At 71.9% G+C, this 54,280-nt stretch carries 57 protein-coding genes and 3 pseudogenes (1 of these 60 cut by a window edge); 26 read left to right on the plus strand and 34 right to left on the minus strand.

Annotated features, from left to right (window positions below; all coding sequences use genetic code 11):
- From ABD932_RS38165 to ABD932_RS38175, 3 genes and pseudogenes are all read left to right on the plus strand, one after another.
- Positions 1-106: pseudogene (locus tag ABD932_RS38165) on the plus strand (MarR family transcriptional regulator); the annotation flags it as partial.
- Positions 107-236: 130 nt separating this feature from the next.
- Positions 237-1,430: a CaiB/BaiF CoA transferase family protein gene (locus ABD932_RS38170; protein ID WP_345020305.1), complete on the plus strand. Its 1,194-nt coding sequence runs from the start codon at positions 237-239 to the stop codon at positions 1,428-1,430.
- Positions 1,431-1,603: 173 nt separating this feature from the next.
- Complete coding sequence (locus ABD932_RS38175; protein ID WP_345020307.1) at positions 1,604-2,506, plus strand: hypothetical protein; 903 nt, start codon at positions 1,604-1,606, stop codon at positions 2,504-2,506.
- A 49-nt stretch (positions 2,507-2,555) separates the two neighbouring features.
- Here ABD932_RS38175 and ABD932_RS38180 read toward each other — a convergent pair whose 3' ends face one another.
- The 4 genes from ABD932_RS38180 to ABD932_RS38195 form a co-directional block, all read right to left on the minus strand.
- Positions 2,556-3,422, minus strand: coding sequence for a fructosamine kinase family protein (locus tag ABD932_RS38180; RefSeq protein ID WP_345020309.1), 867 nt, complete (start codon positions 3,420-3,422; stop codon positions 2,556-2,558).
- A 69-nt stretch (positions 3,423-3,491) separates the two neighbouring features.
- The gene (locus ABD932_RS38185) at positions 3,492-3,947 is read right to left on the minus strand and encodes a (2Fe-2S)-binding protein (protein WP_345020311.1); all 456 of its coding nucleotides are present in this window, start codon (positions 3,945-3,947) and stop codon (positions 3,492-3,494) included.
- A 21-nt stretch (positions 3,948-3,968) separates the two neighbouring features.
- Positions 3,969-6,065: a xanthine dehydrogenase family protein molybdopterin-binding subunit gene (locus ABD932_RS38190; protein ID WP_345020944.1), complete on the minus strand. Its 2,097-nt coding sequence runs from the start codon at positions 6,063-6,065 to the stop codon at positions 3,969-3,971.
- A 120-nt stretch (positions 6,066-6,185) separates the two neighbouring features.
- Entirely contained in the window at positions 6,186-7,352 is a 1,167-nt protein-coding gene (locus ABD932_RS38195; protein ID WP_345020313.1) for an FAD-dependent oxidoreductase, read from the minus strand.
- Between the two features lie 200 nt (positions 7,353-7,552).
- On the opposite strand from ABD932_RS38195, the gene ABD932_RS38200 reads away from it, so the two are divergent.
- On the plus strand, positions 7,553-8,137 hold the full coding sequence (locus tag ABD932_RS38200) for an AMIN-like domain-containing (lipo)protein (RefSeq protein ID WP_345020315.1): 585 nt from the start codon (positions 7,553-7,555) through the stop codon (positions 8,135-8,137).
- A gap of 28 nt (positions 8,138-8,165) precedes the next feature.
- Here ABD932_RS38200 and ABD932_RS38205 read toward each other — a convergent pair whose 3' ends face one another.
- On the minus strand, positions 8,166-9,935 hold the full coding sequence (locus ABD932_RS38205; RefSeq protein ID WP_345020317.1) for a sigma-54-dependent Fis family transcriptional regulator: 1,770 nt from the start codon (positions 9,933-9,935) through the stop codon (positions 8,166-8,168).
- 188 nt (positions 9,936-10,123) lie between these two features.
- On the opposite strand from ABD932_RS38205, the gene ABD932_RS38210 reads away from it, so the two are divergent.
- The 5 genes from ABD932_RS38210 (at position 10,124) to ABD932_RS38230 (ending at position 15,283) form a co-directional block, all read left to right on the plus strand.
- Positions 10,124-11,872: an FAD-dependent oxidoreductase gene (locus ABD932_RS38210; RefSeq protein WP_345020319.1), complete on the plus strand. Its 1,749-nt coding sequence runs from the start codon at positions 10,124-10,126 to the stop codon at positions 11,870-11,872.
- Between the two features lie 25 nt (positions 11,873-11,897).
- Complete coding sequence (locus tag ABD932_RS38215; RefSeq protein WP_345020321.1) at positions 11,898-12,755, plus strand: intradiol ring-cleavage dioxygenase; 858 nt, start codon at positions 11,898-11,900, stop codon at positions 12,753-12,755.
- Positions 12,752-13,834 carry a maleylacetate reductase gene (locus tag ABD932_RS38220; RefSeq protein WP_345020323.1) on the plus strand — a complete coding sequence of 361 codons (1,083 nt, stop codon included), beginning with the start codon at positions 12,752-12,754 and terminating at the stop codon, positions 13,832-13,834. Before ABD932_RS38215 ends, ABD932_RS38220 begins: the two co-directional genes overlap by 4 nt.
- Before the next feature lie 60 nt (positions 13,835-13,894).
- Positions 13,895-14,797, plus strand: a complete 903-nt coding sequence (locus tag ABD932_RS38225; protein WP_345020325.1) for a YceI family protein — start codon at positions 13,895-13,897, stop codon at positions 14,795-14,797.
- 102 nt (positions 14,798-14,899) lie between these two features.
- On the plus strand, positions 14,900-15,283 hold the full coding sequence (locus ABD932_RS38230) for a luciferase domain-containing protein (RefSeq protein WP_345020327.1): 384 nt from the start codon (positions 14,900-14,902) through the stop codon (positions 15,281-15,283).
- A gap of 30 nt (positions 15,284-15,313) precedes the next feature.
- Here ABD932_RS38230 and ppk2 read toward each other — a convergent pair whose 3' ends face one another.
- The 5 genes from ppk2 to ABD932_RS44135 all read right to left on the minus strand — a co-directional run bounded on the left by ppk2 (position 15,314) and on the right by ABD932_RS44135 (position 18,665).
- The gene (gene ppk2, locus ABD932_RS38235) at positions 15,314-16,207 is read right to left on the minus strand and encodes a polyphosphate kinase 2 (protein WP_345020329.1); all 894 of its coding nucleotides are present in this window, start codon (positions 16,205-16,207) and stop codon (positions 15,314-15,316) included.
- A gap of 51 nt (positions 16,208-16,258) precedes the next feature.
- Positions 16,259-17,281, minus strand: coding sequence for a pectate lyase (locus ABD932_RS38240; protein ID WP_345020331.1), 1,023 nt, complete (start codon positions 17,279-17,281; stop codon positions 16,259-16,261).
- A gap of 129 nt (positions 17,282-17,410) precedes the next feature.
- On the minus strand, positions 17,411-17,875 hold the full coding sequence (locus ABD932_RS38245; protein ID WP_345020333.1) for an SRPBCC domain-containing protein: 465 nt from the start codon (positions 17,873-17,875) through the stop codon (positions 17,411-17,413).
- A 102-nt stretch (positions 17,876-17,977) separates the two neighbouring features.
- Positions 17,978-18,406, minus strand: coding sequence for a MarR family winged helix-turn-helix transcriptional regulator (locus ABD932_RS38250; RefSeq protein ID WP_345020334.1), 429 nt, complete (start codon positions 18,404-18,406; stop codon positions 17,978-17,980).
- Positions 18,407-18,449: 43 nt separating this feature from the next.
- Complete coding sequence (locus ABD932_RS44135) at positions 18,450-18,665, minus strand: hypothetical protein (protein ID WP_425587584.1); 216 nt, start codon at positions 18,663-18,665, stop codon at positions 18,450-18,452.
- Between ABD932_RS44135 and ABD932_RS44140 the strand changes: the two are divergent.
- Positions 18,597-18,737, plus strand: a pseudogene (locus ABD932_RS44140) (thioesterase); the annotation flags it as partial. The gene ABD932_RS44135 and the pseudogene ABD932_RS44140 sit on opposite strands and share 69 nt — an antisense overlap.
- A 74-nt stretch (positions 18,738-18,811) precedes the next feature.
- Complete coding sequence (locus ABD932_RS38260; protein WP_345020335.1) at positions 18,812-19,627, plus strand: amidohydrolase family protein; 816 nt, start codon at positions 18,812-18,814, stop codon at positions 19,625-19,627.
- Positions 19,628-19,648: 21 nt separating this feature from the next.
- Here the strand turns inward: ABD932_RS38260 and ABD932_RS38265 are convergent, their stop codons facing one another.
- The 3 genes from ABD932_RS38265 to ABD932_RS38275 all read right to left on the minus strand — a co-directional run bounded on the left by ABD932_RS38265 (position 19,649) and on the right by ABD932_RS38275 (position 23,042).
- Positions 19,649-20,977: an enolase C-terminal domain-like protein gene (locus tag ABD932_RS38265; RefSeq protein WP_345020336.1), complete on the minus strand. Its 1,329-nt coding sequence runs from the start codon at positions 20,975-20,977 to the stop codon at positions 19,649-19,651.
- Positions 20,978-21,064: 87 nt separating this feature from the next.
- Positions 21,065-22,462 (minus strand): gluconate:H+ symporter, encoded by a 1,398-nt coding sequence (locus ABD932_RS38270; protein WP_345020338.1) that lies wholly within the window; start codon positions 22,460-22,462, stop codon positions 21,065-21,067.
- A gap of 97 nt (positions 22,463-22,559) precedes the next feature.
- On the minus strand, positions 22,560-23,042 hold the full coding sequence (locus ABD932_RS38275) for a TIGR03668 family PPOX class F420-dependent oxidoreductase (RefSeq protein ID WP_345020340.1): 483 nt from the start codon (positions 23,040-23,042) through the stop codon (positions 22,560-22,562).
- 101 nt (positions 23,043-23,143) lie between these two features.
- Between ABD932_RS38275 and ABD932_RS38280 the strand changes: the two genes are divergently transcribed.
- The gene (locus ABD932_RS38280) at positions 23,144-23,599 is read left to right on the plus strand and encodes an archease (protein WP_345020341.1); all 456 of its coding nucleotides are present in this window, start codon (positions 23,144-23,146) and stop codon (positions 23,597-23,599) included.
- Between the two features lie 52 nt (positions 23,600-23,651).
- On the opposite strand, the gene ABD932_RS38285 is transcribed toward ABD932_RS38280, so the two are convergent.
- A complete protein-coding gene (locus ABD932_RS38285; RefSeq protein WP_345020343.1) occupies positions 23,652-25,064 on the minus strand; it encodes an RtcB family protein in 1,413 nt (470 codons plus the stop codon).
- 541 nt (positions 25,065-25,605) lie between these two features.
- Between ABD932_RS38285 and ABD932_RS38290 the strand changes: the two genes are divergently transcribed.
- Positions 25,606-26,730 carry a CapA family protein gene (locus ABD932_RS38290; RefSeq protein ID WP_345020345.1) on the plus strand — a complete coding sequence of 375 codons (1,125 nt, stop codon included), beginning with the start codon at positions 25,606-25,608 and terminating at the stop codon, positions 26,728-26,730.
- Positions 26,731-26,760: 30 nt separating this feature from the next.
- On the opposite strand, the gene ABD932_RS38295 is transcribed toward ABD932_RS38290, so the two are convergent.
- Positions 26,761-27,402 carry a phosphoribosyltransferase gene (locus ABD932_RS38295; protein WP_345020347.1) on the minus strand — a complete coding sequence of 214 codons (642 nt, stop codon included), beginning with the start codon at positions 27,400-27,402 and terminating at the stop codon, positions 26,761-26,763.
- A gap of 334 nt (positions 27,403-27,736) precedes the next feature.
- On the opposite strand from ABD932_RS38295, the gene ABD932_RS38300 reads away from it, so the two are divergent.
- The gene (locus ABD932_RS38300; protein WP_345020946.1) at positions 27,737-30,640 is read left to right on the plus strand and encodes a glycosyl hydrolase 115 family protein; all 2,904 of its coding nucleotides are present in this window, start codon (positions 27,737-27,739) and stop codon (positions 30,638-30,640) included.
- Between the two features lie 6 nt (positions 30,641-30,646).
- Here the strand turns inward: ABD932_RS38300 and ABD932_RS38305 are convergent, their stop codons facing one another.
- From ABD932_RS38305 to ABD932_RS38315, 3 genes are all read right to left on the minus strand, one after another.
- On the minus strand, positions 30,647-31,090 hold the full coding sequence (locus ABD932_RS38305) for a hypothetical protein (protein WP_345020349.1): 444 nt from the start codon (positions 31,088-31,090) through the stop codon (positions 30,647-30,649).
- Positions 31,091-31,109: 19 nt separating this feature from the next.
- A complete protein-coding gene (locus ABD932_RS38310) occupies positions 31,110-31,349 on the minus strand; it encodes a hypothetical protein (protein ID WP_345020351.1) in 240 nt (79 codons plus the stop codon).
- A gap of 90 nt (positions 31,350-31,439) precedes the next feature.
- The gene (locus ABD932_RS38315) at positions 31,440-31,892 is read right to left on the minus strand and encodes a YbhB/YbcL family Raf kinase inhibitor-like protein (RefSeq protein WP_345020353.1); all 453 of its coding nucleotides are present in this window, start codon (positions 31,890-31,892) and stop codon (positions 31,440-31,442) included.
- A 171-nt stretch (positions 31,893-32,063) separates the two neighbouring features.
- On the opposite strand from ABD932_RS38315, the gene ABD932_RS38320 reads away from it, so the two are divergent.
- Together ABD932_RS38320 and ABD932_RS38325 are read left to right on the plus strand one after the other, a co-directional pair.
- The gene (locus ABD932_RS38320; protein WP_345020354.1) at positions 32,064-32,717 is read left to right on the plus strand and encodes a phosphoribosyltransferase; all 654 of its coding nucleotides are present in this window, start codon (positions 32,064-32,066) and stop codon (positions 32,715-32,717) included.
- Positions 32,718-32,754: 37 nt separating this feature from the next.
- Positions 32,755-33,327: a GNAT family N-acetyltransferase gene (locus ABD932_RS38325; protein WP_345020356.1), complete on the plus strand. Its 573-nt coding sequence runs from the start codon at positions 32,755-32,757 to the stop codon at positions 33,325-33,327.
- Positions 33,328-33,348: 21 nt separating this feature from the next.
- Here the strand turns inward: ABD932_RS38325 and ABD932_RS38330 are convergent, their stop codons facing one another.
- Positions 33,349-34,128, minus strand: coding sequence for an SDR family NAD(P)-dependent oxidoreductase (locus tag ABD932_RS38330; RefSeq protein WP_345020357.1), 780 nt, complete (start codon positions 34,126-34,128; stop codon positions 33,349-33,351).
- A gap of 170 nt (positions 34,129-34,298) precedes the next feature.
- Between ABD932_RS38330 and ABD932_RS38335 the strand changes: the two genes are divergently transcribed.
- Entirely contained in the window at positions 34,299-34,472 is a 174-nt protein-coding gene (locus ABD932_RS38335; protein WP_345020358.1) for a hypothetical protein, read from the plus strand.
- A 96-nt stretch (positions 34,473-34,568) separates the two neighbouring features.
- Complete coding sequence (locus ABD932_RS38340; RefSeq protein WP_345020359.1) at positions 34,569-35,132, plus strand: hemerythrin domain-containing protein; 564 nt, start codon at positions 34,569-34,571, stop codon at positions 35,130-35,132.
- 45 nt (positions 35,133-35,177) lie between these two features.
- Here ABD932_RS38340 and ABD932_RS38345 read toward each other — a convergent pair whose 3' ends face one another.
- From ABD932_RS38345 to ABD932_RS38380, 8 genes are all read right to left on the minus strand, one after another.
- Complete coding sequence (locus tag ABD932_RS38345; RefSeq protein ID WP_345020360.1) at positions 35,178-35,705, minus strand: hypothetical protein; 528 nt, start codon at positions 35,703-35,705, stop codon at positions 35,178-35,180.
- Between the two features lie 175 nt (positions 35,706-35,880).
- The gene (locus tag ABD932_RS38350) at positions 35,881-36,648 is read right to left on the minus strand and encodes a metallophosphoesterase family protein (protein ID WP_345020361.1); all 768 of its coding nucleotides are present in this window, start codon (positions 36,646-36,648) and stop codon (positions 35,881-35,883) included.
- A complete protein-coding gene (locus ABD932_RS38355) occupies positions 36,645-36,932 on the minus strand; it encodes a BON domain-containing protein (protein WP_126388740.1) in 288 nt (95 codons plus the stop codon). Before ABD932_RS38355 ends, ABD932_RS38350 begins: the two co-directional genes overlap by 4 nt.
- The gene (locus ABD932_RS38360) at positions 36,929-37,618 is read right to left on the minus strand and encodes a hypothetical protein (RefSeq protein ID WP_345020365.1); all 690 of its coding nucleotides are present in this window, start codon (positions 37,616-37,618) and stop codon (positions 36,929-36,931) included. Before ABD932_RS38360 ends, ABD932_RS38355 begins: the two co-directional genes overlap by 4 nt.
- 265 nt (positions 37,619-37,883) lie before the next feature.
- The gene (locus ABD932_RS38365; protein ID WP_345020367.1) at positions 37,884-38,990 is read right to left on the minus strand and encodes an NAD(P)/FAD-dependent oxidoreductase; all 1,107 of its coding nucleotides are present in this window, start codon (positions 38,988-38,990) and stop codon (positions 37,884-37,886) included.
- A 259-nt stretch (positions 38,991-39,249) separates the two neighbouring features.
- Complete coding sequence (gene katG / locus ABD932_RS38370) at positions 39,250-41,463, minus strand: catalase/peroxidase HPI (protein ID WP_345020369.1); 2,214 nt, start codon at positions 41,461-41,463, stop codon at positions 39,250-39,252.
- A gap of 24 nt (positions 41,464-41,487) precedes the next feature.
- Positions 41,488-41,937: a Fur family transcriptional regulator gene (locus tag ABD932_RS38375; RefSeq protein ID WP_345020370.1), complete on the minus strand. Its 450-nt coding sequence runs from the start codon at positions 41,935-41,937 to the stop codon at positions 41,488-41,490.
- Between the two features lie 33 nt (positions 41,938-41,970).
- Entirely contained in the window at positions 41,971-42,279 is a 309-nt protein-coding gene (locus ABD932_RS38380; RefSeq protein WP_345020372.1) for a hypothetical protein, read from the minus strand.
- Here ABD932_RS38380 and ABD932_RS44145 point away from each other — a divergent pair.
- The 3 genes and pseudogenes from ABD932_RS44145 to ABD932_RS38390 form a co-directional block, all read left to right on the plus strand.
- A pseudogene (locus ABD932_RS44145) lies at positions 42,221-42,340 on the plus strand (Glu/Leu/Phe/Val dehydrogenase dimerization domain-containing protein); the annotation flags it as partial. The gene ABD932_RS38380 and the pseudogene ABD932_RS44145 overlap by 59 nt on opposite strands.
- A gap of 77 nt (positions 42,341-42,417) precedes the next feature.
- Entirely contained in the window at positions 42,418-42,591 is a 174-nt protein-coding gene (locus ABD932_RS38385; RefSeq protein WP_345020374.1) for a Rossmann-fold NAD(P)-binding domain-containing protein, read from the plus strand.
- Between the two features lie 297 nt (positions 42,592-42,888).
- The gene (locus ABD932_RS38390; protein ID WP_345020376.1) at positions 42,889-44,256 is read left to right on the plus strand and encodes an alpha-lytic protease prodomain-containing protein; all 1,368 of its coding nucleotides are present in this window, start codon (positions 42,889-42,891) and stop codon (positions 44,254-44,256) included.
- A gap of 76 nt (positions 44,257-44,332) precedes the next feature.
- Here the strand turns inward: ABD932_RS38390 and ABD932_RS38395 are convergent, their stop codons facing one another.
- The 5 genes from ABD932_RS38395 to ABD932_RS38415 are packed head-to-tail and all read right to left on the minus strand — an operon-like array spanning position 44,333 to position 48,260.
- Positions 44,333-45,421 (minus strand): serine hydrolase domain-containing protein, encoded by a 1,089-nt coding sequence (locus ABD932_RS38395; protein WP_345020378.1) that lies wholly within the window; start codon positions 45,419-45,421, stop codon positions 44,333-44,335.
- Positions 45,418-46,338: a DUF6895 family protein gene (locus ABD932_RS38400; protein ID WP_345020380.1), complete on the minus strand. Its 921-nt coding sequence runs from the start codon at positions 46,336-46,338 to the stop codon at positions 45,418-45,420. Before ABD932_RS38400 ends, ABD932_RS38395 begins: the two co-directional genes overlap by 4 nt.
- Complete coding sequence (locus ABD932_RS38405; protein ID WP_345020383.1) at positions 46,335-47,321, minus strand: DUF6895 family protein; 987 nt, start codon at positions 47,319-47,321, stop codon at positions 46,335-46,337. Before ABD932_RS38405 ends, ABD932_RS38400 begins: the two co-directional genes overlap by 4 nt.
- Positions 47,318-48,052 carry a hypothetical protein gene (locus tag ABD932_RS38410; protein ID WP_345020384.1) on the minus strand — a complete coding sequence of 245 codons (735 nt, stop codon included), beginning with the start codon at positions 48,050-48,052 and terminating at the stop codon, positions 47,318-47,320. The genes ABD932_RS38405 and ABD932_RS38410 overlap by 4 nt, the downstream gene beginning before the upstream one ends.
- A 22-nt stretch (positions 48,053-48,074) precedes the next feature.
- Positions 48,075-48,260, minus strand: a complete 186-nt coding sequence (locus tag ABD932_RS38415) for a hypothetical protein (RefSeq protein ID WP_126388763.1) — start codon at positions 48,258-48,260, stop codon at positions 48,075-48,077.
- A gap of 745 nt (positions 48,261-49,005) precedes the next feature.
- Between ABD932_RS38415 and ABD932_RS38420 the strand changes: the two genes are divergently transcribed.
- Positions 49,006-50,082, plus strand: a complete 1,077-nt coding sequence (locus ABD932_RS38420; protein ID WP_345020387.1) for an alkene reductase — start codon at positions 49,006-49,008, stop codon at positions 50,080-50,082.
- 120 nt (positions 50,083-50,202) lie between these two features.
- On the opposite strand, the gene ABD932_RS38425 is transcribed toward ABD932_RS38420, so the two are convergent.
- Complete coding sequence (locus ABD932_RS38425; protein ID WP_345020388.1) at positions 50,203-51,078, minus strand: LLM class flavin-dependent oxidoreductase; 876 nt, start codon at positions 51,076-51,078, stop codon at positions 50,203-50,205.
- A gap of 116 nt (positions 51,079-51,194) precedes the next feature.
- On the opposite strand from ABD932_RS38425, the gene ABD932_RS38430 reads away from it, so the two are divergent.
- Positions 51,195-51,698: a MarR family winged helix-turn-helix transcriptional regulator gene (locus ABD932_RS38430; RefSeq protein WP_345020390.1), complete on the plus strand. Its 504-nt coding sequence runs from the start codon at positions 51,195-51,197 to the stop codon at positions 51,696-51,698.
- A gap of 214 nt (positions 51,699-51,912) precedes the next feature.
- Here the strand turns inward: ABD932_RS38430 and ABD932_RS38435 are convergent, their stop codons facing one another.
- Complete coding sequence (locus ABD932_RS38435; RefSeq protein ID WP_345020392.1) at positions 51,913-52,143, minus strand: winged helix-turn-helix transcriptional regulator; 231 nt, start codon at positions 52,141-52,143, stop codon at positions 51,913-51,915.
- A 158-nt stretch (positions 52,144-52,301) separates the two neighbouring features.
- Here ABD932_RS38435 and ABD932_RS38440 point away from each other — a divergent pair, with 158 nt between their 5' ends.
- The 3 genes from ABD932_RS38440 to ABD932_RS38450 form a co-directional block, all read left to right on the plus strand.
- Positions 52,302-52,775, plus strand: a complete 474-nt coding sequence (locus ABD932_RS38440; protein WP_345020394.1) for a carboxymuconolactone decarboxylase family protein — start codon at positions 52,302-52,304, stop codon at positions 52,773-52,775.
- Positions 52,776-52,889: 114 nt separating this feature from the next.
- Entirely contained in the window at positions 52,890-53,678 is a 789-nt protein-coding gene (locus ABD932_RS38445) for a patatin-like phospholipase domain-containing protein (protein WP_345020395.1), read from the plus strand.
- Positions 53,675-54,280, plus strand: partial view of a macrolide family glycosyltransferase gene (locus ABD932_RS38450; RefSeq protein ID WP_345020396.1) — the beginning only. Its footprint extends 618 nt past the window's final position; 606 of the gene's 1,224 nt are visible here — the first part of the coding sequence; the start codon lies at positions 53,675-53,677; its stop codon lies off the right edge, out of view. Before ABD932_RS38445 ends, ABD932_RS38450 begins: the two co-directional genes overlap by 4 nt.

The raw sequence follows: 54,280 nt of genomic DNA on the forward strand, positions 1-54,280 counted from the left end.
CCCGACCAACGAGGCCGCGTTGCGCGAAGCCCTCGACGAGGCCGCGAAGAACCCCGAACTGGCTCCGCTGGTAAGGGCCGTGGAGACCCTCCGCGTCCCCGCCTGAGGCGGCACTGCACCCTGGGTCACTCCCCACCGCACCCCCACCGACAGCGCGCCGAGCTGCACGAAGTCCCGTACCGACAAATATGGGCCCCATTGACGCGATCTCCGTCGTGCCCGTACACATGGCCCCTATGAGCGCGCCCCACCTTCCCCTGTCCGGCATCACCGTGGTCAGCCTCGAGCAGGCCGTGGCCGCCCCGTACGCCACCCGGCAGCTCGCCGACCTCGGCGCGCGCGTGATCAAGGTCGAGCGGCCCGGGGACGGGGACTTCGCCCGCCGGTACGACACGACGGTGCACGGGCAGTCCAGCTATTTCGTGTGGCTCAACCGGTCCAAGGAGTCCCTCACGCTGGACCTGAAGGCACCCCGGGGCCGGGAGATCCTGCACCGACTCCTCGACGGCGCCGACGTGTTCGTACAGAATCTGGCGCCCGGCGCCGCCGACCGCCTCGGCCTGGGGGTCGAGGTGCTGCGGGAGCGGTGGCCGCGGCTGGTCCCGTGCACGATCTCCGGGTACGGCACATCGGGTCCGTGGGCCGACCGGAAGTCGTACGACCTGCTGGTGCAGTGCCAGACCGGCCTGGTGTCACTCACCGGAACGGCCGACGAGACCGCGCGTGTCGGCATCTCCGTCGCCGACATCGCCGCCGGGATGTACGCGTACAGCGGCATCCTCACCGCCCTGTTCACGCGCGCCACCACCGGTACGGCCCACCCGGTGGAGGTGTCCCTGTTCGAGGCGCTGGCGGAGTGGATGGGCCAGCCCGCCTACTACACGCGGTACGGCGGCAGCCAGCCCGCGCGTCTGGGCACCCAGCACCCCACCCTCGCTCCGTACGGCGCCTATGCGGCGGCGGACGGCCGGGAGGTGCTGTTCTCCATCCAGAACGAGCGCGAGTGGGCCGTGCTGTGCGCCGAGTTCCTGGGGCGGCCCGAGCTGACGGACGACCCGCGCTTCGCCACGAGCTCCGCCCGCGTGGCCCACCGCGACGAGCTCAACGCCGTCGTCGCCCAGCGCTGTGCCCGCTCCGGCGCCGAGGAGGTCCTCAAGGACCTGGAATCCATCGGCATCGCCTGCGCGGGGGTCAACGACGTCGCCGCGTTCCTGGACCATCCGGTCCTGGCCGCCCGCGGCCGCTGGGCCGACGTGGCGGTGCCCGGTGGCGCGACGGTGCAGGCCCTGCTGCCGCCGGCCGACCTCGCGGGACTGCCCGCGCGCATGGACCCGGTGCCGGGGGTGGGCGAGCACACCGAGGCGATCCTCGCCGAACTCGGGCGTACCGCCGAGGAGATCGAGGCCCTGCGCGCCGACGCCGTCGTCTGAGGGGCCGGGCAGGGCCCGGCGTCACCAGGGAATCGGCCCGTTGACGGTGCTCGGCACACAGTCACTGGTCTGACCGAACGCGGCGGGCCGGTCGTGCGTCACAGTGTCGGGGCGGCCGCGGCACCGCCCCTCCCGTACCCGCGTACCCGTCGCCGAACCGCTCGGGGGGATCCATGCGAACGACCACTTCACGCACCGTCCAACTACTGATCGCGCTCGGCCTGCTCGCCGCCGGGTGCGGCGAAGGCGGCACGGCGGGCTCCGGCGAGTCCGAACCGGCGCCGGACACCAATCCCCGCGCCCTCAAGGTGGCCAAGGCCTGGGACGGTTCACCGGCCGCCGAGATCTGGCGCAAGGGCTACTACCCGATGGCGGACGCGGTCCAGCTGCCCGAGGACGCCTTCCACAACGACGCCGACAAGGAGGCGTACATCACCGACAACTTCGTGCTGCGCGGCGACCTCCCCAAAGCGCCGACGAAGGCGGCGAAGGTGACATGGCAGCACGGCGGGTCGCTCACCCTGCCGCTCATGAAGGCTCGGGAGGCGTACGACAGGCTGGCCCGCAGCAGCGGCCCGCCGCCGCACCTCACCGTGACCGGGGCGAAGCTGGGCGAGACGACGCTGGCCACGAGTCGCGGTCCGGCCACCGTCCCGGCGTGGCTGTTCACGATCGAGGGCTACGACACCCCGCTCAAGCGCGTGGCCCTCGACCCGTCGAAGCTTCCCGAGCCGCCGATCGGGCCGGTCGGGAACAGCCCTACCGACGGTCTGTGGGAGCTCAACGAGCTGGTCGAGGTGGCCGAGGACGGCCGCTCCGTCACCGTGCACGCCTACCACGGGTCCTGCGACGACGGACCCGGAGTGGACGCACTGGAGACGGACGGCAGCGTGGTCCTGTCCGCCTACGTCGTCGACACCAACGACGAGGGCCTGCCCTGCACGTCCGACCTGCACACCGGGAAGGTGACGGTCCGGCTTGACCGCCCGCTCGGCGACCGCATCCTGCTGGACGCGTTCACGGGCCGTCCCGTGCCGCACGGGAACCTCACCGGGCCCTCCCCCAGCTGGCGTTGACCGCGTCGTAGGGGGGAGGGCGTGCGTGCCGGTCACGGGCAGCCGGGCGTCAACGGTTCGTGGCCGACTCGGCCGCCGCGAGGGCTTGTTCGGCGTAGCCGCGGCCGAAGAGCACGGCGTGCACGAGGAGCGGAAACAGCTGGTGGAGGCCGATACGGTCGGTCCATCCGTCGGCGAGCGGTGCGGCCTCCTGGTAGGCGGCCAGGATCCGGTCCAGGTGGGGGCAGCCGAAGAGGTGGAGCATGGCCAGGTCGGTCTCGCGGTGGCCGCCGTGCGCGGCCGGGTCGATCAGCCAGGCGTGTCCGTCGGCACCCCACAGGACGTTGCCGTTCCACAGGTCGCCGTGCAGCCGGGCGGGCGGCTCGGCGGGGCCCGCCAGTTCGGGGAGGCGCTCGCAGACCCGCTCGATGACGGGCACCTCCTCGCGGCGGAGCGTGCCGACGTCGACCGCGCGGCGCAGGTACGGCAGCACCCGGTGCTCTGCGTACCAGCGGGGCCAGTCGGGGCCGGTGACGTTGCGCATCGGGGCGAGGCCGATGTACGCGTCCTCGGGGCCGCCGGGCGGTGGGGCGCCGAACGCGGGTGCGCCGGCGGCGTGCAGGGCGGCCAATTCACGGCCGAGGCGCTCCGCCGCCGCGGCGCCGGGCCGGCCGGTGGCCACCCGGTCGGTGACCAGCCACTGCTCGTCGTGGCCGTGCACGGCGGGGATGCGGACCGTGCCGGCGTCGGCCAGCCAGCGCAGTCCCGCCGCTTCGGCCTGTGCGGCGCGGTCGCCCTCGCCGCGCTTGACCATCACCACCCGGCCACCGTCCAGGGTGACTTCGGCCAGGGCTCCGGAGAGCCGGCGTTCACCGGTGGCCGGGAGTCCGGTGAACCGTGCCGCCGCGGCGCCCGGGCCCTCGAAGGAGTTGTGCACGGCCATCAGCGTACGGCGGCCCTCGGCGGCACTGAAGTCACCCCGTCCTGCTCCGGGGTGTCACCCGGGTCAACTGTCGGAGGCGGCCTTCTTGATCGCCTCGCGGATCCGGGAGTACGTGCCGCAGCGGCAGACGTTCTCGATGCGGTCGATGTCGGCGTCCGTCGGCCGGGGCGTCTTCTTCAGCAGGGCGGCCGTGGCCATGATCTGGCCGGGCTGGCAGAAACCGCACTGGGCTACGTCGCAGTCGAGCCAGGCCTGTTGCACGGGATGGAGGCGGTCACCGTCGGCCAGGCCCTCGATGGTGGTGACCTCACGGCCGGCGCAGTCGGCGACCGGGACGACGCAGGGCTGTATCTCGTCGCCGTCGAGATGGCTGGTGCAGGCGCGACAGGCGCCCACGCCGCAGCCGTACTTGGGGCCGGTGACGTTCAGCAGGTCGCGCAGCACCCACAGCAGCGGCATGTCGGCGGGGGCCTCGACGGTGACGCGCTTCCCGTTGAGGGTGAAGGAGTAGGAGGGCATCGGTACCTTCTCGGACGTGACTCAGAAGTCGAGGGGGAAGCGGCGCGGCTTCGTGCCGGTGGCCCGGGCGTAGGCGTTGGCGACGGCGCCGGCCGCGGCCGGGACGCCGAGTTCGCCGGCTCCGCCGGGATCGCGCCGGGAGGGCATGATGTGCGCCTCGAAGTGCTGCGGGGCGTGCCGCTGGCGGGCGTAGTGGAAGTCGGCGAAGCTGCTCTCGCGGACGGCGCCCTTGTCGATGTGCAGCCCGGCTCGCAGGATGGTGGAGATCCCGTCGACGGCGGTGCCCATGAGCTGGGCCTGAAGTCCGCGCGGGTTGACGGCCGTGCCGACGTCCGCCGCCATCACCACCTTGGTCACCCGTGGGTTCTTCGGATCGGCGGCGTCGATCTCGACCAGGCAGGCCACACAGGAGCCGTACTCCTCGTGGACGGCGACCCCCTGGGCGTGGCCCCGCGGCATGGTCCGGCCCCAGTCCCCGGCCTTGGCCACCTTGTCCAGTACGGCCTTGACGGCCTTGCTCCGCAGTGTCGTACGGCGGAAGGCGACCGGGTCCTTGCCGAGGCTGCGGGCGACCTCGTCGACGACGATCTCCTCGGCGGTGCGCACCGTGCCGGAGTCGACCGAGCGCCAGGCGCCCAGCGGTATCGCCAGGTCGACCGAGCCCGAATCCCCGGAGAGGCGCCCGAAGTTGTACAGGCCGCTGTCACTGGGGAGTGGGGCGCCGGCGGGGGCGCGCACGGCGGAGCGGACGCCGCCCTGAGTGGACAGGCCCTGCTCGGAGGACTCGTTGACCGAGGCCGTCGCGTGGGCGAAGGCCACCACCCTGCCCTGGGCGTGGCTGGCCCTGATCCGGTGGTGGGTGGCCGGGCGCATCCTGCCGTGCCGGATGTCGTCGGCCCGGCTCCACATCAGCTTCACCGGCCGCCGGGCCTGCTTGGAGATGAGGGCCGCCTCGATCGCGGCGTCGTAGTTCAGCCGGCGCCCGAACGAGCCCCCGCCGCGCAGGACATGGACCCGGACCTTCGATGCAGGCAGGCCGATCCTCGCGGCGATGTCCTCCCGCGCGGACTGCGGCGTCTGGGAGGAGAACCAGATCTCGGCGCGCGCGGCCCGTACGTCCGCCACGGCGGTGAGCACCTCCATCGGCGCGTGGCTGACGAAGGCGAACTCGAACTCGGCCTCCGTCTGCGCCGATCCGCGCGGCGGGGTCTCCAGCTTCGGCACGGCGGCGCGCAGCCGGGAGCGGATCTCGGTGTCGGAGAGGTTCGCGAGGGGGCCGGGCGCCCACTTGATCCGGAGCGCGTCGCGGGCCTGGAAGGCATGGTGGAAGGTCTCGGCGACCACGGCCACCCCACCGTCGATCCGGACGACCGCGTGCACGCCGGGCATGGCGCGGGCTGCCTGGGAGTCGACCGAGACGATCTTCCCGCCGATCGTCGGCGGCCGCGCCACGACCGTCGGCTTGGCTCCGGCCGCCGTGAGGTCGCCGGTGTACTTGGCCTTGCCGGTGACGATGTCGCGGGCGTCGATGCGGGTCGCCGGCCGACCGATCACCCGGTGCTTGGACGCGGGCTTGGGGTCGGTCGACACGGCCGGGCGCGTGATCCGGGCGGCGGCCCTGGTCAGCGATCCGAAGGTGGCCGTGCGGCCGTCCGGTCCGAAGACCATCGTGTCCCGGGTGCGCAGGGTCCGCGCGGGGACGTGCCACTGGCGGGCTGCGGCGGTCACCAGCTTGGCGCGGGCTGTGGCGGCCAGGTGCCGGGCCGGTCCGTACAGCGAACTGACCGAGTTGGAGCCGCCGGTGAACTGGTTGCCCTTGCTGCGGGCGTCCGCGAGCGGGATGTCGACGTCGGCGAGCCGGGCGTCCAGCTCCTCGGCGATCATCATCGCGACGGCGGTGGTGACACCCTGGCCGACCTCGACGCGCGGCAGCCGTACGACGACCCTGTTGGCCGGGGTGACCTCCAGGACCAGCATCTCCTCGTCGGTGCCGGTGACCAGGACGTCGGAGGCTCCACGGGCACCTGCTGCGGCTTCCTCGGCGCCCTCCGCGGTCGAGCCGTCGCAGCCGAGCGGTGCCGCGACGGTCAGGGTGGTCGCCGCCAGCGAGTACACCACGAACTGTCGACGGGACAACTGACTGGCCAACAGACGCTCCTCTCCGAGAACCCGGGATGGTTCGACCTGTATGAGGGGCGGGTGCACGCCGGGGTTGCGCCGGTTGGCCGGTGCATCGATCTACGGGCCGAGCCGTGAGAGGTCGCTGCCCCACTCCAGGTGTCGTACGAGCTCGTCGTCGCCCGGCCGGTTCCCTCTCGCGCCCCGGCCGCCGGGACCTGACGGGGTGTGGGTGCCGCGGGAGATGTTGCCGCTGACCGTGATGTTGTCTTCCACGCGGGGGCGGCGAAGGGTCTCGTAGAGCGCGAGCGCGGCATCGGTGTCCGGCGCGTCCCGCAGGGACTTGGCGAGGATCACGGCGTCCTCCAGTGCCATGGACGCGCCCTGCCCGGTGGCGGGGGACGCCGCGTGGGCCGCGTCGCCGATGAGCAGGGTGCGGCCGGAGCGCCAGGGCGTCCCGGTGGGGAGTTCGGTGGCGTTGGTGACCATCAGCCGGTCGGGGGTGGCCGCGACGAGGTCCGCGGCGGGGGTGGTGTCCTTGCGCAGGAGTGGCAGGAGCAGGTCGCGCCACCGGGCCGGAGTGCCGTCCGCGAGGGCGTCGGCGGCCAGGGGTGCGTCGGTGACGCGCGCGAACCAGTACGTCTCCCCCGCCGGCGACACCGCGTACCCGAAGGCGACGGAGCTGCCGCGCACCATGGTGATGGTCTCGCCCTCGGCTGCCTCGGGAACGGCGTCGGTGTAGCCGTAGAAGACGTACTGTCCGGCGTACTCCGGGCGCGTGTCGGGGGCGATGAGCCGGCGGACCGTGGAGTTCAGGCCGTCGGCCCCGATGAGGAGGTCGCCGGTGGCCGTGCTGCCGTCGGCGAAGTGGGCGGTCACGCCGTCCGTGCCGTCCTCGACCGACACCAGGCGGGCACCGTGCCGGATGCCGATGCCCCGGCGCGTGACCTCGGCCTGCAGGGCGGCGTTGAGGTCGCCGCGCCGCAGGCAGCGGTACCGCAGGTGTGCGGTGCCGGCCTCGCCGAGCGGCACCTGGGCCACCTCCGCGCCCGTGTCGTCGAGGACCCGCATCGAGGTGAGGGGGAAGCCGATCGCGGTGACCGCGGCCGAGGCGTCGACCTCCGCGAGAGCCCGCATGCCGTTGCTCGCGAGGGTGAGGAACGCGCCGATGTCCTCCGCGGAGTCCGGATGCGCCTCGTACACCTCGACCTCTAAGCCGGCCTTGTGCAGCGCGAGCCCCGCTCCCGCACCGGCGATCCCGCCCCCTACGACAATCAACCGCGTCACATTGCCCCCCCCCAGCTGCGCCTACGACCCCTGCCGGTCGCCGCCGTCCTTCGGGGGAACGTCCCAGGTCCGGCCCGGGTTCCCGAGCACGTCGCACAACCGCCTGACCGGGCCGGAAGACCGAACCGGAATGAGTGCAACCATTCCGCCAACCCGAATGTCTCCCCTAATATCAGACACATCACCTCCCGGGGGACGTAATGGGACGAAAAAGAGCCGCATGGGCGACAACGGTCGCGCTCATCGCCGCAACGGTGGGCGTGGCGGCGGTCCCGGCCGATGCCACCACCACCAGCACCTCACAGGCCACGGCCTGCCCCACCGGCTGGGGCAGCCTCGCCAAGACCCGCTCCGCCGCCACGTCGGAGTCGGTGACGAACATCAGGACCGGCCGGCACGCCTGCTTCGACCGTATGGTCGTGGACGTCCCCGGCGCGGGCACCAGCGGCCTCGGCTATTCCGTCAGGTACGTCAGCCGCCTCTACCAGGACGGTTCGGGCAACCACATCCCCGTCGGCGGCGGAGCCGTCCTCGAGGTCCGGGTGGCCGCCCCTGCCTACGACCCCGACACCGGTGAGCCCACGTATCCCGTGCGGGCCGGTCAGCGCCTGTCGGGCGTGGACCTCACGGGCTACCGCACCTTCAGGGACGCCCGGTTCGCCGGCAGCTTCGAAGGGGACACGCAGATCGGGCTCGGCGTCCGGGCACGGCTGCCGTTCCGGGTGTGGGTGGCGACCGACCGGGTCGTGGTCGACGTCGCGCACAACTGGACCGGGGCACGCTGAGGCCCTGACGGATACGGATTCGGCAGGATCAGGGGTTCGGGGCGGGCAGGGCGTCCCGCCCCTGATACTCCCGCAGCTTCCGGTAAAGGGTGGCCCGGGCGATCCCCAACGCCACTGCGGCGCGCGCCTTGTTGCCGCCGTGGCGGCGCAACGCCTCCAGGATCGCGGCCCGTTCGGCGAGCTCCATCGGGCTGAGGCTGCGTCCCGCGGGTCCCTCCCGGACGGGATCCGGCAGTTCGCTCCGTCGCACCGGTCCGAAGACTCGGCGCTGACCGGCGAGCGCCCGTACGAGGTGGGCGAGTTCGGTGACGTTTCCGGGCCAGGGATGCTGTTCCAGCGCCCGCAGCGCGTCCAGCGTCCAGGTCAGCGGCGGGCTGCCGGGGGCCGGCCCGGGCGCCAGAGCGGGGAGCAACTCCCTGATGTCCTCGGGGCGTTCACGCAGGGCGGGCAAGGTCACCGAGCGGGCCGCGAGCGTGTCGAGGAGGCGCTGCAGGCAGGGGCCGGGTGAGGTTCCGGGTGTGTACGTGACGACCAGGTGGGCGTCCGGGCGCTCGTCCAGGAGGGAGTTGAGGGCGGCGACGTCCGGCTGGGCCAGCCGTTCGGCGTGGCGCAGCAGCAGCGGGCGGTCACCGGCCCTCCCCCAGGCTTCGGCCGGGGGGATCCCCGTCTCGCTGGGCTCGGCGTCCTTGAGGCCCAGTTCGGGTGACTCGGCGGCGTCCACGACCAACGGAGCGGCGTCGTCGAGGAGTTCGAGGGCGAGCGTGGTCTTGCCTGTTCCGCGCTCGCCCACGACCAGCAGGGGCCCTGCGGTACGGGCCAGGGCCGTCGCCCGCGCGACCGCGTGCCGCCACGGCACCGAGCTCCCCACGAGCGAGCCCGCCGGGCGCGGCGGCCGCGACGGCACCGACTCCAAGGGGCGTGCTTCGAGTACGGCGACCAGGCCGAGGGCGCGGCCTTCATGCCGTACCGGAGTGATCTCGACGCCGCACCCGGCGTCCTCGGGCAGCGAGATCTCGTACGACTCCCCGCTCCCCCACGCCCGCGCGCCCCGCTCCAGCGCCTCCAGCACCTGCGGCGAGGCCAGACGCGCCGCCGCCTCGCTGACCAGGCGGTTACGGCCGTCCAGCGCGACGACCGCCCGCTCCCGCCCGCGCACGGCGCGCTCATAGGCGTCGAGCAGCACGCGTTCCGCGGTACGCGCGCGTGCCCGCAGTTCCGCCTCCACCGCCGTGGCCGCCGCCTCGGCGAGGGCGGCGCCGGGGTGCGGGCGGCAGCCGGCGCACAGGCCCGAGGCGACCGTCACCGTGCCGAGTACCTGGCCGGTCTCCGGGGAGAGCAGCGGCACACTGACCGCGGAGACGTCCTGCCACACGTCGAGGAAGTGCTCGGGACCGTGCACCTCGGCCCGGCGCCGGGTGCGCAGGGCGAGCGCGGCGCTGTTGTGGCCGACCTCCCGCTCGGACAGGTCGCGGCACGCGTCGTCGCCGGGCGCGCTACCGGCCGACCACAGCACCCTGAGCCGCTCGTCGGTGAGCAGGAGCGCGGAACTTCCGGCGTCGAGGGCCGGAGCGAGGCGGGCGAGCACCGGGCGTGCCGCCTCCAGCAGGGGCGAGTCGGCCGGGTGGGGCAACTCCCGTGCGGGGCCTTCGAGATCGGGCCGTACGCCGAAGAAGCGGGCGCGCCGCCAGGCCGCGACGACGTCGTCCGGCACGCCGTCCGGGAGCGGGCGCCCCGTCAGGAACCGCTGGCGGGCCTGGCGGAGCGGGGCGAGGGCAGGGGGATGTTCCGCGGTGGTCATGGCGTCCCTCACCGTATCGGGGGCGTCGCGGACGCGGCGACGGTGGGTTGTCTCGTATTGAGACACCCACGTCCGGCCGTACCGCTCCATGATCTTGAAAGGCTGGAGTCCGTCCTCGATCTCCTCTCACGTCCTCCCGTCTCAACCCCCGTCTCATCCTCCTGTCTCAACTCCTGGAGCGTTCTGTCGTGCACACCGTCGTCGAGACCGATGTACTGATCGTGGGCAGCGGCCCGGCGGGCGCGTCGGCCGCGCTCGCGCTGAGCACCTACGGCGTGCGCAACATGGTCGTCACCCGGTACGCGAGTCTCGCCGACACCCCCCGCGCGCACATCACCAACCAGCGGACCATGGAGGTGCTGCGCGACCTGGGCGTCGAGGAGGACGTGGTCGCCCAGGCGACGCCCCAGCATCTGATGGGCAACACGACGTTCTGCACCAGCCTGGCCGGCGAGGAGCTGGGCCGGGTCCGCTCGTGGGGCAACGACCCGCTCGTGCAGGCCGCGCACGAACTGGCCAGCCCGACCCGGATGTGCGACATGCCGCAGCACCTGATGGAGCCGGTGCTGGTGAACGCGGCGATCGCGCGCGGCACCGACTTCCGGTTCAGCACGGTCTACAAGTCCTTCGTCCAGGACGAGGGCGGCGTCACGGTCACGGTCGAGGACCGGCTGCGCGGCGACGAGTACCGGATCCGCGCCAAGTACCTGATCGGTGCCGACGGCGGCCGGTCGAAGGTCGCCGAGGACGCGGGGCTGCCGATGGGCGGGCAGATGGGCGTCGCGGGCAGCATCAACATCGTCTTCGACGCGGACCTGAGCAAGTACACCGCGCACCGGCCGTCCACCCTCTACTGGGTGCTCGCGCCCGGCGCCACGGTCGGCGGCATCGGCGCGGGCCTGGTGCGCAACGTCCGCCCCTGGAACGAGTGGCTGATCGTCTGGGGCTACGACGTCACCGCGGGCGCCCCCGACCTCACCGAGGAGTACGCCCTGTCCGTCGTACGGCAGCTCGTCGGCGACGACGAGATCCCGGTGACCATCAAGTCGTCTTCGGCGTGGACGGTCAACGAGATGTACGCCGAGACGTACGCGAACGGCCGCGTCTTCTGTGCCGGTGACGCCGTGCACCGTCACCCGCCGTCCAACGGGCTCGGCTCCAACACGTCCATCCAGGACTCCTACAACCTGGCCTGGAAGCTGAAGCTCGTCCTCGACGGGGTCGCCTCGCCGAAGCTGCTCGACACCTACGACGCCGAGCGGGCTCCGGTCGGGAAGCAGATCGTGACCCGCGCGAACAAGTCCATCGGCGAGACCGCCCCGATCTTCGAGGCACTGGACGGGCTCTCGCCGCAGACGCCCGAGCAGCTGTGGGCCAACATCGCCGCCCGCAAGGACGCCACGGAGGCGGCCGAGAAGCAGCGGGCGGCGCTGCGCGAGGCGATCGCCTTCAAGGTGTACGAGTTCAACGCGCACGGCGTCGACCTCAACCAGCGCTATCCCGCCGAAAGCTCCGCCGCGGTCGTCCCGGACGGCACGCCCGACCCCGGCTTCACCCGCGACCCCGAGCTGCACCACCAGCCCACCTCCCGCCCCGGCGCCAAGCTCCCGCACGCCTGGATCACCTCGGGCACCCGGACCCTGTCCACCCTGGACACCGTCGGCAAGGGCCGCTTCACGCTGCTCACCGGCATCGGCGGCGACGCCTGGGTGCGGGCCGCCGCGGCCCAGCCCCTCGACATCGCCACGGTGGTGATCGGACCGGGCCAGGAGTACGAGGACCCGTACGGCGACTGGGCGAACCTCAGGGAGATCTCCGACGCGGGCGCCCTCCTCGTCCGCCCCGACGGGTATGTGGCGTTCCGGCACGCCGACACGGCCGAGGACGCCGAAGGGGTGCTCACGGACGCGCTGCGGCGGATTCTCGGGCACGGTTGAGATGGGTGCCGAGAAGGGAGCCGACATGGCGGGTGAACCGACGGTCACGGACGAGGCCGTCGCCAGTCTGCACGCAACCGCCGATCCACGTCTGCGGGAGCTGCTGACCGGCCTGGTCCGGCATCTGCACGCCTTCGCGCGGGAGTCACAGCTGACGCAGGAGGAGTGGGAGCGGGCGATCGGGTTCCTGACGGCCACCGGACAGGCGTGCACGGACACCCGGCAGGAGTTCATCCTGCTGTCGGACGTGCTCGGGCTGTCGATGCTCCTCGAGACGATCAACGAGCGGCAGGGGCCCGGCGCCACCGAGTCGACCGTGCTGGGCCCGTTCCACATGACCGAGTCCCCGGTGCGCGCGCTCGGCGCGAACATCGACCTGGTCGGGGACGGCGAGCCGTGCGTGGTCAGCGGCCGGGTGCTGTCCCGGGACGGCGGTCCGCTGCCCGGCGCCGTGGTCGACGTGTGGCAGGCCGACGCGCACGGCTTCTACGACGTGCAGCGCCCGGACGTGCAGCCGCCGGGCAACGGGCGGGGCCTGTTCACGGCGGACGCCGAGGGCCGCTTCTGGTTCCGTACGTGCGTGCCGAGCCCGTACCCGATCCCCACCGACGGCCCGGTCGGCGACCTGCTGCGGGCCACGGGACGGCACCCCTACCGCCCGGCCCACATCCACTTCATCGCCTCGGCCGCCGGCCACACGCCGGTGACCACGCACATCTTCGTCGCGGGCAGCGAGTACCTGGACTCCGACGCCGTGTTCGCCGTCAAGCCGAGCCTGGTCCAGGACTTCGAGTCGACCGACGACCCGTCGCTGGCCCGGGAGTTCGGCGTCGACAACCCCTTCCGGCACGCCCGGTTCGACCTCGTGCTGGAGCGGTCGTGACCGGCTTCCTCGACTTCTCGTACGAGAGCCGGCCCGGGCGGGTCGTCCTGCGGCCCGGTGCGGCCGTGTCGGCGACGCCCGGCGAGGCCGAACACCTCGGTCTGCGGCGGCTGTTGGTCGTGTGCGGTGCACGCGGGGCGGACACCGCCCGGGCGGTCGCTCAGGCGCTGGGCCCGGCCTGCGCGGGACTGCACGACGGGGCCCGGATGCATGTGCCCGTCGAGGTCGCCGACCGGGCCGTCGAGGTGGCTCGGGCAGCGGGCGCCGACGGGTGCGTGGCGGTCGGCGGCGGCTCGTCGATCGGGCTGGGCAAGGCGATCGCCCTGCGCACCGGGCTGCCGCTGATCGCGGTGCCCTCCACCTACTCCGGCTCGGAGATGACCGACGTCTGGGGCCTGACCGAGCACGGCGCCAAGCGCACCGGCCGGGACCCGAAGGTGCTGCCCCGCAGCGTCGTCTACGACCCCGAGCTCACCCTCTCCCTGCCCGTGCCGCTCTCGGTGACCAGCGGCGTCAACGCGATCGCGCACGCCGTCGAGGCGCTGTACGCCCCGGACACCTCGCCGCTGGTGGCGCTGATGGCCGAGGAGGGCGTACGGGCGATGGCGCGGGCGCTGCCGGAGGTGGCCGCGGAGCCGGCGTCCCTGGCGGCGCGCGGCCGTGCGCTGTACGGCGCCTGGCTGTGCGGGTCCTGCCTGGGCGCCACCACCATGGGCCTGCACCACAAGCTGTGCCATGTCCTGGGCGGCACCTTCGGCCTGCCGCACGCCGAGACGCACACGGTGGTCCTGCCGTACGCCCTGGCCCACAACGCGCCCTTCGCGCCGGACGCGGCCGCCACCGTGGCCCGCGCGCTGGACGCCGATGACGCCCCGACGGCCCTGTGGGAACTGGCCGGACGCCTCGGCGCCCCGCGCTCCCTCGCCGAGCTCGGCCTCAGCGAGTCCGACTTGGCGACAGCCGCCGCGCAGACCGCCGGCCAGGCGTACGCCAATCCCCGTCCGGTCACGGCCGACGGCGTGCTCACGCTGCTGCGGGCGGCGTACGAGGGCGTACCGCCGACGGCTGCCCTCCAGTAAGCGCCCCCTTTTTCCTTCCCCCCACTCACATCCCCCCACCCCCGAAGAAAGGTGATGGTCATGCCCCTCGGACTGCTCAGGAGTCGACGCTCCCGGGGGGTGCCCGCTGCCGGATTCCCCGTGCCGTCCGGTGCCGGTGGCGTGGCCCGCGAGGTCGTGGATCCGGTGGGACTGCCGATGCGGGGCGCCGAGGTGACGGTGACGGCGATGGACTCGCACGAGGTCGTGGTGCGGGGCACCACGGATCCGTACGGGCTGTTCTGCGCGGCGCTTCCGCCGGGCCGCTACGGTCTGCGGATCACGGCCGAGGGCCTGACCCCGCACCAGGAGACCGTGGACGTCATCGGCGGTACGACGCTCCCCACGGCGCGCGTCCAGCTGATGTCGGGACGCCAGCTCGACCTGCCGGCGCCGGGCACCTGGCTGTTCGACCCGCCGCACACGGCGATCCGGTTCATCGCCAAGCACGTCGGCATGGCCCATGTCCACGGCCGTTTCGAGCGCTTCACCGGCGGCATACGGGTCGAGCAGGACATGGCCGCCTCCCGGGTGTCCGTGCGCATCGAGGCCGCGAGCATCACCACGGGCAACAACACCCGGGACAACCACCTGCGCTCCGCCGACTTCCTGCACGTCGAGCGCTACCCGTACCTCGACTTCGCCAGCACGCGCTTCGCCTACCGCGGCGGCACCAAGTGGACGCTGCACGGCTCGCTGACCATGCACGGGATCAGCCGCTCCGTCGAGCTGGACACCACCTACCTGGGGTCGGTCAACGGCGGCTACGGCGAGGAGCTGCGCTGCGCCGCCCTGGCCAAGGCGGAGCTCCACCGGGAGGACTACACCCTGAACTGGCGCAGCATGCTCGCGCGCGGCATCGCGGTGGTCGGTCCCACGGTCCAGCTGGAGCTGGACGTACAGGCGATGTACCGCACGCACGACACCCCGACGCCGCCCGAGTAGGCCCTCACCGTGGGCAGTGGGCCGGTGTCGGGTTACCTCACGCCACGGTTACAGTTCGCTCAACCTCTGGTTGCGACGCGGTGATCGGGTGACTATGGGGACATGACACTGGCCCAGCGCGCCATGAAGCAACTGGAAGTCTGGCCCGATCTGAGTTCGGGCCCGGCCAGTTGCGGCGCAGGGCGGGCACTGCGCACCGTCCAGAGCGAGATCGTGCACTTCCACTCCGACCGGGACGTGGACCTGCACCTGACCGTGTCGGCCATCCAGCGGTTCCACGACGACCTGCGGGAGTCGACCGCGATCCGGCTGCTCCCGGGCTCGAACTGGGTGACCGTACATCTCGACTGCGACACGGATGTCGACCTGCTGATGAGCCTGGTCAGCGCCGCGCTCAAGGCCCACCAGCACCGCCTCTCCCCCGCCGGACCCCCGGCAGGGGACGAGTGCAACTTCCGTCGCGTCACGGTGCTTCCCCGGAGCTAGCGCCGCGGCCGGAGCCGGGGCGGGCGCCGGTCAGCGGCCGTGCTCGGAGTCGTCCTCACCGGCCTCCAGCAGACCCGCGGCCGCGCCGACGATCCGGGGATCGGCGGTGCCGACGACCTCCTCGTCCTTGTCGCCGTAGTCGAAGCGGGCCAGCACGCTGCGCATGGCCTCGACGCGGGCCCGCTTCTTGTCGTTGCTCTTCACCACCGTCCAGGGCGCGTGCTCGGTGTCCGTCTCACGGAACATGGCGACCTTGGCGGCGGTGTAGTCCTCCCAGCGGTCCAGCGACGCCAGGTCCATCGGGCTGAGCTTCCACTGCCGTACGGGGTCGACCTGGCGGATGGTGAACCGGGTGCGCTGCTCACCCTGCGACACCGAGAACCAGAACTTGATCAGGTCGACGCCGTCGTCCACGAGCATGCGCTCGAAGGCGGGTGCCTGCCGCATGAAGCGCCGGTACTCGTCGTCGCTGCAGAAGCCCATCACCCGTTCCACACCGGCCCGGTTGTACCAGGACCGGTCGAACAACACGATCTCGCCGGCGGTCGGCAGATGCTCCACGTAGCGCTGGAAGTACCACTGCCCGCGCTCGCGCTCGGTCGGCTTCTCCAGCGCCACCACGCGGGCGCCGCGCGGGTTGAGGTGCTCGGTGAAGCGCTTGATCGTGCCGCCCTTGCCGGCCGCGTCCCGCCCTTCGAAGACGATGACGAGACGGCGCCCGGTCTCCTTGATCCAGCTCTGCAGCTTCAGCAGCTCGATCTGCTGGAGCCTCTTGTGCCACTCGTACTCCGGGCGCTCCATGCGTTGCTGGTACGGGTAGTTCTCGCGCCAGGTGTCCACGGGGCTGCCGTCCGGCCTGATCAGCACGGGGTCGTCCTGATCGGTGTAGTCGACGCGCAGCCCTGACAACAGTTCGGTGTCCATACACCGATGCAAGCGAGCGCTTTCGTACGCCCGGCGAACCCCAGGCAAAGATCAGCTATAGGTGACGTCCGACGTGCTGTACCGGCAGTGCGTCCCGTCAGGTCCGCTGCCGGTCTCGTTCGGCTCGTCGCCGCTGTCGTTGCCCTGGAAGCGGTCGCAGACGGTGATGTCCCTGCCGCCGTCACCGTTGATCGTCACACCCGACAGGGTGGCTGTGTCGCCGTAGTTGGCGTTGATCCCGGCGATCGCGTTGCCGGGGCCGGTCACCTTCACGTCGCTGATGACGACATGGCGCTCGTACTGGGTGTCGCAGTTGCCGCACGAGCGGTAGAGCTTGCCGAAGTCCGCGACCTGGAAGTTCCCGATGGTCACGGTTCCGGCGCCGTTGTGCTGGAAGACCTTGTCGTCCGCGTGCCGGGCACCACCGCCGAGAACGCGGTACGTCGCCGACGCGGACCCTCCCTTGAAGGTCGCCGCGTCCTCTCCGACGTCCTCCCACCACACGTTCTGCAGGGTGCAACTGCCCAGGCAGTGCACCCCGTCGGCGGCCGGGGCGCCCAGGATCACGTTCTTCAGGGTCGCCCCGTCGGCGAGTTCGAAGAGCGGGTCCTGGTCCTCGTCCTGGCCGTCGGCGCCGAGGGCTCCGGCACCGTGGAACCGCTTGAGGCGTCCGTCGTAGCTGCCGGAGACCTCGACGGTGGCGGTCACCGGCCGGTCGGTGGTGGGCGTGGGCCAGGCGGCGAAGCCGGTGGAGGGGCGGGCGGCGGAGGTCGGCTTCGCGGAGGGGGTGGCGCTCTTGCGGGGCGACGCCCTCGAGGCGGACGGGGACGCCTCCGACTTGGACCGCGACGGGGAGGGGGAGGCGGGCGTCGAGGACGCGACCGGGCGGGGGCCGCTCGCGTCCTGGAGCGTCGAACTTCCGCCCTTCGCCGTGTCCGCACCGGAGTCGGTCCTGGTCAGCAGCAGTACGGCGGCCACGACCACGGTGATCGTCACCGCGCAGATCAGCAAGGGGCGGCGGTCGGGTCTCTTACGGTGCTGACTACGTCGGCGCGAAGTCGCTCTGATGCTCATGCGGTGGCTCTCGTTCGGTCTCGGGGAGGCGGCGGAGAGCCCCCTCGACCGACAGTCGCCGCCGAACGCTCAGAGGTTGCCGATCAGTTCTCCCGGCGAGATCACCATGATCGAGTCACCGTGACCGAGTCACCAGGACGCGGACTCGACGAGCCGGGCGAGGTTGGCCAGCGCCATCCGCGTACCGGCCTCGTTGTCCTGCTCGGACACGACGTCGGGAATCCCCTCGTGCTCGACGAGGACGGCCGTGCCGCCGTCGGCGTCGGTGAGGGTGGTGGTCATCGTCATCGTGCCGCGCAGGCCGGGGTCGTCGGTCTCGAACTCGACCTCCTCGACCACCTGCTCGTCCGGCACGAGCCGCACGAAGTGACCGTGATACGTGTCGGTCCGCGGGTCCGACTTGCCGGTGCCGGTCGGCAGGTCATAGGTGAGGGAGACCCGGAACGCCCCGCCTTCCCTGCCGTCGAACTCGTGCACCCGCGCGGTCATGCCGTCCGGCACCCGCCACTGCGCGACGGCGTCCGCGTCCAGCAGAGCCCGGTAGACGGCCGCCCGCGAGGCGTTCACATGCCGGGAGACCCGCGTCGAGTACATGGCCTCACGATAGGGGCGGAGGTACGGAACGGCAGCCGGACGGGACGAAACGCCGGGCACACGTTCACGCCACGGGGACTCCCACGCCCCGCGGACTCCCCGTCACGGCGACTCCCAGTAGGCCAGTGCGCGCATCGCCGCCGCGGTCCGCGTGAACTCGTCCTCGCCGAGCAGCGCCCGCGCCTCGGCGTTGAACCGTTCGACCTCCGGCTGCGCGGCGTCGAGTGCGGCGGCCCCGTCGTCGGTCAGCTCCAGCACCACCGCCCGGTGCTCCCGCGGATGCGCCCGCTTGACGACCAGACCGGCCGCGGTGAGCCGCCCGACCAGCCCGGTGACGGCGGACTCGCGCAGCCCCAGGGTGTGGGCCAGCCCCTGCTGGGTGATGCCCGGCTCGTCTCGGACCGCGAACAGCGCGCCGAGCTGGGCCGTGGTGATCCCGGCGGTGGCCAGCAGGCGCCGGTCGGAGGCGGTGCGCAGTTGGTGCGCCGCCCGCTGGAGCAGGAAGAACAGACGCTGATCGGGCTCGGGCATGGACCGATGTTGACAGAAGCGACGGGTCGCCGCCATCCTCACTTCACTGGTGAAGTGAGAGGGGTGCGACGTGCGCGAGACCCTCGACCCGGCCCTCGCCCGCAAGGTGCCGGCCGCCCAGCCCTTCAGCGTCCCGCTGGGTGCCGGACTGACGGCCTTCGGTGACGGCGGGGCGACACTCGAACTGAACGTGCGCGAGGATCTGCTGCAGCAGCACGGCTTCGCCCACGGCGGCCTGCTCGGCTACGCGGCGGACCACGCGCGGTCCTTCGCCGCGGGCAGCGCGGTCGGCCCGGACGCGATGACCGCCGGTTTCACCATCGGCTTCCTGCGCCCCGCCCAGGGCGAGACCCCGCGCGCCCACGTCCGGGTGATCCGGGCCGACCGCACAGAGAGGCCGACACCGTGCCCGTCATCGACGCCTGGATGCAGCATCCGACGCCGCGCCACGCCAACCACGAGATGTTCGAGTCACTGCGCCGGTGGACCACCGGCATGCGGACGCTCGACGAGCCGCTGCCCGTCGAGGTCACAGTGGCGGCGCTGGAGGCCGCGGACGTGGAGGTCGGCCTGGCGGCCGCCTGGTACGGGCCGCAGGGCGCGCTGATCGACAACGCCGAGGTGGCCTCCTTCGTCGAGCAGTCCGGCGGGCGGCTGCGCGCAGTGGCGGGCGCCGACCTCGCCCGGCCCATGGCCGCCGTACGGGAACTGCGGCGCGCCGTCGAGGAGTCGGGCTTCGTGGCGCTGCGCCTCATCCCGTGGCTGTGGGGGCTGCCGCCGACCGACCGGCTGTACTACCCGCTGTACGCGGCCTGCGTGGACCTCGGTGTGCCGTTCTGCACCCAGGTCGGGCACACGGGCCCGCTGCGTCCGTCGGAGACGGGACGGCCCATCCCGTACATCGACCAGGTCGCGCTGGACTTCCCCGAGCTCACGATCGTGTGCGGGCACATCGGCTACCCGTGGACGACGGAGATGATCGCGGTCGCCGACAAACACCCCAACGTCTTCATCGACACCAGTGCCTACACCGCCCGCCGCTACCCGCCGGAACTGGTGGAGTACCTGCGCGGCCGGGGCCGCCGCAAGGTCCTGTTCGGCTCCAACTACCCCATGATCACGCCGAGTCGGGCCCTGGAGCACCTGGACGACCTCAAGTTGGACGAGGAGACGCGGGAGCTGTTCCTGCACGGCAACGCCCGCCGCGTCTTCGCCCTCTGACGGCGGCCCCGACAGCCCGGCTCAGCGCACGAGACACGGCCGCTTCGCGTCGAAGGTCCAGCCCTCGATCAGGTACTGCATCCCGGCCGCGTCGTCCCGGCCCGACAAAGCCTTCTCGCGGTACAGCTCATGCGCGGCGAGGAGCCGGTCCATGTCCAGGCGGACCCCCAGTCCGGGCGTGTCCGGTACGGCGACCTCACCGCCCGTGATCCTATGCGGCTCGACGGTGAGCCGTTCCCGTCCCTCCTGCCAGATCCAGTGCGTGTCCAGGGCGTTGTACTCGCCTGGGGCGGCCGCTCCGCAGTGGACCATCATCGCCAGGGAGATGTCGAAGTGGTTGTTGGAGTGACAGCCCCAGGTCAGCCCCATCGCGTTGCAGAGCTGGGCGACCCGTACCGACCCCTCCATGGTCCAGAAGTGCGGGTCGGCGAGCGGGATGGAGACCGACTGCAGGGCCAGGGCGTGAGTCAGCTGGCGCCAGTCCGTCGCGATCATGTTGGTCGCCGTGGGCAGCCCGGTGGCCCGGCGGAACTCGGCGAGGACCTCCCGTCCCGAGTAGCCGCCCTCCGCCCCGCAGGGATCCTCGGCGTAGGCGAGCGTGCCCACGAGCGGGCGGCACAACTCGACGGCCTCGCGCAGCGACCAGGCGCCGTTGGGGTCGAGGGTGATCCGCGCCCCGGGGAAGCGCTCCTTGAGCGCCCGTACGGCCTTGACCTCCTCCGCGCCGGGCAGGACACCGCCCTTGAGCTTGAAGTCGCGGAAGCCGTAGTGGTCGTAGGTGGCCTCCGCCTGCCGGACGATGGCCTCGGGGGTCAGCGCCTCCTCGTGCCGGATCCGGTACCACTCGACCGCCGAGCCGGGGTCGCGGACGTAGTCCAGGTCGGTGCGGTCCGGGTCACCGACGTAGAAGAGGTAGCCGAGGACCCGTACGGCGTCGCGCTGTTGGCCGTCACCGAGCAGGGCGGCGACCGGCACTTCGAGGTGCCGGCCGAGCAGGTCGAGGAGGGCCGACTCGACGGCGGTCACCGCGTGCACCGTCGTACGCAGGTCGAAGGTCTGCGCACCGCGACCGCCCGAGTCGCGGTCGGCGAAGGTCGCCTCGATCGTGCGCAGGACGCGCTTGTAGTCGCCGACGCGGGCGCCGACGACGAGGGGTTCGGCATCGCGCAGGGTCTGGGTGATCTTCTCTCCGCCGGGCACCTCGCCCAGACCGGTACGGCCCTCGGAGTCCTCCAGGACGACGACGTTGCGCGTGAAGTACGGGGCGTGGGCACCGGAGAGGTTGAGGAGCATCGAGTCGCGGCCGGCGACCGGATAGACGGAGAAGCGGGTGACGACGGGCTGACTCATGACTGGGCGGATGCCGTTCTCGTGAGGGGAGCGGTGGGCGGTCGAGGAGTCGAGGAAGGGTGGGCAGTCGAGAGGAATGGGGGGCAGTTAGATGCTGAGGGCGTCCAGGACCTGTTCCAGGACGAGTACACCGCCCAGGCCCAGGATCGCGAGGACCGTCGTGTAGGTCGTACGGGCCTTGATGGCGTCCAGGACGGACAGGTTGAAGTACTCCTTGAACATCCAGAAGCCCGGGTCGTTGACGTGGGAGAAGGCGATCGATCCGCAGGAGACGGCGAGGACCATCACCTCGGGGTGGACACCGCTGCCGGCGAGCAGGGGCAGCGCCACGCCGGAGGCCGTGACGACGGCGACCGTCGCGGAACCGAGGGCCACCCGGAGGATGGCGGCGATCAGCCAGGCCAGGATGATCGGGGAGATGGACCAGCCGTCGGTCGCGTCCTTGATGTAGTCGGATATCCCGCCTTCGACGAGGACGTTCTTGAAGGCGCCGCCCGCGCCGATCACGAGCAGGATCATCGCCATCGCCTGGGCGGCCTCCTTGCAGGAGGCGCTGACCTCGGCCAGGCTACGGCCGATGCGCGGGCCGAACGCCCAGATCGCGACGAGCAGGGTGAGCAGCAGGGCGATCGGCGCGGAGCCGATGAAGGCGATGAAGTGCAGCAGGCCGTTGTCGCCGGAGGCCGCCAGGTCGGTCACCGCGGCGCCGGCGATCAGCACCACGGGCAGCAGGGCGACGGACAGCGACCAGCCCAGGCCGGGCATCTCGTCGTCCTCGAAGACCCGCTCGCTCACCAGGCCCTTGGGAATGGAGGGGTTCATCGCCCGGACGAAGGGCAGACGCGGCCAGAGCAGGGCGATGAAGGCACCCACCGGCACGGCGATGAACAGGCCGTAGAACAGGGTCAGTCCGACGGACGCGTGGAAGGTGGCGGCCACCGCGGTGGGGCCGGGGTGCGGCGGCAGGAAGCTGTGCATGGTGGACAGGGCGATCGACATGGGCAGCCCCACCCACAGCAGGTTCGCCCGGGTGACCCGCACGAGCGTGAACGCGATCGGCACGATGATGACGAAGGCCACCTCGTAGAACATCGTCACGCCGATGAGCATGGCCGTCAGCACCATGGCCACCTGGACCCAGCGGGGCCCGCACACCTCCAGAAGCCTGCCGGCTATGCGCTGGGCGGCGCCGGAGTCCCCCATCACCCGGCCGACCATGGCGCCGAGGCCGATGGTGAGCATGGTGTCGCCGATCTGCCCGCCGATGCCCTCGGCGAGCACGTCCGGGATCTTCTCCGGCCCGATCCCCTGCACCAGCCCGACAGCCACGGCCACCAGGAGCAGGGCGGCGAAGCCGTTCAGCCTGAGTTTGGTCATCAGGACGAGCAGGACCAGGACACTGATCCCGACCACCACGAGCGGCATGTGCAGGTTCTCCTTCGAACATCGGCCGCTTCTGTTCAACCCACTGAATGGGGTCCTCACATGAAGACGCCGTCTACATATGAGGACGGAGATTATGGTCGTGGACGGTCAAGGGTCAATGGGTCTGCACGGATGGATTCACTCTGCACGGATGGATTCACGCGACGGCCTGCCACCCGCTCCAGTGCAGGACGGTGATCACGATCACCGGTCCGTCCGGCGGCTGCAGCCGGTACCGGGGGTATTTCTGCCGCAGCAGCTCGATCGCGGCGGCGTACGCGTCGGATGCGTCGGATGCGTCGGATGCGTCGGCCCTGTCTGACGCGTCTGACGTCTCCGACGTGCCGGGCGGCAGGATCCGGGCACCGCCGTCCGCCCTCACCCACCACAGGCGGTCCCAGTCGTCGTCGTACTCGTCCGCCAGCAGGCAGACGGCCGGGCTGACGGCGATGTTGTGCAGCCGCCTGAGCCGCCGGGACCGCTTCGGTTTGCCGTCCACGGCCGTGACGATCTCGTCGCCGCGCACCGCGAACAGGACCGGCACCAGATGGGGACGACCCTCGGGGTCGACCGTGGCCAGTCGCGCGACGGGCGCCGCGGCGAACCGCCCGCGTGCCTCGCCCTGCTCCATGTCCGGCATGTCGGCTCCTTCGGTCCTGGCGGTACGCCGTGCCCCGACTCGGGTACCCCTATCCGTGTAACGCCCTCCTCGGGGACGACTCGGCGGATCAGGTGGTGTCGATGGTCGGTGACACGGACGACGACATCGAGACACGGCGGAGCGGCGGCAGCGGCCATCGGGCGGTGCCGCACACGGCCGACGTGCGGATCGAGGCGTGGGGCGTGAGCCGGGAGCGCTGTCTGGTGGAGGCCGCGCTCGGGATGGTGGAGTGCTTCGCGGACCTCACGGCGGTACGGCCCACGTCGGTGGAGCGGGTGCGTTTCGCTGAGGAGAGCGACGAGGACCTGCTGACCGCGCTCCTCGACGAGGTGGTCTTCCGCCTCGACGTGGACGGTCAGGTCCCCGTCGACCTGGAGGCCGACACCACGGACGGCGACCTCGACGTACGGCTCGCGCTCGCCGACCTGGCGGACGTGGAGGTCACCGGCGCCACGCCGAAGGGCGTCTCGTGGCACGGGCTGCACATCGGGCCGGGTCCGTACGGGTGGTCGTGCGAGGTGACCGTGGACGTGTGAGGGGTACGGCGGCAGAGCCGCAGCGGAACCGCATACGGCTTCCCTCGCGCCCTCAGCCCTTGACCACCCCCAAAGGCACCAGCCGGGCCACCGTCCGGCACAGTCCCGCGCTCTCGCTCACGGCCACCACCTCGTCGACGTCCTTGTACGCCTCGGGCGTCTCCTCCGCGAGGCCCCGCAGCGACCGTGGGCGCACCGCGATGCCCGCCGACTCCAGCCGGGCCCGCAGTTCCCGGCCGCCCACCGCGCGGGCGGCCCGATGGCGGCTGAGGACCCGGCCGGCACCGTGGCAGGTGGAGGCGAAGCCGTCTCCGCCGGCCACACCCACCAGGACGTACGAGGCGGTTCCCATGGTCCCGGGGATCAGCACCGGCTGGCCGACCGCGCGCAGGTCGTCCGGCAGGTCCGGGTGGCCGGGAGGGAAGGCTCGGGTCGCGCCCTTGCGGTGGACGCACAGGGTGCGGCGGGCTCCGTCCACCGGGTGGGCCTCGATCTTGGCGAGGTTGTGGGAGACGTCGTACACCAGCGACAGCCTGGTGCGCGCGGTGCGACGGAAGACCCGGCGGGCCGCGTCGGACAGCAACTGGCGGTTGGCGCGGCCATAGTTGGCCGCGGCCGCCATCGCGCCGAGGTACCGCCGCCCCTCCGGCGACTCGACCGGTGTGCAGGCGAGTTGGCGGTCGGGGACCTCGATGCCGTGGCGGGACATCGCGCGGTCCATCAGCCGGACATGATCGGTGCAGATCTGGTGGCCGAGGCCGCGCGAACCGCAGTGGATCATCACGCACACCTGGCCGACGGCAAGCCCGAACGCGGCGGCCGCCGTCGCGTCGTACACCTCGTCGACGCGCTGCACCTCCAGGAAGTGGTTGGCGGACCCGAGGCTGCCGACCTGGCCCAGGCCGCGCTCCCGTGCCCGCGCGCTCACCTGGTCCACGTCGGCGTCGGCGACCGCCCCGCCGTCCTCGCAGCGCGCCAGGTCGCGCGACTCGCCGTGCCCCTCCTCCACCGCGTACCGGGAGCCGCCCCGCAGGATCCGCTCCAGCTGGCCGGGGCCGGTCAGGTGCCACACCCCGCCGGGCCCGGCGCCGCGCGGGATCGCCCGGTCCAGGCCGTCCATCACCGCGGTCAGTTCGGACGCCAGAGCCTGGCCGTCGGTGTCGGCCGCCAGCAGCCGTACGCCGCAGGAGATGTCGAAGCCGACCCCGCCCGGGGAGACGACCCCGCCGTCGGCCACGTCGGTCGCGGCGACGCCGCCGATGGGGAAGCCGTAGCCCCAGTGGATGTCCGGCATGGCGTACGAGGCGCCGACGATGCCGGGCAGTGTGGCCACGTTGGCCACCTGCTCCAGCGCCTGATCGGCGTCCCTCAGCAACGCCCGGGACGCGAACACCACGCCGGGCACCCGCATCGGACCGTGCGGGTCCATGCGGAAGCGGTGAGGAGCCTCCTCCACCAGTTCCATGACAGCCTCCCGCACCTCGGCCGACGGCCCCGCACGCCCGGCACGCCCGGCACGCCCGGCACGCCCGGCACGCCCGGCACGCCCGGCACGCAGGTGCGGGGTACCCGCGCGGGCGCGTCCGTATCGCGGGGGGCGCGGCGGGGCGGCCGGGGGCGTCCCGCAGTGGATCGCCGGAGGCCGTCCCGTGACGCTCCACCGGGGGCCGTCCTGACGCGGATCGCCGGGATCCCCCCCCCCGGCGGTTCACCAGTACCCACCCCGCAGCGCCTCACCGGAAGCGATCCCACGGCGGGTCGCCGGAGACGCAATCGCGCGGCGGATCGCCAGGACCTGTCCCGCACGCTTCACCAGAACCCATCCCAGGGCGGTTCACTAGGGCCCATTCCCACCAGGAGCCCCCCGTAGCGCCTCAGCGGAGGCCATCCCCCGGCAGACCCCCGCAGGCCATCCCGCAACGCTTCACCAGAACCCGTCCCACACCCGCCCGCCGCCGAACCGTCCGCCCAAAGCCACCCGCCCCGCGACCTCGTACCGTTGAGACATGAGCGGCGGCACGGTGACGCTGTTCGTCTGCGGCGACGTGATGCTCGGACGTGGCGTCGACCAGATCCTGGCCCGGCCCGGCGACCCCGGGCTGCGGGAGGGGTACGTCACGGACGCGCGGGCGTACGTGAGCATGGCGGAGGCGGTGAGCGGGCCGATCCCGGTGCCGGTCGACGCGGCCTATCCGTGGGGCGAGGCGCTGGCGCTGCTGGAGGCGTGCGCGCCGGACGTCCGGATCGTCAATCTGGAGACGTCGGTGACGCGCAGCGACGCGTTCGAGCCCGGCAAGGCGGTCCACTACCGCATGCATCCGGCCAACCTGCCCGCCCTCATGGTGGCCCGGCCCGACGTCTGCGTCCTGGCCAACAACCATGTGCAGGACTTCGGCCGACCGGGTCTGGAGGAGACCCTCGCCGTGCTGCACGGCGCCGGTCTGCGGACGGCGGGCGCGGGGCGGACCGCCGAGGAGGCGTACGCGCCCGTCGCGCTGCCGCTCCCCCACGGCGGCCGCGTGCTCGTCTTCGCCCTCGGCGTCGCCACCAGCGGCATCCCGCCCGGCTGGGCGGCGACGGCCGACCGACCCGGCGTCGCCCATGTGCCCGAGCTCTCGCCCGCGACGGCGGCCGCCGCGGTGCGGCACATCCGCTCGGTGAAGCGGGCCGGTGACATCGTGGTCGTGTCCGTGCACTGGGGTTCCAACTGGGGCTACCTCGTCCCGCGCGACCAACGCCGCTTCGCGCACGCCCTGGTGGACGGCGGAGCCGACGTCGTCCACGGCCACTCCTCGCACCACCCCCGCCCCGTCGAGCTCTACCGGAACCGGCTGATCTTGCACGGCTGCGGCGACTTCATCGACGACTACGAGGGCATACCGGGCTACGAGGAGTACCGCGACGACCTGCGCATCGCCTATTTCGTGACGGTGGCGGCGGACACGGGCGCCCTCACCGACCTGCGCATGTCACCCCTGCTCGCCCGCCGGATGCGCCTGGAACCGGCGCCGCCCGAGGACAGCGCCTGGCTGCGGACCACCCTCGACCGCATCAGCTACGGCGCCCACCTCTCCCTGAACACGGACGGCGCGCTCACCCTGGCGAAGGGCGCCGCCCGAGCCGCTCGGTGAGTCTCAGCCGCCGAGCCGCTCCATGAGCCCTCACGCGCCGCGCAGCGCCTCCAGCACATCGGCGTCGGTCAGCTGACCGAAGTCCTCGTACCACTCACCGACCGCGCTGAACAGCCTCGGCTCGTACAGGCAGACGAACTCGTCGACCTCGCGGCGCAGTTCCTCGGCCGCGTCCGGCGCACAGACCGGGACGGCCAGCACCAGGTGCCCGGGGTTCCGGTTGCGTACGGCGCGCACGGCGACGCGGGCGGTCGAGCCGGTCGCGACCCCGTCGTCGACCACGACGGCGGTACGGCCGCGCAGCTCCGGAGCCGGCCGGCCCTGCCGGTACCGTTCCTCGCGCCGCCGCAGCTCCTTGCGTTCCCGCTCCACCACCGGCGCCAGATCCGCCTCGCTCAGCCCCAGCCGGTACAGCGACGCCTCGTCGAAGAGCGGAGGGTCGTCGCCCGCGAGCGCGCCGACGCCGAACTCCTCGTGGAACGGAGCGCCGATCTTGCGGACGACGAGCACGTCCAGCGGGGCCTCGAGCACCTGGGCGATCTCCCGGGCGACCGCGACGCCGCCCCGGGGCAGTGCGAGGACGACGGGGTGCGGAAGGACGCCCTTGTCGTGCCGGATGCGCAGCTGCTCCGCCAGCTCCCGCCCGGCCTCCTCGCGGTCACGGAACTGCATGGACTTCCCCTTCCTTCTCCTTCCTTCCCCTTCCTCTTCTCTACTTTCCCTTTCCGTCCCCTTCCGTCCGTCGCCGCGTACCCCACCCACCGGAATCGGACACACCACGGGGCTCGCCCGCCCTTTCCCTCCGCACGGGTCTGGACCCCTCGGAGAGACCTGGCCTAGGGTTCCCGACAGCAAGCGCTTTCTAGCCTGGTCATGCCAACAGAGCCGTGCCAACAGACCCTCCACGCCCCCGCACCCGCTCGCACGCGGAAGGAACCGTCTCGTGCCGCACGACGCATCGCCCCGCCCGCCGCAGCCGTGGACCCGCAAGGCGTTCCTCCGGGGAATGGCCGCCGCCGGAGTGGCCCCACTGCTGCCCGCCGTCCTCCCCACGGCCGCTGCCCAAGCCGCGTCGGACCCGTCCGACTTCCCGCTGGTGCGCGGCGGCACCGCCGTCGAGCTGTACGTCGACGCGGCGGACGACCCCGCCGTGATCCGCGCGGCCGGCGATCTGCAGGCGGACGTCGAACGGGTCAGCGGAGTCCGGCCGGCGCTGCGCCACACCCTCCCGGAGACGGCTGCCGCAGGCCTGGTCCTGGTCGGCACCCTCGGTGCCAGCCCGGTCGTCGACCGGCTCGTGGCACAGGGGCGCCTGGACGTCTCGCGGGTGAAGGGGCGCTGGGAGGCGTCGGTGACGCAGGTCGTGGAGCGTCCGTTGCCCGGGGTGGAGCGCGCCCTGGTGATCGCGGGCAGTGACCGGCGCGGCTCGGTCTACGGCATCTACGACACCTCGGAGCGCATCGGTGTCTCCCCCTGGTACTGGTGGGCCGATGTGCCCGTGCCCCACCGCGACACGGTGTCGGTGCCGGCCGGCCCGCTCAAGCGGTACGAGCCTTCGGTGCGTTACCGGGGCGTCTTCATCAACGACGAGCAGAACCTGACCACTTGGTCGCACCGCACCCAGGAGCCGGACAAGAACATCGGCCCGGAGACGTACAAGCGCGTCTTCGAACTGCTTCTCCGTCTCAAGGCCAACTACCTGTGGCCGGCGATGCATCCGTACTCCGATTTCTTCAACAAGCACCGCGAGAACCCCGAACTGGCCGACCGCTACGGCATCGTCGTCGGCTCCAGCCACCCCGAGGCCCTGCTGCGCAACGGCGTCCACGAGTGGGAGCCGTGGGCGCAGGAGCACCGGGGCGCGGACGGTGCCCTGCCGGTGTACGACTACACGGTGAACCCGGCCGTCATCTCCGACTACTGGAGAGCCCGGGCGACACAGAACGCGTCGTACGAGAGCAGCTGGACGATCGGGATGCGCGGGCTGCACGACAGCGCGCTGGAGACCAAGTACGCCACCACCGTCCCGGAGAAGGTCGCGGTGATGAACGACATCATCGCCGACCAGCGCCGCATCCTGGCCGAGGAGGTCGGTACGGCGGCCGAGCCGCAGATCTTCATCCCGTACAAGGAGGTCCTGGAGCTGTACAACGCGGGCGTCCAGGTCCCCGACGACGTCACGCTGATCTGGCCGGACGACAACCACGGCAACATGCGCCAGCTCCCGAACGACGCCGAGCGGCGGCGCGCGGGCGGGAACGGGATCTACTACCACCTCTCCTACTGGGGCCGCCCGAAGAGCTATCTGTGGCTGGACACCACCCAACTGGCCAAGGTGTGGCAGGAGTTGCGGCGGGTGTACGAGCACGGCGTGGACCGCATGTGGATCTTCAACGTGGGCGACGTCAAGTCGATCGAGACCGGGCTGTCCTTCAGCATGGACATGGCCTGGGACGTGGACCGGTGGGACGCCGACGACGTCGAGGGCTTCCTGGCCGAGTGGGCCGGACGGCAGTTCGGCCGACGGTACGGCCGGGAGATCGCCGCCGTCCGCAGCGAGTACTACCGGCTCGCGGCCGAGCGCCGCCCGGAGTTCATCGACCGCGGGGTCTTCTCCGTCATCCACCACGGCGACGAGGCGGGCCGCCGCATGGCCGCTTACGAGCGGTTGCTGGAGCGGGTCCGGGCGACCGGGGCGAAGCTGCCCGAGGCGTACCGGGACGCCTACTTCGAACTGGTGGAGTACCCGGCGCACGGGGCGTACTTGATGAACCTGAAGTACTACTGGGCGGATCGCAACGCGCTCGCGGTCCGGCAGGGCCGCGGGGCCGGCACCAACCGGTTCGCGGACCTGGTCGAGGCGGCCCATGCCGAGGAGGCGGCGCTCACCAGGCGGTACAACACCGAGGTGGCGGGCGGGAAATGGGACGGGATCGTCAACCCGTACCCGTCGCAGATCCCCAAGGCCCCGGGCCGCCCGGCCGTCACCAGGATCGCCCGGCAGGAGACCTCGGGGCTGGGTGTGGCCGCCGAGGGCAACGAGACCGGGACGGACCGCCCGCTGTCCTTCTCGTCCTACACCCGGGACAGACGCTTCCTCGACGTCTTCAACACCGGTTTCCTGCCGGTCGACTGGTCCGCCGAGGCGAGCCGTCCGTGGGTGCTGCTGAGCACGGCGGGCGGTTCCGTGATCGAGCAGACCCGGGTGTGGGTGGAGATCGACTGGGCGCGGCTGCCCGAGGGCGCGTACGACGCGACGGTCGCCGTCAGCGGGGCCGGGCAGCGGATCGAGGTGCCGTTGCGGGTGGTCAACGACGGTGAGCGGGGGCGGCGACGGGCCCGTGGGTTCGTGGAGGCCCACGGGTACGTCTCGATCGACGCCGTGCACGCCGACCACCGGGTGGCGCGCGGCGGGGCCCGCTGGCGTGTGGTGCGCGGGCTGGGCCGCCGGACCGGCGCCATGGAGGCGGTGCCGTCGACGGCGGCCCCGGTGACCGCCGACTTCGCCGCCAGGGCACCGGAGTTGAGGTACCGGGTGCGCTTCGGCGGGGCCGGCCGCTTCCCGGTCACCGTCTTCCGGCTGCCGTCCCTCGACGAGCGCGGCCACCGGCGGCTGGCCCTCGCGCTCGACGACCAGCCGGCCACCGTCCTCACGGGCCAGGCCGTCGCCACCGGCAACCGGGGCGACGCCTGGGCCCGCAATGTGGAGGACGGTGTCGAGAAGCTGACCGCGACCCTGACGGTGACCGAGCCCGGCGAGCATGTGCTCCGGCTGTTCATGGTCGACCCGGGCATCGCCGTCGACCAGATCGTCGTCGACACCGGCGGGCTGCCGGTCAGCTACCTGGCCCCGCCGGAGAGCTACCACCCGGTGTTCAACGCCGACCCGGACCGCACGCCCGGCTGGTAGCCCTCCCTACTGGATGGTCCAGCCCACGCTGCCGACGCCCGAGCTGTAGATCGCGCAGACGCCGGAGGACTCGCTGTACTGGCCGGGGGCCAGCGTCACCCACTGGCCCGAGACGTCCGGGGCCAGGCCGCAGACGATCTCGGCGCGGAAGGTGACGGTGCGGTCGGTGTTGTTCTGGCAGCCCGCGATGCCGTGGTCCGGGTTGTTGTTGTGCACCCAGCCGTCACAGTCGACGGTGCCCGCCATGGCCGCGGCCCCGCCGGGCGCCGCGGCCTGGGCGGGGGCGGCCACTGCGCCGAGGGTGAGGGCCAGTGCCGAGACGGTGGTGGCCAGGCCGGCTGCGAAGATGCTCTTCCTGCGGTTCATGCGTGTCCCCGTGATGTAGTGGTTCCGTTCGGAGTTGCCGCCCTCAGTGAAGGCCGGCGGCGCTCCGGCGGGAACCTCGGACATCAGAGGGTGGCTGCCGGGTTCACCCGCCCGCCGTATCGGGCGAGTCGGCTTCGTTCCAGTCGTACGGCCCGCCGCCGCGCCACTCGATCAGCGCGGGGTCGTCGACGGCGCGGTCCTCGGTGGGCAGGTCCGCGCGGTGCACCAGGTCCAGCACGTCGAACAGGCTGTACGCGGTGCCCGCAGGCTTGCCGTGGATCGTCACCTGACGCCCGCCGTCCGACGCGGGCGGCAGCACCACCACGGGGGGACGCGTGTTCATGCCACCACCATGCGCTCTGGAGGGCCCGTACGCAGCCCGACGTGCCGGACGGACTCGCTCGTCCGTCCGTCGCGACGGTCGCCGGAGCCCTCAGCGGCGGTACAGCCCGACCAGTGTTCCGCTGGCCAGCTGCTGCTGGTCGAGCACCCGGTGTGCCTCGTCCGCCGTGGCCTCGTCCGGGATGGAGACGGGGCCCGGGAGGGCGTAGAGGCGGAAGAAGTAGCGGTGCGCCCGGTCGCCGACCGGTGGTTGCGGACCGCCCCACCCCGACTGCCCGTAGCCGTTCCTGTGCGGGTGGCTGCCCGGGGTCGTTCTGCCCGCGCGCAGCCCCTCCGTGTGCGGATCGATGCCGGTGACCAGCCAGTGGACGAAGGTCCCCGACGGCGCGTCCGGATCCTCGCACAGCAGGGCCAGCTCCACCGTCTCGTCGGGCACGCCGGACCAGGTCAGGGGCGGGGAGACGTTGTCGCCCTCCTTGGCGTGGCGACGCGGGATCGTCGCGTGGTCGTCGAACGCGGAGCTCTTGAGTTCGATGCCTGTCATGTGCGCCGCAGTACCCCTGCGGACGCGGTCCACACGCGACGCCGGGCAGTCGGCGTACGAACCTCCTCACCAGGGAGAACACCGTCGGCGCCCACGATTGCGGCGCGGTTCGTTTCGCCGTGTGCCGCGCCGGGAACCCGGCTGCTGCACCGAGCGCGAGGGAGGAGCGCCGTGTCATTCCGCGACCGCACCCACGCCGGACAGGAACTCGCCCTGCGGCTGCTCGAGCGGGCCGGCTCCGGCGATCTCGTCGATCCGCTCGTCCTGGCCCTGCCGAACGGCGGCGTGCCCGTCGCCGTGGAGGTTGCCCGTGCCCTGCACGCCCCGCTGGACGTGCTCGTCGCCCGTGAGATCAGCACCCCGATCCGACCGGAGACGGCGATCGGCGCGATCGTCGCCGACGACCCGCCGCTGTACGACCGGCAGAGCCTCACCATGATGCATCTGTCCGAGGACCGGCTCGGTGACGTCATCGCGCGCGAACGCACCGAGCTGCACCTCGTCGAGTACGTTCACCGCGGCCACCGCCCGCCCCCGTCGGTCAACGCCCGCACGGTCGTCCTGGTCGACGACGGCCTGACCACCGGCCTGACCGCCATGGCGGCGCTGCGCTTCCTGCGCCGCCATGAGCCGGCCCGGCTGATCCTGGCGGTCCCTGTGGGCAGCCCGCGCACCACGGCCGCCGTCCGTTCCGAGTGCGACGACCTCGTCTGTCTGCACCAGCCGCCGTCGCTGCACGCGGTCGGAGAGTGGTACGAGGACTTCGGCCGGGTCTCCGACACCCAGGTCGCGGACATGCTGCGCGCGTTCCACGCCACGGCGTGACACGTTGCCCGGGCGTGTGCCGTGACATGGTGGAGCCATGACCATCGACGTTCGCCCGGCCTCGGTCTTCGAGGACGTCCGCAAAGTGCTGGGCCCTAAGTCGCCCACAGCGAACGTCTGTTGGTGCCTGAGCTACCGCATCCCGTCCAAGCTCAACAACGAGCTCCGTGGGCCGGCCCGCGGTGAGTACGTGGCCGAGTTGTGCCGTGCCGATCCCCCTCCGGGAGTGCTCGCCTACGACGGTGGCGAACCCGTCGGCTGGGCCGCGGTGGCGCCGCGCTCCGCCACGTCCTTCGCCCGCAACCGCAAGATCCCGCACGTCGACGACCTGCCGGTCTGGTCGCTGTGGTGCGTCCGGGTTCGCCCCGGTCACCGTAAGCAGGGGATCACCCACGCCCTCATCGCCGGCGCGGTCGAGTTCGCCCGCGACCGGGGCGCGCCGGTGATCGAGGCGTACCCGCTGGACAACGGCGACGCCAAGGTCGACCTGACGATGGCGTACGCCGGGCTCCGGAAGAACTTCGAACGCGCCGGGTTCGTCCACGCCGCCGACACCACCTCGGTGCTGGCCGGTCATCCCCGGATCCTGATGCGGCTCGACCTGCGCTGACCGGCGAACCGGGCGCCAGGGTCAGTGCACGGAGAGCCCGCCGTCGACGAAGACCGCCTGCCCGGTGACGTAGGCGGCAGCACGGCTCGCGAGGAACACCGCCGCGCCGGCGAAGTCCTCGGCCAGGCCGTTGCGCCCGACCATCGTGCGCGCGGCGAGCGCCGCCACCTTCTCCGGGTCGTCCGACAGGCGTGCGTTGAGGGGCGTCATGACGAAACCCGGCACGAGGGTGTTGCAGGTGACGCCGTACGGCGACCACGCCTCGGCCTGCGAGCGGGCCAGCGACTCCAGCGCCCCCTTGGAGACGCCGTAGGCACCGCTCTGCACGAAGGCGCGGTGTGCCTGCTGGGAGGTGACGTGGATGATGCGCCCGAAGCCCCGCTCGGCCATGCCGGGCCCGAACCGCTGCCCCAGCAGAAAGGGCGCCTCCAGGTTCACGGCCATGGTCGTGTCCCACACGTCCTCGCCGAGCTCGCCCATGGGGGGCCGCAGGTTGATCCCGGCGCAGTTGACAAGGATGTCGGGCTCGCCGAACGGCTCGGCCGCTCCCTCGGCCGCCGAGCGCACGCCGTCGCGTGTGCCCAGGTCCGCGCTCACCCAGGCCGCCCGGCAGCCGTGGGCCGCCAGCTCGCCGACCGTCGCTGCCAGCTCCGCCTCTCTGCGCGCCACGACCACGACACTCGCCCCCGCACGCGCGAGGGCCTCGGCGACGGCTCGGCCGATACCGGAGCTGCCGCCCGTCACCAGGGCGACACGGCCGTCCAGGGAGAAGAGTTCGGAGAGGTACGTCTGCGTGGTCATCCCCGCACCCTAGGACGCCCGTTCACGGCGAGGGTGCTCGGGGGTTCGGGGGTTCCACCGCCGGTTCACCGCTCGGCGAGGGGGTACCCGGTCCGCGCTCGACGGTGCCGGGCTCTCCCCTGCCCGAGGAGGGCCGTCCGACCGTCCCGCACGCAGGAGGGACGACCACCATGAGCGTGAGCCACCACACCCCGTCGCAGGCCGAGGGCGAGCGCGAGGAAGCCGAGACCCCTTGGGCCCACCACCCCGACACGGAGTACACGACGCCCTCACAGGCCGAGGGCGAGCGCGACGACACACCTGAAACGACCGAGGACGCCGCCGGCCCCGGCAGCGGTTCGTGACACGCGCCGACGGCGGTGTGAGCCCGTCGACCGCGGGCACTCGGAGCCGTCGGCGGATCCGCCCGGACCGCCGTTCCACGCTGGAGGTGAAGGAACATGGGTCACGGTGGGAACGTCATCGACGAGCTGATGACCGATCATCGCGAGGTCGAGGAGTTCTTCGGCCGGATCGAGGCGCTGCCGTCCGGTGACAAGGACCGCAAGCTGCACGCCGACCAGGCCACGATGGAGCTGGTCCGGCACTCGGTCGCCGAGGAGGCGTACCTCTATCCGGCCGTGCGCAAGCACATAGCGGGCGGGGACGCCATCGCCGACAAGGAGATCGCCGATCACTCCACGGCCGAGCGGATCATGAAGGACCTGGAGGGATGCGACGCCGACGATCCCGAGTTCGACCGCCTCGTCGGGATGCTGATGACGGAGGTCCGCTCGCACATCGCCGACGAGGAGGAGAACCTCTTCCCCCGGCTGCGCGCCACCTGTCCCCCGGCCACGCTCGACGACCTCGGCGACAAGGTGCGTCAGGCGAAGAAGCTGGCACCGACCCGCCCACACCCGTCCGCCCCGGACAAGCCGCCGGCCAACAAACTGCTGGCCCCGGGAGCCGGCCTGGTCGACCGCCTGCGCGACGCGCTGACGGGACGCGGCAAGAAGGACTGACCCGGCGCGCAACGGCAGGTCGCGCGGCCGCCGACACCGATTGGCTCAGGCGATGAGCGCCTGCCACGGGCCGAGGCACTCATGGAGTGCCGTGCGGTGCAGGGCGGCCACGGGGGCGAGAAGGTCGGGGTGGCGCAGCAGGGCCGCCGCTCGGCGGTCGTGAGTGTCCGGGGACACCAGACGCCGGAAGTCGATCGGCGCACGGCTCGTGTGACCGCCTCCGGCGATCGCGCCGACCGCGAGGCGGGCCAGCTCGTCGTCGGTGAGCAGGCAGGCCGCCCAGCTCGCCACGACCTCGTCGACCCAGGTGCGCCAGGCGGCGTCGTCCGCGTCGTCGTGGGCGGTCGCGTCCGCGCCGGTGATCCAGTCCAGGCCGGCCGAGCCACCGGGCCCCGCCATACCGACCAGGGCGGCGTCCGTCGGCGTCGGGTACCTCAGCCACGCCGCGACGGTGACGGCCTGCCGGGCCTGCGCCTCCCCCAGGGCGGCGGCCAGTGCGCCGCCGCACGCAGGGTAGGAGCGCGTCAGCCACTGGGTGGTCGCCGCGATGAGCGGGGAGAGATCTGCGAGCACAGGCGGGCCGTCCGGAGTACGGGCGAGGGAGCCGGCCGAGTTCCTGGCGACCGGCCGGCTCCATCAGGTCAACGGGAATCCATCGAAGGTAGCCCGTCACCCCCGGCCGCGGACATGCCTGCCGGCCGGGCAGCGGCGTGGCCTCGCCCACACCGGGACACCGACGGCGGCGGGTTCAGGCCCCCACCCGGCCGCCCGGGGCGCCGGCCGTCGCCCGCTCGGGCCCCGCGAGGTGATAGACGTGGAAGGCCCGGCCGATGACCGGCTGCGCGACGTTGCGCACCTTCACTCCACCGCTGGTCATGCCGTGCTCCGTGCCGAGGTGCGCGTGCCCGTGGACCGCCAGGTCGGCGCCCGCCGCGTCGATCGCCTCGGCCAGCAGGTAGCTGCCGAGGAACGGGTAGATCTCGGCAGGCTCGCCGGCCAGGGTGTCCGGTACCGGGGAGAAGTGGGTGAGGGCGATCCGTACGTCGCAGTCCTGCCCCTCCAGCTCCTCCAGGGAGCTGCGCAGGGTGTCGGCGCAGCGGCGCGAGTACCGGACGAACTCCTTCATGACCGGCTCGCCGAACTCGCCGGCGCAGCGCCCCACGAATCCGCCGCCGAACCCCTTCGTACCGGCCACGCCGATGCGCGCGTCGCCGTTGCTCACCACGGTCGCCTGCCCTTCCAGGACCCGTACGCCCGCGTCCTGCAGGACGGCGGTGACCTCGTCGGGGCAGTCGGCGTGGTGATCGTGGTTGCCGAGGACGGCGACCACCGGTACCGCCAGGCCCTCGATCTCGCGCGCCACCACCCGGGCCTCCTCGGGGGTGCCGTGACGGGTGAGGTCCCCGGCCAGCAGCAGGACGTCGGCGCTGTCCGGCAGGGTCTCGAAGGCGGGGCGGAGCAGGCCCTTGCTCTCGGGCCCCATGTGGATGTCCCCGACAGCCGCTATCCGGATCATTCGACCTCCTCGGCGTGGTCGGGCACGGCGGTGTCCGCGGCCACGATGTCGCAGTGGACCGGGGTTCCCGGCAGCTCTGCGCGGGCCAGGCCGAGGATGTCGTCCCGGCACTGCACGGACGGCACGGTGCCGGTCAGCAGGACCGCCTCGCCGCGGATCTCGATCCGGACACCCAGCTCGCCGAGGTCCCCGGCGGCCAGGTGGTCGGCGAGATGGGCCACGCGGTAGTCCAGGTTCTGCGCTCCGCCGGCGCCGGCAGCGGTCCTGGCGGCGTGTTCGCTCATCGGGGCTCCTCCCGCGGGGCGATGACGTCGAGGCGTTCGAGGAGGAAGAAGAACGCGGCGGGCATCGGTTCGTCCCCGCAGGAGCCGCGTACGTCCTCCCAGTCGACCTTCTCGCGCAGGGCTCGGGCGGCGGCGAGCGCCGGCCCGAAGTCGCAGTAGTGCTCGGAGAAGGCCTTGACCAGGCCCCGCATGAGTTCGGTCGGCGGCAGGACGGGCATGTGCACCGAGTCGACCGGGACGTCCTGCGCCCGGGCCAGCAGGTCGGTGGTGACCGGGCGGTGCGCCAGCTCGAAGAGGAGGTCGACGTCCTGGCCGAAGCAGGTGGTCTTCATCAGCCAGTCCTCCGGCGGAGTGCGGACCGTGAGGCCGGCTTCGGCGAGTGTCCGCGCCACCGCTTCGGCGTCCGCGCGGCGCACGCAGAAGTCGGCGTCGTGCTGCAGATGACCGCTCCCGCCGTGGGCGTAGACGGCCACACTGCCGGCCAGGGCGAACCGGTGCCCCTTGCGTTTCAGCAGCGCGCCGACCTGTTTCGCCGCCTCCAGGATCGCCTGGCTGCGATCTCGGGGCAGTTCGTGGTCGTTCCGGGACTGCGGCGCGGTCGGCTGGAGCGGGCTCTCCCCGACCGGGCGCAGCTCCGGAAACCCAGGGTGCCGGGCGGGCGTCGCACTCTCCCGGTTCTCCGTCATGCCGACTCCATTCGCCGTCCGACGTCCGGCGCGGGCCCCTGCCGAAGCCCGGGGCGGGCTGGAAGCCTCCGAGTACCCGGCACTCCCGACTTCGATACGGCACGCTTCCGCCGTACCGCGCCCTTCCGAACGGCGCACCGCGGACCGGGTCCATCGGGTTGATCCGGTCGATCCAGCCGTTCCGGCCACGCTGCCGGGTTTCACGGCGTACGGCCGCACTGCCGGCATCCACGGCGTGCGGATCAGGTCCTGCCCGGCCCTGCGCTCACGCCGCGGTGTAGCCGAGCTGGCGTCTCATGAACGGCGTCATGAGCGTCTTCGCCTTGGCCAGCGTCGTGGTGCGGCTGCCGAGGACCGCCGTCTCGCCGCCCGGCACGGGCAACAGGGTCACGCCGTCGGCCGGGCCGAACGGGACGATGATCGGGGTGCGGTGGATCGGCCGGTAGAAGCGGGGCTCCTTGCGGTGCTTGCCGGCGCTGTTGAGATAGGCGCGGATGTTGTGGGCGGCCAGGTCCGCCTGGGCGAGCGCGGCCGGGGTGATCTTGAGCTCGGTGGCGTCGTTCACGTCGCCGACCGCGAACACGTCCAGCCATCCCTGCACGCGCAGCGCCTGGTCGACCTTCACGTGCCCCGCCGGGTTCAGCCAGTCCCCGTGCCCGGCCAGCCGCAGCCAGAGGGTGTTGGGTGTGGTGCCGGTCGCCCAGAAGGAGTGGTCGGCCTCGATGATGCCGCCCTGGGCGTCGCGGTACATGCCGAAGTCGAATCCGGGGGACATGAAGGCGTCGAGCCGCACCTCCACGTCGTGGGACTCCAGCCAGGACCGTGCCTTGCGCCCGGCCCGTGTGCTGCCCGTGGAGTGCAGCAGTTCCGGCCCGGAGTGGGCGAGCGTGACCCGGGCGTCCGGCCGGGCGAGCCGGATCTCGGCGCTGAGCTCGACGCCGGAGGGCCCGCCGCCGACGACCAGGACGTGCCCGGCGCCGGCGATCTGCTGCTGGTGCCCGGCGAAGGACTTCGCGGCCTCCTCGGCGGTGGTGCCGGTGAAGCGGGCCGGTTCGGGGTAGTCGGCGCCGGTGGCGATGACCAGCACGTCGTACGGGAGCCGCTCCCCCGTCGCCAGCACCACCTGGCGCTCGGTGGTGTCGATGCGGACCGCCTTGCCGACCACCACGCGGCCGTTGGTCAGCAGCCGGTCGTACGGGATGAACGGGGTGAACGACCAGTCCGGACGCACTCCGGCGCGCAGGGAGGCGATGCGGTGGAAGAAGACGTCCTTGCGGTCCACCAGCGTGACCCGCGCCGTCGCGTCCAGTCGCTTGGCCAGCCGGACTCCGGCATAGCCGCCGCCGATCACCACTACGTCGCCGTCGAGCACGCCGAGTCTCCTGTGCTGGGGGAAGAAGGAGAGGGTGCGGCGACGGGAGGGCCGTCGTCGGCCACCCCCGTCGGCGAGCGTAGCCCTTGAAACTTAAAGAGGTAGCTGAGGTGCAGTGTGCGTTCTGTGAAAGGTGCGCTCTGTGGGGCGTCGTTGCTCAGGCGACCGCCGAGTTGGGCGCAGAGGTGAGCACACAAAGGCCGACGTCCAGGCCGGCCCGTGCGGGCCCGCCTGGACGTCGGGTGTGGATCGATCAGCCTCAGACGAGGTCGAAGCGGTCCGCGTTCACGACCTTGACCCACGCCTTGACGAAGTCGCTCACGAACTTCGCCTTGGCGTCGTCGCTCGCGTAGACCTCGGCGAGCGCGCGCAGCTCGGAGTTCGAGCCGAACACGAGGTCGGCACGGGTGCCGGTCCACTTGACCGCGCCGGAGGCGTCACGGCCCTCGAACGTGGTCTGGTCCGCGGACGTCGACTTCCACTCCGTGCCCAGGTCGAGCAGGTTGACGAAGAAGTCGTTGGTCAGCTTGCCCGGGGTCTCGGTGAAGACGCCGTGCTTCGACCCGTTGCTGTTCGCGCCCAGGACGCGCAGGCCACCGACGAGGACCGTCAGCTCGGGCGCGCTCAGGCCGAGCAGGTTCGCCTTGTCGAGCAGCAGGTACTCGGCCGGCAGGCGGTTGCCCTTGCCGAGGTAGTTACGGAACCCGTCGGCGGCCGGCTCCAGCGCGGCGAAGGACTCCGGGTCGGTGTGCTCCTCGGTCGCGTCGACACGACCCGGGGTGAACGGCACCTCGACGTCGTGGCCGGCGTCCTTGGCGGCCTTCTCCACGGCAGCGGAGCCGCCGAGCACGATCAGGTCGGCCAGGGAGACCTTCTTGGCACCGGAGTTGAACTCCTGCTGGATGCCCTCGAGGGTGCGCAGCACCAGCGCGAGCTGGTCGGGGTCGTTGGCCTCCCAGTTGCGCTGCGGCTCCAGGCGGACGCGGGCGCCGTTGGCACCGCCGCGCTTGTCGCTGGAGCGGAACGTCGAGGCCGACGCCCAGGCGGCGCTGACCAGCTGCGAGACGGTCAGGCCCGAGTCGAGGAGCTTGGCCTTGAGGGCCGTGACGTCCGCGGCGTCGATGGCCTCGCCCTCGGCCTGCGGCAGCGGGTCCTGCCACAGCAGCGTCTCCTCCGGGACCTCGGGGCCGAGGTACAGGGACTTCGGGCCCAGGTCACGGTGGGTCAGCTTGTACCAGGCGCGGGCGAAGGCGTCCGCGAACTGGTCCGGGTTCTCGTGGAAGCGCTTGGAGATCTCACCGTAGATCGGGTCGAAGCGCAGCGAGAGGTCGGTGGTGAGCATCGTGGGACGGCGCTTCTTCGACGAGTCGTGCGCGTCCGGGATGATCTCCTCGGAGTCCTTGGCCACCCACTGGTTGGCACCGGCGGGGCTCTGGGTGAGCTCCCACTCGTAGCCGAAGAGGATGTCGAAGAAGTCGTTGCTCCACTGGGTGGGCTTGGTGGTCCAGGTGACCTCGAGACCGGAGGTGATGGCGTCGCCGCCCTTGCCGGTGCCGTAGGTGGACTTCCAGCCCAGGCCCTGCTCCTCCATGGAGGCGGCCTCGGGGTCGTTGCCGACCGCGTCGGCCGGGCCGGCGCCGTGGGTCTTGCCGAAGGTGTGACCACCGGCGATGAGGGCGACGGTCTCCTCGTCGTTCATCGCCATGCGGCGGAACGTCTCACGGATGTCGCGGGCCGCGGCGATCGGGTCCGGGTTGCCGTTGGGGCCCTCGGGGTTGACGTAGATGAGGCCCATCTGGACGGCGCCGAGCGGGTTCTCCAGCTCACGGTCGCCGGTGTAGCGCTGGTCGTCGAGCCAGGTGGTCTCGGGACCCCAGTACACGTCCTCGTCGGCCTCCCAGACGTCGGCGCGGCCGCCGCCGAAGCCGAAGGTCGTGAAGCCCATCGTCTCCAGCGCGACGTTGCCCGTGAGGATCATGAGGTCGGCCCAGGAGATGGACTGGCCGTACTTCTTCTTGACGGGCCACAGCAGACGGCGGGCCTTGTCGAGGTTGCCGTTGTCCGGCCAGCTGTTCAGCGGCGCGAAGCGCTGCTGACCACGGCCGCCACCGCCGCGGCCGTCGCTGATGCGGTAGGTGCCGGCGCTGTGCCAGGCCATACGGATCATCAGCGGGCCGTAGTTGCCGAAGTCGGCGGGCCACCAGTCCTGCGAGCTGGTCAGCACCTCGGCGATGTCCTGTTTGACGGCCGCGAGGTCGAGGTTCTTGAACGCCTCGGCGTAGTCGAACTCCTCACCGAGCGGGTTCGCGACCACGGGGTCCTTGGCGAGGATCTTCAGGTTGAGCCGCTCCGGCCACCACTGACGGTTGCCGCCGCCCTGCGTGGGGTGCGCGGCGCGGTCGTGCGCCACGGGGCAGCCACCGGTGCCCTCAGCCTTCGCGTCAGTGACGATCGCATCGGGGTTCTCAGCCATGGGAAACCTTCCGAACTAGGTGGATCACAGTGCTCGGGGTGCACTGGTGGGGGTCGAACAGTCGGGGCACAGGCCCCAGTAGATGACCTCGGCCTCGTCGATCGAGAAGCCGTGGTCGTCGGACGCGGTGAGGCAGGGCGCCTCGCCGACCTCGCAGTCGACGTCGGCGACGACGCCGCACGACCGGCACACGACGTGGTGGTGGTTGTCGCCGACACGCCCCTCGTACCGGGCCGGGCTGCCGGCCGGTTCGATGCGGCGTATGAGTCCCGCCGCGCTGAGCGCGTGGAGGCCCTCGTACACGGCTTGCAGGGAGACATGGCCTACGCGATCACGCACCCCGGAGGCGATGGCCTCGACGCCGAGGTGGTCACCGGCCCGGACGGCCTCCAGCAGCGCGACACGCGCGGCGGTCACCCGCAGGCCGGCACCGCGCAGCTCCTCGGCGGGGGTCGGGGTCTGGGATGCGGTCATGGCAGACAACCTACATCCCTAAACACGAATGATTCAAGAAAACGAATGATGAAAGTCTGGTGTGTCGCGAGGAACCGGCTCCGACGCGCACCGGCCGTCTTCGGCCGCCTCCGTGCCGACGGCGCCGAGCAGGTCCTGCTCCACCACGACGCCCGCACCGGACTGCGCTCCGTGATGGCCGTGCACGGCCAGACGCTCGGGCCGACCCTGGGCGGCGTACGCATGCACGCCTACGCCGACGAGCGCGCGGCACTGGACGACGCGGGTGCGGCCGGCGCGGGCCATGACCCTGAAGCCGTCGGCCGCCGGGCTCGATCTCGGCGGCGGCTGGAGCGTCGTCATCGGCGACCCGGCCCGCGACAAGAAAGAGGAACTGCTGCGCGCCCACGGCCAGTTCATCGCCACCCGCGGCGGATGCTTCGTCCCGGTGAACGACGTCGGTACGAGCCAGGCCGATTTCAACGTGCAGGGGTCGGCAACGTGGGCTCGGCGCTCGCCGAGCTGCCGGCCGCCGACGTGGCGAAACGCCTCGGAGCGCGCGTCGTCGACCCCGACGCCGTGGTGCGCAGCGACTGCGGCGTCCTCGCGCCCTGCGCCATGGGCACCGTGGTGAACGACGCGTCCGTCAGGTCGGCGCCCGTTCGGCCGAAGTGATCGCCCAGGCGCGCCGAACCGGCGTCACGACCACCGAGGCCGCGGTGGACCTGGCCGAGACACGTCTGCGAACGGCACGCGCGCGGGACACGACGACCTCGGCCTGACCCGTTCTCCCCGGTGAGCCACCATGCGCTGGGGCCATGCCCCCTCCCCCGGTTCCGTCCGCTAGCGCACATGGCACCCCGGGCGTCCCCCAAAGCGCGAAAAAACGTCTCGCCCTGCATCGCGGGATGCCTTTCCGTCAACGCCTTGACGTGGCCGACATCCCACTCGTACTCGATGGAGGTACATCGCATGCTCGGCAGACATACCGCGGCCGGCCGCCGCGTCGCCCTCACCGCTCTCGGCACCCTCGTCCTCGCCGGGGCCGGCTCCGCCGCCACGGCCGCGCCGCCGCCCGCGCCCTCGTCCACGGCCGCGCAGACCCTCGGCGCCGACCGGCCGCCGACAGCGGTGCTGCGCGCCATGGAGCGTGATCTGAAGCTGAAGCCAGGTCAGGCGGCGGAACGGCTGGTCAACGAGGCGGAGGCGGGCGCCCGTGCGGGCCGTCTCCAAAACGCCCTCGGCAAGCACTTCGCGGGGGCCTGGGTGCGCGGGGCGACCTCCGCCGAGCTCACCGTCGCCACCACCCGTGCCGCCGACGTGTCCGCCATCGAGGCCCAGGGCGCGAAGGCCGCGGTCGTCAAGCAGCCGTTGACCGAGCTCCGGGCCGTGAAGAACAAGCTGGACTCGACCGCCCGCAGCCTCAAGACCCGCGACACACCGGTCTGGTACGTGGACGTCCCGGCCAACCGGGTCGTCGTACAGGCGACCAAGCGGTCCGCCGCCACCGCCTTCATCGAGGCTGCCGGCCTCGAGGACAAGGGCGTGGGCATCCGGGTGTCGGCCGAGCGGCCGCGGGTGCTGGACGACGTAATCGGCGGCGACGCCTACTACATCGAGAGCTCCGCCCGCTGCTCCGTCGGGTTCTCCGTCACCAAGGACGAGCAGCAGGGCTTCGCCTCGGCGGGCCACTGCGGCGACCGGGGCGACTCGACCTCCGGCTACAACCTGGCCGACCAGGGCACGTTCCAGGCGTCCACGTTCCCCAGCAAGGACATGTCCTGGATCGCCGTCAAGAGCGACTGGTCGGCCACGGCCGAGGTGAAGGGCGAGGGCGGCCAGCGCACGCAGGTCACCGGCTCGGTCCAGGCGCTCGTCGGGGCGTCGATCTGCCGCTCCGGCTCCACCACCGGCTGGCACTGCGGCACCATCCAGCAGCACGACACGAGTGTCAGCTACTCCCAGGGCGTCGTCGACGGCGTCACCGAGACCACGGTGTGCGCGGAGCCGGGTGACTCGGGTGGTCCCTACCTCTCCGGCTCCCAGGCGCAGGGTGTGACCTCGGGCGGCTCGGGCAACTGCACGAGCGGCGGGGTCACCTTCTACCAGCCGATCAACCCGATCCTCAGCGACTTCGGGCTGGTCCTGAAGACCGCGCCACCCCAGTCCGGCACTCCCGCTCCGCCGGAGAACGCCGTGGACACCTGGGCCGCGGGCCGCGTCTACGAGGCCGGTGCCACCGTCACCCACGCGGGTGTGCGGTACCAGTGCCTGCAGTCCCACCAGGCACAGGGCGGGTGGTCGCCGGTCGCCACTCCGGCCCTGTGGCAGCGGTTGTAGGAGTCGTACGGCTCGGGCGGTGCGGGAGCCGGCTCCCGCACCGCCCGTTCCCATATCCGGCCACTGCGCCGGCTTCTTAGTCCTCCGCGAGGAGTGCGTACGCGGTGGCGACGAACGCGTCGCGGGCGCGGAACCGGCGGGTGCACAGCGCGACCAGGGCCGTGCCCGTGTCGGGCCGGAAGCCCAGGAAGGCCTGCTGGCCGAGGGTCGCCCCGCTGTGGAAGTACATCGGTCCGCCGTTCGTGGGGTGCCGGAACCACGCCATCGTGTGGATGTGCCGGCGGTCCAGTCCGCGCCGGAGCACCGGGGTGCGTACCGCCCGCAGCGCGTCGGCGAGCGGGGAGCCGGCCGGGTCGAGGTGGGCTTCGAGGAACGTCAGCAGGTCGTGCGGGGTGGCGCGGACGGCACCCGCCGCCTGGAAGCCGCCGGCGTCGAAGGCGAGGGTGGGGGTGTGCCCGTCCTTGCCGTGTCCGACGGCGTCGGTCTTCGGATCCTCCGCCGCCAGGGCGGTGCCGCTCAGGCCGAGCGGACGCAGCACATGGGCGCCGAGCAGTTCCTCCCACGGCGTGCCGGTCGCCGCGGCGACGGCGTGGCCGAGCACGGCGACGCCGAAGTTGGAGTAGTGCCACCGGGTGCCGGGCCGGTGCAGGGGGCGATGGCGCAGGAAGGCGTCGGTCACCCGCTCGGCCGGATAGCGACCGTAGGGGTTGGTGCGCCAGGCCGGCAGCGCCCGCAGGTAGAAGTCGCCCGGCAGCGCGGGCAGTCCGGCGGTGTGCGTGATGAGGTGGGCGAGGGTCACCGGAGCCGTGCCGGTGCGCCGGTCCGGGTCCAGGCAGGCGGCGGCCGGCTCGCCCCCGGTCAGCAGGCCGCGCCCGATGAGCCGGGCCAGCAGGAGTCCGGTGAACGCCTTCGACGCCGAGCCGATCTCGTAGCGCAGGTCCTGCCGCGGCACCGGCGGGGGTGGCGCGGAGCCGCCGCAGTGCAGGGTGCGGCGGCCGCACCGGGAGACGGCGAGGACGACGTCGGGCGCGTCCACGGCGTCCACCGCGCTCTCCACCCGCTCGCGCAGCGCGTCGTCACCGACGGCGCCGGCCGGGACCCCGCCCGCGTGAGGTTCGTCCAGGTCGGCGGCGACCCCCGGCCAGGGCATGGACCGGCCGGTCATGGGGTTGCGTGCGTCAGCTCGGCGAGGGAGCGGGAGGTGGCCAGCACGGAGGCGAAGGCGGCGACCAGCGTCGGGTGGTAGATCATGTCGAACACCTCGTCCGGTTCGCCCTCGGGCATCGTCCGTACGGCGGGCATGGCGCCGTCGGGCTGCTGCGCGGCGGCGAAGCTCCGCCAGGCCCGTTCGTCCAGGGTGGGCCGGGGCAGGCAGGCGTCGACGACGAGGAGTTCGCCGAGCAGGTCCCAGCGCTCCAGGTCCAGCCAGTCGTCGATCCAGACGGGCAGCCAGGTCGCGAGGTAGTCGGCGATGTCCGGCGGCAGGCCTTCGGGGTGCTCGCCCCAGTCGGTGAGGTGGAACACCGTGTGGGTGACGTCGTAGGCGATGTGGCCGCTGACCGTCCAGGGCTCGGGGGTCCGGCCCAGCCAGGTGGAACCGACGATGTCCGCCTCGGCGATGCGGGGCTTGAGGCCGAAGCGGCGCTGGAACGCGGACAGTCCGAGGCGTCGGGTCGGGTCCAGTTCGAGGGCCGCCCAGCTGTCGAGCCGGTGGTAGAGGACGGTGGCACGCTCCACCTCGGGCTCGCTGTACCCGAGTTCCTTGTACGGGAGGTACACCTCGAACGGGATGGGCGAGAGCGGTTCGATGCGCTGGCCGCGCACCAGCATGCGACCGCCGTCCAGGGTGTGCCGCCAGGTGTGGTCGAGGAGCCGGCGCGCGAGGTCGGCCTGCCGTGATCCGGCCACTCCCTCGCGGAACAGCACCCGGCAGATCAGGGCCAGTTCGCCGACCGGTTTGAAGCGTTCCAGGAAGCCCACTTCGGGGTCGACGTCGGGCTCCAGGCGGAATCCGTCGCGATGGGCCCACAGCCACTCCAGGGCGCGAACGCCGACGGTGTGCATGAGACGGGTGTCGGTCATCCGGGCACTCCTTGTCCCGTGTACGCGGCGTCTGAGTCTGCGGAGCCCTCTCCCGCAAGGCACTTGAGGGTCTGTGCCGCCGCGAAGGCGGCCATCAAGGTGGAGTGGTAGCAGCGCAGGAAGTCCGGCTCCCGATCCGCGCCGGGGCCGTCCCGGGGGTCCTGCTCCGGGAGCGCTCCGGAGTCGTGCTGGGCCCGCGCGATCCGGGCCCAGGCGTGCCGCAGGGTCGCGGGGTCGGGCGACACCGGGAGGCTCGCGGCCACGACCAACAGCTCGCAACCGAGGTCCCACATACCGGCGTCCAGGCAGGTGTCGAGCCAGGGCGGCAGCCAGTGGGCCAGGTAAGCGGCGAGGTCGGCGGGGACGCCTGCCGGGGTGCGGCCCCAGTCGGTGAGATGGAAGACGACGTGGGTGAGCGCGTACCCCGAGGAGCGCTCGAAGGTCCACGGTTCGGGAAGTCCACCCAGCCAGGTGCGCCGCAGCGCCTGCTCGGCCCGCTCCGGCCGGTGGATGCCGCTGCGCCGCTCGGCCTTCAGGACGCCGAGCCGGCGCGTCGGGTCCTGCTCGGTGAGCCGCCAGCTCCGGGTACGGGCCGTCGTGGCAGCGGCGGCCTCGTACCCGGCGTGCCGCAACCCGGCCGAGGCGAAGACGGAGTAGATCTCCAGGGGGTACGTCGCGAAGGGCTCCAGCCGCTGCAGCCGGAGGAACAGCTCGCCCCGGCCGGTCTGTTGCCAGGCGAAGCGCAACAGGTCGGCCGCGCAGGCGTGCAGCGGGTCGGTCGGCTGTGTGTGCGCGCGTACGCTCGCGCAGGTCTGGGCCAGTTCCCCGAGGGGTTTCCAGGTGGCGTCCACGTGGCCGTCGAGGGTGAGCGCGTCCTCTCCGAGCGCGAAGTCGTCGCGGTGGGCGGACAGCCAGGCGAACGCGGCGGCTCCGACCTCCCGGATCTCGCCGACGCCCGGGGCGGTCACGCCCAGGGCCGTCATACGAGGGCTCCGGCCGTCCGCATGACACGGGCCGCCTGTACCTGAAGGGCGACCCGGGGGTCGTTGCCGCCCATGAGTTCCACGAAGTCCAGCCCGGCTTCGAGGCCGAGCGCGTCCGGCACCCCGTCGAGCAGGGTCAGCCAGCGCCCCGCGCCGGCCGCCTGCTGCCAGTCCCTGCGTCGGACGGCCCGTACGAAGCCCCGGGCCACGTCGACCGGGCGGCGCCGGGCCGCGCGGGCCACGGCGCAGTCCTCGCCGGGTACCGCGAGCGGTGCCAGGACGGCGAGTTGATGCGTCAGCGCCTGCCAGGCCGCCTCGTCGAGCCAGCCGGCGTCGGGTTCGCCGGCCTCGTCCTCGAAGGGCGCACCGGGTGGTCCTTGTGTACCGGTCAGGGGCGTGTCGAGCCGCCGCAGAGTGCGCCTCATCGCCCAGTGGCTCCACTGGACGGTGGGCGCCGCGTCGGCGCGGGGCGGGAAGGCCTCCACCGTCTTCCGGAACACGGCGAGTGCCTCCGGGTCGGGTGGGGCGGGGAAAAGTACGTGCGGCAGCAGCAGGTCTGCTCCCAACACGCGTACGGCCGCGAGGTCGAGGCTTCCCTCGATCTCCTCCACGGCCCCGGTGCCGATGCCGGACATGCGCACGTGGTCCCCGCCCCGAAGAGCGGAGACCACGTCGGACGCAAGGTCCTGCACCGCGCCCTGCAAGAGGGCCGAAGTGCCTGACTGCTCCATTCAGCCTGCTCCCGTCGTCCGCTCAGCCCTTCTTGGGGCGGGGGGTCGGCGGGGACAGCAGCAGCTTGGTGTCTGCGGAGAGCAGCGCCAGGGCGGCGCACTCACGGCTGTCGCGGAAGACGCCGTCGGGTTCGGCAGGGTCAAGTGCCGCTTCGAGGTCGGTCCGGACGCCGGTGAGGTCTTCGAGGGCCTTGTCAACGGAAGGCATATCACCATCTCCTCTGGTTCAGCCATAGCCTTCACGACTCAGATCACCATATGTCCACAAAAGATGCATCTTTTCCCACAAAACCCACTAGGCCACTTGTTCAACATTTCGGACGCACGCCGGGGCCTTAAGCGATAGATCAATCGCTCTTTTCTCGCAATATGCGTTAATAATGGGCAGTCTCCTGCTAATAATTCGGCCATCGACACCGCGCCCGGGCCCCCGGGCCCGCCGTTTCGGTCCCGTATCCCGACACCGAACCGGTCCTGCGCGCCCTGTGCGAACGCGGACTGCGCATCGGCATCGTCAGCGACTTCGCCTGGGACCTGCGCACCCACCTGGCCCGCCACTGGCGGACGACCTGATCGACACCTGCGTCATCTCCTACGAGCAGGGCCGCGAGAAGCCAGACCCGCAGCTGTTCCTCAAGGCCTGCGGCCTGCGCACCTCGTGCTGCGGCTCGCGCCCTGACTGCCCGACCGCGGTCATCGCTGTCGCCAGCGACAATCAATGGTCGACCAAATGAATCGTTCGGATTCCTTCATCCGGATACGCCCGCCCCCTCAACCCTGGCCACAAATCCCCAGCTAGAGGCAGTAGATGAGCAATGTGCCGCCCGTCACATGTGCGCCGGGAACGAATCTTCCTGTTTACTTGTTCGAACAGTAAATGGCGCGTCTGAGCGTCGGTTCGTCACGGCTGCTGCGCGTGCAGCGGCCTCGTCCGCGAAGCAAGGAATGTGATCATGTCGACGGCCTTTGAGTCCTACGACCTCGCCGGTACGCGTCTGTCGAACCGGATCGTGATGGCTCCGATGACCCGCAGCCGTGCCTACGGCCCCGGGCAGTCCCCCACCGACCTGATGGCCGAGTACTACGCGCAGCGGGCGGGCGCCGGGCTGATCGTCACGGAGGGCACCCAGCCGTCGGTGATCGGCCAGGGCTACCCCGACACGCCGGGCATCCACTCCGCCGAGCAGATCGAGGCCTGGCGCCGGGTGACCGACGCCGTGCACGCCAAGGGCGGTGCGATCTACCTGCAGTTGATGCACACCGGCCGGGTCGGCCACCCGTCCCTGATGGGCCTGACCCCGGTCGGCCCCTCCGCGGTCCAGGCCAAGGGGCAGGTCTACACCCACGAGGGTCCCCAGGACTTCGTCACTCCCAAGGAGCTGACCGAGGAGGAGATCCAGGAGACGATCGCCGACTACGTCTCGGCCGCCCGCAACGCCGTCGAGGCCGGCTTCGACGGCGTGGAACTGCACGGCGCCAACGGCTACCTGATCCACCAGTTCCTCGCCCCGAACAGCAACACCCGCACCGACGGCTGGGGCGGCAGCCCGGAGGCCCGCATCCGCTTCGCGGTCGAGACGGCCAAGGCCACCGCCGAGGCGATCGGCGCGGACAAGGTCGGCTTCCGCATCTCGCCGGCCAACCCCTACAACGACATCGACGAGACCGACCGCACCGACGTCGAGGCCACCTACACCGCCCTCGTGAACGCGCTCGCGCCGCTGAACCTGGCCTACCTGCACCAGATGGAGGCCCCCGAGGTCCGCGACCTCACGTTGCGCCTGCGCAAGGCGTGGCCCACGACCTTCATCCTCAACCCGTTCACCGGCATGGAGCCCACCGGGCCCGAGGAGCTGAAGCTGCTCGAGGACAACACCGCCGATCTCATCGCCTACGGTGGCCTCTTCCTCGCCAACCCCGACCTGCCCACCCGCCTGCGGCAGGGCGGCCCCTTCAACACCCCCGACCGCGCCACCTCCTTCGGCGGCGACCACAGGGGCTACACCGACTACCCCGCCCTCAACTCGTAACCGACGGCACCGAGTCACACCGCGGCGCCCGCACCGGCCACCGGCCCGGCGGGCGTTGCGCCGCGTCAGGGCACCATGGCGAGCCAACGGCGCGCGGATCCGCCCTCACCGATCAGGCCGTCAGCGCTTCGCGACGGCCTCCCGCGCGGCAGGCACCACCTCTTGGGCGAAGACGCTCAGCTGCCGGTCGTGATCCTCGTCCGGCCAGTACGAGAAGCCGTTCATGCCGTACTCCCGGTGCAGCTCGGCGATCCGGTCGACCCACTGCTCGACAGGACCGTCGAACGCGCCACGGGAGGTCTGCCTGATCATCCCGTTGAGGTTGTAGCTCTTGCGGAGCCCGCCCGGATCGCGTCCGGCCCGGGCGGCGGCATCGTCGAGGCGGGCGACGGCCTCCCCGAGACGGTCCAGGCCGAGGAAGCCCAGCGAGGGCATCCAGCCGTCGGCCTTGGTCCCGGTCAGCTCCAGCATGCGGGGGCCGTAGGCACCCAGCCAGATCCCGAGCGAGGGCGACGGCGTGGGCCCCGGATGGACACCGGCCACGCGGTAGTACGCGCCGCCGGCCCGTGCCGAGCGCTCACCGCTCCACATGGCCCGGATGACGTCGATCGCCTCCGACAGCGCTTCGAGGGACTCCCTCTTGGTCCTGCGCGGACCGCCCATGGCCTCGATGGCCTCCCAGAAGGCCCCCGCGCCCAGGCCCAGTTGCAGCCGGCCCCCGGAGAGCAGATCGAAGCTCGCGGCGGCCTTGGCCAGCATCGCGGGCGGACGCAGCGGCAGGTTGGCCACCGTCGGGACGAAGGTCACCCGTTCGGTCCGGGCCGCCAGAAAGGCCATGAGCGTCCAGGTGTCGTAGAAGGCCTTCTGATACGGGTGGTCCTGGACCGTGACGAAGTCCAGACCCTCCCGATCGGCCTGCAGGGCATGCCGCAACGGTTGGTCTCCGTCACCCCACACCGGGTCGACATTCGCACCGAAAAGGACAGACAGACCCATGGTTCCACTCCGCTGTTGGCTCGGGGATCTGCGGTCACCGTACTTCATTGGCCGACCAATGGAATGCATGGGTGAGATGATTCCCCGATCCGCACCACACCGGAGGAGCACGCACCATGCCGCCAGCATCCGAGTCGATGCAGGGAAAGGACGACGCGGTGCCCACAGTCGCCGACGCTCCCATGAGCGAGGCGATCTTCCGTGCCGCTCGCGTGCATCGGATCATGGCCGGCACCCTCCTGCGCGAGACAGGCCTGTATCCGGGCCAGGAGTTGCTGATGATGCAGCTCTGGGAGCGTGGTGAGCAGCGTCAGGCGGACCTGATCAAGACTCTTGGCCTGGATCCGTCCACCGTCACGAAGATGCTGCAGCGCCTCGAACAGTCCGGCTTCGTCACCCGCAGGCCGTCCGCCACCGACCGCCGGGCCGTCGTCGTCAGCACGACACGGGCCGGCCAGGCCCTGCATGACCGGGTCCTGCAGGCGTGGCGCGACCTGGAGCAGGTCACCGCGCACGGCCTCACCGGCGAGGAGTGCGAGCAGGCGATGTATCTGCTGTCCCGGATCGAGGCGAACCTCACGGGCGGTTCGGGCGATGACGGCGCCGAGTCGGCCCTTTAGCCGCTCGGCCCCCAACTGGCGGGACCCATGCCGGCGACGACCACCGGGTGTGGTTCCGCCCGCCCCTTCCGGATCGTCCGCGCCGCCCAGGCAGACGGCAGAGCCAACGGATCGAGGTGCAGCCCGCGTCCGCGGCAAGGAGACGCCGCTGCGCCCGGTCCGCACGCCCGGCAGGAAGGAGAACCGGCCGCGACGCGACCACTCCGGAGTCGGTCTATGCCACGAGCGGGCCGGTGCAGGCCGCGCGAGCGGCTGCGATCTCGCCGCCGTACTCCTCGGCCCACTGCCCGAGCGCCGCCAACAGCGACCTCAGCGACAGGGCCAGACCCGGGGCCTCGTACTCGACCCGCGGCGGAACCTCGTCGTAGTGGGTACGAGCCACGAAGCCGTCGCGCTCAAGGTGCCGCAGCTGCTGCGCGACGCAATCTCTTGGTCGGCCAATCATGGCGATGGCATCGGGTCACGGTCGGGCTTCGACGAGGCCCGCCTGCCAGAACCGGCTCCGACTCCATCGCCCAGACGCAGTTCACACAACGTCCTGTCACACATGGCGTGTCGCCCTGGTCAGTAGTGCGTATCCCGCTACTCGGCAAGGAGATCACCGTGGAACCCCGTCTCGACTACTTCGGCAACCCCCTCGCAGGGAAGGTGCTCAGGCACATCAACTCGGCAAGCAAGCTGGTGGCGGACTCGGCGCTCCCGGCCACGGTCCAGGAACTGGTGAAGATCCGCGCGAGCCAGATCAACGGCTGCGGCTTCTGCACGGACATGCACACCAAGGACGCCGCCCTCGCCGGGGAGACCGCGCAGCGCCTCCACCTGGTCGCCGCCTGGCGCGAGGCCAAGGTCTTCACGGAGGCCGAGCGTGCCGCGCTGGAACTGGCGGAGCAGGGCACGCGCATCGCCGATGCCGCCGGTGGTGTCACCGACGAGGCGTGGGCCAACGCCGCCAAGCACTTCGACGAGGACCAGCTCGTGGCCCTGATGTCCCTCCTCGCCGTCATCAACGCCTACAACCGCATCAACGTCATCAACCAGCAGCCTGCCGGGGACTACCAGCCCGGCCAGTTCGGCTGAGGGCAGCTGCCAGGGCATCGGCACCGACCCGGTCACCCGGCCGACGTGTCACACAGCGGGTCGCCGTCCGGTCCTGGTCGTTGCCAGCCCGATGCGTGACGAGAGAGGTGGATCATGACGGGAGCCAAAGGGACACGTCACCTTTCGCCGGATCCGTCGGCAGGAGACCCGTCGGCGGGCTGCGCGCACTCCCTCGTCCCGTCGGGCGCCCTCGACGGAGCCATCGCGGCCGCCCACCCCGACCGGGCCGCGCCCTGGCTGGACCACGTGTGGACCCAGTTGCGCCGCCGGGAGGTGTATCCGCTCGGCTACCTGTCCTCACGGGCCGGCGTCTTCACCGATCGCGGTCCGCGCCGGCTGATCGCGCGGGCCGGACTGCCGGACCGGATCGAGGAGTTGGCGGTCCCGTTCACCGCGGTGGCCATGGACCGGGTCACCGGCGCTCCGGCACTGCTCGACCGCGGAGACCTCGAGTCCGCACTGTCGGCCGGCGCGGCCATTCCCGGGATGCTGCCTCCGGTGGACCGTGCCGGCCGAACGCTCGTGGTGTCGACCGGACCGGAGAGCTCGCCGCCCGGCTCCGTCGGTCCGCGCCTGCGTGCCAGTGCGATCGCCCCCAGGGCCGGGATGCTGCTGTTGCGCCATCAGATCGCGCGTGACCTGCACGAGGTGTCCCGGCACATCCCGACCGTCGTGCTCCCCACCGGCATCGAGGCCTGGCCCGCCCCGTGGGACTTCGGGCATGCCCAGCAACTGATCAGCACCGCGTCCCGCACGGCGGGGCGCTTCGTCGACGGGCTGCGCATCGACGGGCCCGGCCTGTACCGGGCCGACGGCCCTTCGACGCCATCCGCCGTTCCGGGCGGGACAGCGACTTCATCCGTAGTGGAGGCCGGTCTGTGAGTACCATCGCGTTCCTCAACATCGGCATGCACGGGCACATCAACCCCACGCTGCCGGTCGTGGCCGAGCTGGTCCGGCGTGGCCACACCGTCACGTATCACACCTCGCCCGCGTTCCGTGCGGAGATCGAGGCCGCCGGCGCGAAGGTCCACCTCTACCCCGGGGGCGACCAGCCGCTCCCCGATCCGCCGACGCCGGTCACGCTGATGGAGTCGCTGGCGCGCACGACCGTCGGCCTGCTGCCCGCCGTGCTCGACGACCTGCGCCGCGCCCGACCCGACCTGATCGTCCACGACAGCTCCTGTCTGTGGGGCGCGGTCGCCGCCCGCGAGCTGGGTGTGCCGACGGCCTCGTCGTTCACCACGTTCGCCTTCAACCGGCATGTCCCCAGCCCGACCCGCGGCTCATGGGAACTGTTGGCCATGGCGCGCAGACAGCACCGCAGCGTCCAGGGCTACCTGCGGGCCCGCTGGGAGCTGCGCCGCCGCTTCGACGCGCGCGGGCTGCCCCCGCTCGACCTGCTGAACATCCGCCAGCCGCTCAACCTCGTCTACACCTCGCGGACGTTCCAGCCCGCCGCCGAGCACTTCGACGGGTCGTAC

This window comes from Streptomyces shaanxiensis, assembly GCF_039537145.1.
Lineage (GTDB): Bacteria > Actinomycetota > Actinomycetes > Streptomycetales > Streptomycetaceae > Streptomyces > Streptomyces shaanxiensis.

Coding starts and splice junctions, on each gene's coding strand:
- ABD932_RS38360 (WP_345020365.1), bottom strand. CDS start 37,618: ATGACGGAGAACCGGGAGAGTGCGACGCCCGCCCGGCACCCTGGGTTT.
- ABD932_RS38215 (WP_345020321.1), top strand. CDS start 11,898: ATGGCGGGTGAACCGACGGTCACGGACGAGGCCGTCGCCAGTCTGCAC.
- ABD932_RS38310 (WP_345020351.1), bottom strand. CDS start 31,349: ATGAACACGCGTCCCCCCGTGGTGGTGCTGCCGCCCGCGTCGGACGGC.
- ABD932_RS38275 (WP_345020340.1), bottom strand. CDS start 23,042: ATGCCGGACATGGAGCAGGGCGAGGCACGCGGGCGGTTCGCCGCGGCG.
- ABD932_RS38200 (WP_345020315.1), top strand. CDS start 7,553: ATGGGACGAAAAAGAGCCGCATGGGCGACAACGGTCGCGCTCATCGCC.
- ABD932_RS38175 (WP_345020307.1), top strand. CDS start 1,604: ATGCGAACGACCACTTCACGCACCGTCCAACTACTGATCGCGCTCGGC.
- ABD932_RS38295 (WP_345020347.1), bottom strand. CDS start 27,402: ATGCAGTTCCGTGACCGCGAGGAGGCCGGGCGGGAGCTGGCGGAGCAG.
- ABD932_RS38340 (WP_345020359.1), top strand. CDS start 34,569: ATGGGTCACGGTGGGAACGTCATCGACGAGCTGATGACCGATCATCGC.
- ABD932_RS38405 (WP_345020383.1), bottom strand. CDS start 47,321: ATGACGGCCCTGGGCGTGACCGCCCCGGGCGTCGGCGAGATCCGGGAG.
- ABD932_RS38315 (WP_345020353.1), bottom strand. CDS start 31,892: ATGACAGGCATCGAACTCAAGAGCTCCGCGTTCGACGACCACGCGACG.
- ABD932_RS38400 (WP_345020380.1), bottom strand. CDS start 46,338: ATGACCGACACCCGTCTCATGCACACCGTCGGCGTTCGCGCCCTGGAG.
- ABD932_RS38300 (WP_345020946.1), top strand. CDS start 27,737: ATGGCCGCCGCCGGAGTGGCCCCACTGCTGCCCGCCGTCCTCCCCACG.
- ABD932_RS38390 (WP_345020376.1), top strand. CDS start 42,889: ATGCTCGGCAGACATACCGCGGCCGGCCGCCGCGTCGCCCTCACCGCT.
- ABD932_RS38335 (WP_345020358.1), top strand. CDS start 34,299: ATGAGCGTGAGCCACCACACCCCGTCGCAGGCCGAGGGCGAGCGCGAG.
- ABD932_RS38330 (WP_345020357.1), bottom strand. CDS start 34,128: ATGACCACGCAGACGTACCTCTCCGAACTCTTCTCCCTGGACGGCCGT.
- ABD932_RS38325 (WP_345020356.1), top strand. CDS start 32,755: ATGACCATCGACGTTCGCCCGGCCTCGGTCTTCGAGGACGTCCGCAAA.
- ABD932_RS38170 (WP_345020305.1), top strand. CDS start 237: ATGAGCGCGCCCCACCTTCCCCTGTCCGGCATCACCGTGGTCAGCCTC.
- ABD932_RS38395 (WP_345020378.1), bottom strand. CDS start 45,421: ATGACCGGCCGGTCCATGCCCTGGCCGGGGGTCGCCGCCGACCTGGAC.
- ABD932_RS38415 (WP_126388763.1), bottom strand. CDS start 48,260: ATGCCTTCCGTTGACAAGGCCCTCGAAGACCTCACCGGCGTCCGGACC.
- ABD932_RS38420 (WP_345020387.1), top strand. CDS start 49,006: ATGTCGACGGCCTTTGAGTCCTACGACCTCGCCGGTACGCGTCTGTCG.
- ABD932_RS38425 (WP_345020388.1), bottom strand. CDS start 51,078: ATGGGTCTGTCTGTCCTTTTCGGTGCGAATGTCGACCCGGTGTGGGGT.
- ABD932_RS38355 (WP_126388740.1), bottom strand. CDS start 36,932: ATGAGCGAACACGCCGCCAGGACCGCTGCCGGCGCCGGCGGAGCGCAG.
- ABD932_RS38245 (WP_345020333.1), bottom strand. CDS start 17,875: ATGTACTCGACGCGGGTCTCCCGGCATGTGAACGCCTCGCGGGCGGCC.
- ABD932_RS38380 (WP_345020372.1), bottom strand. CDS start 42,279: ATGACGACGCTCCAGCCGCCGCCGAGATCGAGCCCGGCGGCCGACGGC.
- ABD932_RS38445 (WP_345020395.1), top strand. CDS start 52,890: ATGACGGGAGCCAAAGGGACACGTCACCTTTCGCCGGATCCGTCGGCA.
- ABD932_RS38430 (WP_345020390.1), top strand. CDS start 51,195: ATGCCGCCAGCATCCGAGTCGATGCAGGGAAAGGACGACGCGGTGCCC.
- katG (WP_345020369.1), bottom strand. CDS start 41,463: ATGGCTGAGAACCCCGATGCGATCGTCACTGACGCGAAGGCTGAGGGC.
- ABD932_RS38185 (WP_345020311.1), bottom strand. CDS start 3,947: ATGCCCTCCTACTCCTTCACCCTCAACGGGAAGCGCGTCACCGTCGAG.
- ABD932_RS38230 (WP_345020327.1), top strand. CDS start 14,900: ATGACACTGGCCCAGCGCGCCATGAAGCAACTGGAAGTCTGGCCCGAT.
- ABD932_RS38225 (WP_345020325.1), top strand. CDS start 13,895: ATGCCCCTCGGACTGCTCAGGAGTCGACGCTCCCGGGGGGTGCCCGCT.
- ppk2 (WP_345020329.1), bottom strand. CDS start 16,207: ATGGACACCGAACTGTTGTCAGGGCTGCGCGTCGACTACACCGATCAG.
- ABD932_RS38290 (WP_345020345.1), top strand. CDS start 25,606: ATGAGCGGCGGCACGGTGACGCTGTTCGTCTGCGGCGACGTGATGCTC.
- ABD932_RS38410 (WP_345020384.1), bottom strand. CDS start 48,052: ATGGAGCAGTCAGGCACTTCGGCCCTCTTGCAGGGCGCGGTGCAGGAC.
- ABD932_RS38305 (WP_345020349.1), bottom strand. CDS start 31,090: ATGTCCGAGGTTCCCGCCGGAGCGCCGCCGGCCTTCACTGAGGGCGGC.
- ABD932_RS38240 (WP_345020331.1), bottom strand. CDS start 17,281: ATGAGCATCAGAGCGACTTCGCGCCGACGTAGTCAGCACCGTAAGAGA.
- ABD932_RS38205 (WP_345020317.1), bottom strand. CDS start 9,935: ATGACCACCGCGGAACATCCCCCTGCCCTCGCCCCGCTCCGCCAGGCC.
- ABD932_RS38435 (WP_345020392.1), bottom strand. CDS start 52,143: ATGATTGGCCGACCAAGAGATTGCGTCGCGCAGCAGCTGCGGCACCTT.
- ABD932_RS38350 (WP_345020361.1), bottom strand. CDS start 36,648: ATGATCCGGATAGCGGCTGTCGGGGACATCCACATGGGGCCCGAGAGC.
- ABD932_RS38265 (WP_345020336.1), bottom strand. CDS start 20,977: ATGAGTCAGCCCGTCGTCACCCGCTTCTCCGTCTATCCGGTCGCCGGC.
- ABD932_RS38250 (WP_345020334.1), bottom strand. CDS start 18,406: ATGCCCGAGCCCGATCAGCGTCTGTTCTTCCTGCTCCAGCGGGCGGCG.
- ABD932_RS38280 (WP_345020341.1), top strand. CDS start 23,144: ATGGTCGGTGACACGGACGACGACATCGAGACACGGCGGAGCGGCGGC.
- ABD932_RS38285 (WP_345020343.1), bottom strand. CDS start 25,064: ATGGAACTGGTGGAGGAGGCTCCTCACCGCTTCCGCATGGACCCGCAC.
- ABD932_RS38375 (WP_345020370.1), bottom strand. CDS start 41,937: ATGACCGCATCCCAGACCCCGACCCCCGCCGAGGAGCTGCGCGGTGCC.